This window comes from Allorhizobium sp. DMC15, from assembly GCF_056314065.1.
In genome coordinates this window covers 1,673,009-1,718,336 of sequence record NZ_JBQUZB010000001.1, presented here as the reverse complement: position 1 = coordinate 1,718,336, position 45,328 = coordinate 1,673,009, and the positions used below count along the sequence as shown (strand labels likewise).

Annotated in this window: 53 protein-coding genes, 4 tRNA genes and 1 pseudogene (1 of these 58 only partly in view); 20 read left to right on the top strand and 38 right to left on the bottom strand. The window is 61.0% G+C overall.

Annotation, left to right across the window (positions count from 1 at the left end):
* From ACT53S_RS08555 to ACT53S_RS08545, 3 genes are all read right to left on the bottom strand, one after another.
* Positions 1-449, bottom strand: a 449-nt coding sequence (locus ACT53S_RS08555; RefSeq protein ID WP_476066606.1) for a GTP-binding protein, incomplete at its 3' end; no start/stop codon positions are given.
* Between the two features lie 224 nt (positions 450-673).
* Positions 674-747: transfer RNA gene (locus ACT53S_RS08550), tRNA-Gly, on the bottom strand.
* 21 nt (positions 748-768) lie between these two features.
* Positions 769-853, bottom strand: a tRNA-Tyr gene (locus tag ACT53S_RS08545).
* Between the two features lie 217 nt (positions 854-1,070).
* Between ACT53S_RS08545 and rlmB the strand changes: the two genes are divergently transcribed.
* The 3 genes from rlmB to ACT53S_RS08530 are packed head-to-tail and all read left to right on the top strand — an operon-like array spanning position 1,071 to position 3,996.
* The gene (gene rlmB, locus ACT53S_RS08540) at positions 1,071-1,952 is read left to right on the top strand and encodes a 23S rRNA (guanosine(2251)-2'-O)-methyltransferase RlmB (protein ID WP_113379343.1); all 882 of its coding nucleotides are present in this window, start codon (positions 1,071-1,073) and stop codon (positions 1,950-1,952) included.
* Positions 1,952-2,743, top strand: a complete 792-nt coding sequence (locus ACT53S_RS08535; protein WP_476066663.1) for an HAD-IIB family hydrolase — start codon at positions 1,952-1,954, stop codon at positions 2,741-2,743. The genes rlmB and ACT53S_RS08535 overlap by 1 nt, the downstream gene beginning before the upstream one ends.
* 38 nt (positions 2,744-2,781) lie before the next feature.
* Entirely contained in the window at positions 2,782-3,996 is a 1,215-nt protein-coding gene (locus ACT53S_RS08530) for a glycosyltransferase family protein (protein WP_476066605.1), read from the top strand.
* Positions 3,997-4,020: 24 nt separating this feature from the next.
* On the opposite strand, the gene ACT53S_RS08525 is transcribed toward ACT53S_RS08530, so the two are convergent.
* Together ACT53S_RS08525 and ACT53S_RS08520 are read right to left on the bottom strand one after the other, a co-directional pair.
* Positions 4,021-4,995: an MliC family protein gene (locus ACT53S_RS08525; protein ID WP_476066604.1), complete on the bottom strand. Its 975-nt coding sequence runs from the start codon at positions 4,993-4,995 to the stop codon at positions 4,021-4,023.
* A gap of 83 nt (positions 4,996-5,078) precedes the next feature.
* Positions 5,079-5,148, bottom strand: a tRNA-Ser gene (locus tag ACT53S_RS08520).
* 141 nt (positions 5,149-5,289) lie between these two features.
* Between ACT53S_RS08520 and ACT53S_RS08515 the strand changes: the two genes are divergently transcribed.
* Together ACT53S_RS08515 and ACT53S_RS08510 are read left to right on the top strand one after the other, a co-directional pair.
* Positions 5,290-6,597 (top strand): tyrosine-type recombinase/integrase, encoded by a 1,308-nt coding sequence (locus tag ACT53S_RS08515; protein ID WP_476066603.1) that lies wholly within the window; start codon positions 5,290-5,292, stop codon positions 6,595-6,597.
* 88 nt (positions 6,598-6,685) lie between these two features.
* Positions 6,686-6,964, top strand: a complete 279-nt coding sequence (locus ACT53S_RS08510) for a hypothetical protein (RefSeq protein WP_476066602.1) — start codon at positions 6,686-6,688, stop codon at positions 6,962-6,964.
* An 11-nt stretch (positions 6,965-6,975) separates the two neighbouring features.
* Here ACT53S_RS08510 and ACT53S_RS08505 read toward each other — a convergent pair whose 3' ends face one another.
* The 18 genes from ACT53S_RS08505 to ACT53S_RS08420 form a co-directional block, all read right to left on the bottom strand.
* Positions 6,976-7,284, bottom strand: coding sequence for a hypothetical protein (locus ACT53S_RS08505; RefSeq protein ID WP_476066601.1), 309 nt, complete (start codon positions 7,282-7,284; stop codon positions 6,976-6,978).
* A complete protein-coding gene (locus ACT53S_RS08500; protein WP_476066600.1) occupies positions 7,281-7,517 on the bottom strand; it encodes a hypothetical protein in 237 nt (78 codons plus the stop codon). Before ACT53S_RS08500 ends, ACT53S_RS08505 begins: the two co-directional genes overlap by 4 nt.
* 5 nt (positions 7,518-7,522) lie before the next feature.
* Positions 7,523-7,987 carry a hypothetical protein gene (locus ACT53S_RS08495; protein WP_476066599.1) on the bottom strand — a complete coding sequence of 155 codons (465 nt, stop codon included), beginning with the start codon at positions 7,985-7,987 and terminating at the stop codon, positions 7,523-7,525.
* Positions 7,987-9,681, bottom strand: a complete 1,695-nt coding sequence (locus ACT53S_RS08490) for a tape measure protein (protein WP_476066598.1) — start codon at positions 9,679-9,681, stop codon at positions 7,987-7,989. Before ACT53S_RS08490 ends, ACT53S_RS08495 begins: the two co-directional genes overlap by 1 nt.
* On the bottom strand, positions 9,678-10,160 hold the full coding sequence (locus ACT53S_RS08485) for a hypothetical protein (protein ID WP_476066597.1): 483 nt from the start codon (positions 10,158-10,160) through the stop codon (positions 9,678-9,680). Before ACT53S_RS08485 ends, ACT53S_RS08490 begins: the two co-directional genes overlap by 4 nt.
* Positions 10,160-11,026 carry a hypothetical protein gene (locus tag ACT53S_RS08480; RefSeq protein ID WP_476066596.1) on the bottom strand — a complete coding sequence of 289 codons (867 nt, stop codon included), beginning with the start codon at positions 11,024-11,026 and terminating at the stop codon, positions 10,160-10,162. Before ACT53S_RS08480 ends, ACT53S_RS08485 begins: the two co-directional genes overlap by 1 nt.
* A gap of 11 nt (positions 11,027-11,037) precedes the next feature.
* Positions 11,038-11,346 (bottom strand): hypothetical protein, encoded by a 309-nt coding sequence (locus ACT53S_RS08475; RefSeq protein WP_476066595.1) that lies wholly within the window; start codon positions 11,344-11,346, stop codon positions 11,038-11,040.
* A gap of 11 nt (positions 11,347-11,357) precedes the next feature.
* A complete protein-coding gene (locus ACT53S_RS08470) occupies positions 11,358-11,579 on the bottom strand; it encodes a hypothetical protein (RefSeq protein WP_476066594.1) in 222 nt (73 codons plus the stop codon).
* The gene (locus tag ACT53S_RS08465) at positions 11,576-11,842 is read right to left on the bottom strand and encodes a hypothetical protein (RefSeq protein WP_476066593.1); all 267 of its coding nucleotides are present in this window, start codon (positions 11,840-11,842) and stop codon (positions 11,576-11,578) included. The genes ACT53S_RS08470 and ACT53S_RS08465 overlap by 4 nt, the downstream gene beginning before the upstream one ends.
* Positions 11,839-12,288: a hypothetical protein gene (locus tag ACT53S_RS08460; RefSeq protein WP_476066592.1), complete on the bottom strand. Its 450-nt coding sequence runs from the start codon at positions 12,286-12,288 to the stop codon at positions 11,839-11,841. The genes ACT53S_RS08465 and ACT53S_RS08460 overlap by 4 nt, the downstream gene beginning before the upstream one ends.
* Before the next feature lie 533 nt (positions 12,289-12,821).
* Positions 12,822-13,079, bottom strand: coding sequence for a hypothetical protein (locus ACT53S_RS08455; RefSeq protein WP_476066591.1), 258 nt, complete (start codon positions 13,077-13,079; stop codon positions 12,822-12,824).
* Positions 13,076-13,429, bottom strand: a complete 354-nt coding sequence (locus ACT53S_RS08450; protein WP_476066590.1) for a hypothetical protein — start codon at positions 13,427-13,429, stop codon at positions 13,076-13,078. The genes ACT53S_RS08455 and ACT53S_RS08450 overlap by 4 nt, the downstream gene beginning before the upstream one ends.
* A gap of 61 nt (positions 13,430-13,490) precedes the next feature.
* Entirely contained in the window at positions 13,491-13,751 is a 261-nt protein-coding gene (locus ACT53S_RS08445; protein WP_476066589.1) for a hypothetical protein, read from the bottom strand.
* Positions 13,748-13,939, bottom strand: a complete 192-nt coding sequence (locus ACT53S_RS08440; RefSeq protein WP_476066588.1) for a hypothetical protein — start codon at positions 13,937-13,939, stop codon at positions 13,748-13,750. The genes ACT53S_RS08445 and ACT53S_RS08440 overlap by 4 nt, the downstream gene beginning before the upstream one ends.
* On the bottom strand, positions 13,936-14,856 hold the full coding sequence (locus ACT53S_RS08435) for a hypothetical protein (RefSeq protein WP_476066587.1): 921 nt from the start codon (positions 14,854-14,856) through the stop codon (positions 13,936-13,938). Before ACT53S_RS08435 ends, ACT53S_RS08440 begins: the two co-directional genes overlap by 4 nt.
* Before the next feature lie 196 nt (positions 14,857-15,052).
* Positions 15,053-15,250 carry a helix-turn-helix transcriptional regulator gene (locus ACT53S_RS08430; RefSeq protein ID WP_476066586.1) on the bottom strand — a complete coding sequence of 66 codons (198 nt, stop codon included), beginning with the start codon at positions 15,248-15,250 and terminating at the stop codon, positions 15,053-15,055.
* Positions 15,251-15,320: 70 nt separating this feature from the next.
* Entirely contained in the window at positions 15,321-16,103 is a 783-nt protein-coding gene (locus tag ACT53S_RS08425; RefSeq protein ID WP_476066585.1) for a hypothetical protein, read from the bottom strand.
* Positions 16,100-16,330, bottom strand: coding sequence for a transcriptional regulator (locus ACT53S_RS08420; RefSeq protein WP_476066584.1), 231 nt, complete (start codon positions 16,328-16,330; stop codon positions 16,100-16,102). Before ACT53S_RS08420 ends, ACT53S_RS08425 begins: the two co-directional genes overlap by 4 nt.
* 96 nt (positions 16,331-16,426) lie before the next feature.
* Between ACT53S_RS08420 and ACT53S_RS08415 the strand changes: the two genes are divergently transcribed.
* From ACT53S_RS08415 to ACT53S_RS08405, 3 genes are read left to right on the top strand one after another with little or no spacing between them, the layout of a single operon-like run.
* Positions 16,427-17,233 carry a hypothetical protein gene (locus tag ACT53S_RS08415; RefSeq protein ID WP_476066583.1) on the top strand — a complete coding sequence of 269 codons (807 nt, stop codon included), beginning with the start codon at positions 16,427-16,429 and terminating at the stop codon, positions 17,231-17,233.
* Positions 17,230-17,487, top strand: a complete 258-nt coding sequence (locus ACT53S_RS08410) for a hypothetical protein (RefSeq protein WP_476066582.1) — start codon at positions 17,230-17,232, stop codon at positions 17,485-17,487. Before ACT53S_RS08415 ends, ACT53S_RS08410 begins: the two co-directional genes overlap by 4 nt.
* Positions 17,484-17,828 carry a hypothetical protein gene (locus ACT53S_RS08405; protein WP_476066581.1) on the top strand — a complete coding sequence of 115 codons (345 nt, stop codon included), beginning with the start codon at positions 17,484-17,486 and terminating at the stop codon, positions 17,826-17,828. The genes ACT53S_RS08410 and ACT53S_RS08405 overlap by 4 nt, the downstream gene beginning before the upstream one ends.
* Positions 17,829-17,941: 113 nt before the next feature.
* Here ACT53S_RS08405 and ACT53S_RS08400 read toward each other — a convergent pair.
* A tRNA-Thr gene (locus ACT53S_RS08400) sits at positions 17,942-18,017 on the bottom strand.
* Positions 18,018-18,212: 195 nt separating this feature from the next.
* Here ACT53S_RS08400 and ACT53S_RS08395 point away from each other — a divergent pair.
* The gene (locus ACT53S_RS08395; RefSeq protein WP_476066580.1) at positions 18,213-18,986 is read left to right on the top strand and encodes an NAD kinase; all 774 of its coding nucleotides are present in this window, start codon (positions 18,213-18,215) and stop codon (positions 18,984-18,986) included.
* 7 nt (positions 18,987-18,993) lie between these two features.
* Complete coding sequence (locus ACT53S_RS08390) at positions 18,994-19,479, top strand: hypothetical protein (protein ID WP_113379348.1); 486 nt, start codon at positions 18,994-18,996, stop codon at positions 19,477-19,479.
* A gap of 102 nt (positions 19,480-19,581) precedes the next feature.
* Here the strand turns inward: ACT53S_RS08390 and prfB are convergent.
* The 3 genes from prfB to ACT53S_RS08375 all read right to left on the bottom strand — a co-directional run bounded on the left by prfB (position 19,582) and on the right by ACT53S_RS08375 (position 24,752).
* A protein-coding gene (gene prfB / locus ACT53S_RS08385; protein ID WP_162750635.1) for a peptide chain release factor 2 occupies positions 19,582-20,710 on the bottom strand; the annotation gives its coding sequence in 2 pieces (ribosomal slippage) (positions 19,582-20,640 and positions 20,642-20,710; 1,128 coding nt in all).
* A gap of 124 nt (positions 20,711-20,834) precedes the next feature.
* Positions 20,835-23,288, bottom strand: a complete 2,454-nt coding sequence (locus ACT53S_RS08380) for a penicillin-binding protein 1A (RefSeq protein ID WP_113379350.1) — start codon at positions 23,286-23,288, stop codon at positions 20,835-20,837.
* A gap of 237 nt (positions 23,289-23,525) precedes the next feature.
* On the bottom strand, positions 23,526-24,752 hold the full coding sequence (locus ACT53S_RS08375; protein ID WP_476066579.1) for an N-acetylmuramoyl-L-alanine amidase: 1,227 nt from the start codon (positions 24,750-24,752) through the stop codon (positions 23,526-23,528).
* Positions 24,753-25,471: 719 nt separating this feature from the next.
* Here ACT53S_RS08375 and ACT53S_RS08370 point away from each other — a divergent pair.
* The gene (locus tag ACT53S_RS08370) at positions 25,472-28,372 is read left to right on the top strand and encodes an Rne/Rng family ribonuclease (RefSeq protein WP_476066578.1); all 2,901 of its coding nucleotides are present in this window, start codon (positions 25,472-25,474) and stop codon (positions 28,370-28,372) included.
* A gap of 93 nt (positions 28,373-28,465) precedes the next feature.
* Here the strand turns inward: ACT53S_RS08370 and ACT53S_RS08365 are convergent, their stop codons facing one another.
* Both ACT53S_RS08365 and ACT53S_RS08360 read right to left on the bottom strand, forming a co-directional pair.
* The gene (locus ACT53S_RS08365; RefSeq protein WP_476066577.1) at positions 28,466-29,023 is read right to left on the bottom strand and encodes a GNAT family N-acetyltransferase; all 558 of its coding nucleotides are present in this window, start codon (positions 29,021-29,023) and stop codon (positions 28,466-28,468) included.
* A 121-nt stretch (positions 29,024-29,144) separates the two neighbouring features.
* A complete protein-coding gene (locus tag ACT53S_RS08360; RefSeq protein WP_476066576.1) occupies positions 29,145-30,302 on the bottom strand; it encodes a pyridoxal phosphate-dependent aminotransferase in 1,158 nt (385 codons plus the stop codon).
* Positions 30,303-30,494: 192 nt separating this feature from the next.
* Here ACT53S_RS08360 and ACT53S_RS08355 point away from each other — a divergent pair, with 192 nt between their 5' ends.
* The 5 genes from ACT53S_RS08355 (at position 30,495) to aat (ending at position 34,317) form a co-directional block, all read left to right on the top strand.
* A complete protein-coding gene (locus ACT53S_RS08355) occupies positions 30,495-31,256 on the top strand; it encodes a DsbA family protein (protein ID WP_476066575.1) in 762 nt (253 codons plus the stop codon).
* Positions 31,257-31,394: 138 nt separating this feature from the next.
* Complete coding sequence (aroQ, locus tag ACT53S_RS08350; protein ID WP_142069453.1) at positions 31,395-31,835, top strand: type II 3-dehydroquinate dehydratase; 441 nt, start codon at positions 31,395-31,397, stop codon at positions 31,833-31,835.
* 22 nt (positions 31,836-31,857) lie between these two features.
* Positions 31,858-32,340: an acetyl-CoA carboxylase biotin carboxyl carrier protein gene (gene accB / locus ACT53S_RS08345; RefSeq protein ID WP_113379357.1), complete on the top strand. Its 483-nt coding sequence runs from the start codon at positions 31,858-31,860 to the stop codon at positions 32,338-32,340.
* 4 nt (positions 32,341-32,344) lie between these two features.
* A complete protein-coding gene (gene accC / locus ACT53S_RS08340; RefSeq protein WP_476066574.1) occupies positions 32,345-33,697 on the top strand; it encodes an acetyl-CoA carboxylase biotin carboxylase subunit in 1,353 nt (450 codons plus the stop codon).
* A 5-nt stretch (positions 33,698-33,702) separates the two neighbouring features.
* Complete coding sequence (gene aat, locus ACT53S_RS08335; RefSeq protein WP_476066573.1) at positions 33,703-34,317, top strand: leucyl/phenylalanyl-tRNA--protein transferase; 615 nt, start codon at positions 33,703-33,705, stop codon at positions 34,315-34,317.
* Between the two features lie 67 nt (positions 34,318-34,384).
* On the opposite strand, the gene ACT53S_RS08330 is transcribed toward aat, so the two are convergent.
* The 7 genes and pseudogenes from ACT53S_RS08330 to ACT53S_RS08300 form a co-directional block, all read right to left on the bottom strand.
* The gene (locus ACT53S_RS08330) at positions 34,385-36,022 is read right to left on the bottom strand and encodes an AAA family ATPase (RefSeq protein ID WP_476066572.1); all 1,638 of its coding nucleotides are present in this window, start codon (positions 36,020-36,022) and stop codon (positions 34,385-34,387) included.
* 217 nt (positions 36,023-36,239) lie between these two features.
* Complete coding sequence (locus tag ACT53S_RS08325; RefSeq protein WP_476066571.1) at positions 36,240-37,724, bottom strand: phospholipase D-like domain-containing protein; 1,485 nt, start codon at positions 37,722-37,724, stop codon at positions 36,240-36,242.
* A 202-nt stretch (positions 37,725-37,926) separates the two neighbouring features.
* Positions 37,927-38,406, bottom strand: a complete 480-nt coding sequence (locus tag ACT53S_RS08320; protein ID WP_476066570.1) for a VOC family protein — start codon at positions 38,404-38,406, stop codon at positions 37,927-37,929.
* Positions 38,407-38,694: 288 nt separating this feature from the next.
* Positions 38,695-38,934 carry a hypothetical protein gene (locus ACT53S_RS08315; RefSeq protein WP_476066569.1) on the bottom strand — a complete coding sequence of 80 codons (240 nt, stop codon included), beginning with the start codon at positions 38,932-38,934 and terminating at the stop codon, positions 38,695-38,697.
* A gap of 487 nt (positions 38,935-39,421) precedes the next feature.
* Positions 39,422-39,856: pseudogene (locus tag ACT53S_RS08310) on the bottom strand (DUF2155 domain-containing protein); the annotation flags it as partial.
* Positions 39,857-39,966: 110 nt separating this feature from the next.
* Positions 39,967-40,365 carry an NADH:ubiquinone oxidoreductase subunit NDUFA12 gene (locus ACT53S_RS08305; protein ID WP_113379365.1) on the bottom strand — a complete coding sequence of 133 codons (399 nt, stop codon included), beginning with the start codon at positions 40,363-40,365 and terminating at the stop codon, positions 39,967-39,969.
* A gap of 106 nt (positions 40,366-40,471) precedes the next feature.
* On the bottom strand, positions 40,472-40,939 hold the full coding sequence (locus tag ACT53S_RS08300) for an N-acetyltransferase family protein (protein ID WP_476066568.1): 468 nt from the start codon (positions 40,937-40,939) through the stop codon (positions 40,472-40,474).
* 58 nt (positions 40,940-40,997) lie between these two features.
* Between ACT53S_RS08300 and ACT53S_RS08295 the strand changes: the two genes are divergently transcribed.
* Positions 40,998-41,432, top strand: coding sequence for a hypothetical protein (locus ACT53S_RS08295; RefSeq protein WP_476066567.1), 435 nt, complete (start codon positions 40,998-41,000; stop codon positions 41,430-41,432).
* A 27-nt stretch (positions 41,433-41,459) separates the two neighbouring features.
* Here ACT53S_RS08295 and ACT53S_RS08290 read toward each other — a convergent pair whose 3' ends face one another.
* Both ACT53S_RS08290 and gatB read right to left on the bottom strand, forming a co-directional pair.
* Positions 41,460-41,957 (bottom strand): N-acetyltransferase family protein, encoded by a 498-nt coding sequence (locus ACT53S_RS08290; protein ID WP_476066566.1) that lies wholly within the window; start codon positions 41,955-41,957, stop codon positions 41,460-41,462.
* Between the two features lie 4 nt (positions 41,958-41,961).
* Complete coding sequence (gene gatB / locus ACT53S_RS08285; RefSeq protein WP_476066565.1) at positions 41,962-43,467, bottom strand: Asp-tRNA(Asn)/Glu-tRNA(Gln) amidotransferase subunit GatB; 1,506 nt, start codon at positions 43,465-43,467, stop codon at positions 41,962-41,964.
* 215 nt (positions 43,468-43,682) lie between these two features.
* Between gatB and ACT53S_RS08280 the strand changes: the two genes are divergently transcribed.
* The 3 genes in view from ACT53S_RS08280 to ACT53S_RS08270 are tightly spaced (at most 4 nt apart) and all read left to right on the top strand, a layout consistent with a single transcriptional unit that may run on beyond the window.
* Entirely contained in the window at positions 43,683-44,429 is a 747-nt protein-coding gene (locus ACT53S_RS08280) for a glycosyltransferase family 2 protein (protein WP_476066564.1), read from the top strand.
* On the top strand, positions 44,426-44,749 hold the full coding sequence (locus ACT53S_RS08275) for a lipid-A-disaccharide synthase N-terminal domain-containing protein (protein ID WP_113379371.1): 324 nt from the start codon (positions 44,426-44,428) through the stop codon (positions 44,747-44,749). Before ACT53S_RS08280 ends, ACT53S_RS08275 begins: the two co-directional genes overlap by 4 nt.
* A 4-nt stretch (positions 44,750-44,753) precedes the next feature.
* A protein-coding gene (locus ACT53S_RS08270) for an ArnT family glycosyltransferase (protein WP_476066563.1) crosses the window boundary here: on the top strand, positions 44,754-45,328 show its start. 859 nt of this gene lie beyond the right edge of the window; 575 of the gene's 1,434 nt are visible here — the first part of the coding sequence; it begins with the start codon at positions 44,754-44,756; its stop codon lies off the right edge, out of view.

Below are 45,328 nucleotides of genomic sequence, written 5' to 3'. Positions count from 1 at the left end.
CGAACTTCCAGCTCAACGAGCTCGAGAAGTTCGGCGTCGTCAACCTGGTCAACCTTGTTGAGGAAGACGACGATCGCGGGAACGCCAACCTGACGGGCGAGCAGGATGTGCTCGCGGGTCTGCGGCATCGGGCCGTCGGCAGCCGAGCAAACCAGGATCGCGCCGTCCATCTGGGCAGCACCGGTGATCATGTTCTTGACGTAGTCGGCGTGGCCGGGGCAGTCAACGTGGGCGTAGTGACGGTTGGCCGTCTCATACTCGACGTGCGCCGTCGAGATGGTGATGCCGCGGGCCTTTTCTTCCGGAGCGGCGTCGATCTGGTCATAGGCCTTGAACTCACCGAAGAACTTGGTGATCGCTGCCGTCAGAGACGTCTTGCCGTGGTCGACGTGGCCGATCGTGCCGATGTTGACGTGCGGCTTGTTGCGCTCAAACTTACTCTTTGCCATTTGAATGCTTCCTGTGAACGAAACGGGGTTGCCCCGGCGAACCGGTTTGGTCCCGCCGTTTAAGGCTTTCATGCGCAATGCGCAAGCGTTAAATAATTGGCCTTCCAGCGCCCGAAATGAGGCCTTTCGCCGGCCACCGCGAGACGCCGCGCGCCGAGGCTGCCGCGACGTAATGTTGAGACCGGAAACCGTTACAAATCGATAACTTAGGAGAGGGATTGGTCTGGAGCGGGTAACGGGAATCGAACCCGTGTATTCAGCTTGGAAGGCTGCTGCTCTACCATTGAGCTATACCCGCATTTTCAGATCCGAGGACGAATGGTGGAGAGAGTTGGATTTGAACCAACGTAGGCTGAGCCAACGGATTTACAGTCCGTCCCCTTTAACCACTCGGGCATCTCTCCATTCTTTCGTCCGGATCTGGCGACCAAGCTTTTTAGTCCCGACCAGAGTGCGTCGCCCCCTGATCTGCGGCGGGTATATGACGGCCCAAACCGCTCCTGTCAACACGCACATTGACGAAAAATTCTGAAAAGTTTCATGAGCCCGGCATCAGCCTTGTGTGGCGCCGAATTTGCACGCGGGTCTATGCCCGCCCCCTGCCCGCCGCTATAAGGGCGCATGGCAAAAGATCCGAAAACCGACAAAACCGCCCGTGACACCCATTATGCGACGCTGCGCCGGCAGGTGCGCGATGCCAAGCGGGAACGCGGTGAAATTCCCACTCCCGGCCCGCAGAAGCCGCGCAAGAGCAATGCCGACTGGACGCCGCCGAAACTCGCGCCAGAGCAGGTCCTGCTCTACGGCCTGCACACCGTGCGCGCCGCGCTCGACAATCCAGAGCGCAAGCTGATCAAGCTCTCGGCAACCCAGAATGCGCTCGTCAGGCTTGAAATCGGATCTGTGGAAAACCTCGGTATCCCGTTCGAGACGGTGACCCCGCAGGATCTCGACAAGATCCTCGGGCCTGAGGCGATCCACCAGGGCGTGATGCTGGAAACCCGACCGCTCCCCGTTCGCCGGCTGGAAGCGCTGAAGGACAGCCCGCTGATCCTGGTGCTCGATCAGGTCACCGATCCCCACAATGTCGGCGCCATCATGCGCTCAGCGGTCGCCTTCAATGCGGGTGCGGTCATTACGACACAGCGGCACAGCCCGACGGAATCCGGCGTGCTGGCGAAATCCGCTTCCGGCGCGCTCGAACTCATCCCCTATATCCAGGTGACCAATCTCGCCGATGCACTCGGCGAATTGCACAAGCTCGGCTTCTTCTCCGTTGGACTTGATTCGGAAGGCCCTGCCCCGATGGAAGAGACGCTCGTCGGCGACCGGATCGCGCTGGTGCTCGGATCGGAGGGCAAGGGGCTCAGGCAGAAGACGCGGGAAACCGTGTCGGCGCTCGCCCGTCTCGACATGCCAGGCGCGATCAAGTCGCTCAACGTCTCCAATGCGGCAGCCATCGCACTCTATGCCTCGCGCCAGCACCTGGCGGCCAAGGCTTGATGAAGCTCGTCTTCACCGACCTCGACGGGACGCTGCTCGACCATGACAGCTATTCCTTCGCGGCGGCGCGGCCGGCGCTCGATCTTCTCGATGCGCGCGGCATCCCCGTGATCCTGGCGAGCAGCAAGACCGAAGCGGAGATGCGACCGATCGCGGAGGCCATCGGGATTTCGTATCCGATGATCGTCGAAAACGGCGCCGGCGTCGTCGGGCTCGGTGCAAGCGGCATCCCTGCAGATGACGCTTTGTCGAGTCCTTACAACCGGCTGCGGTCGCTTCTTCGGGAAATACCTAAAGACCTCAACGCCTGTTTCGAGGGGTTTGGCGACTGGGACGTCGCGCGCATCTCCCGCGAGACGGGCTTGCCCCATGCCTCGGCAGCGCTGGCACGGCAGCGCCGGTTCTCGGAACCCGGCCATTTCTCCGGGACCGAAGCCCAGAGGCGGGCCTTCGTCACCCTGCTCGAGGCGGAAGGCTTCACGGCCGTGAAGGGCGGACGCTTTTTCACGCTGATGTCGAAGACCTCCAAAGCCGAGCGCATGGCCGAGGTCGTCGACCATTACCAGCGCAAGACCGCTTCAGCGATCCGGACGGTCGCACTCGGCGACGCGCCGAATGACCTCGCCATGCTGGAAGCAGCCGACTGCGGCATCATCATCGCCAATCCCTCGCACACTCCCCTACCCGTCACGGAGCGGGAACGACAGGGGGCTATCCTGCGCTCGGAACACGCCGGCCCTGTCGGCTGGAACATCATGATCCATCAACTCGTTGCCACGGGGTTTCTCTGAGCCGGCCGCAACCGGCTCCATCACGAAAGGAATAGTTCATGGCGGATTTTCACCAGAATGGCGTGGTCGCCACCCTGCACAATCTCAGGGAGCGCTCGCTGGAAAGGATGGAAAAGGAGCTTGCCGTCTTTTCCTCCTCGCGACCGATCACCCTGATCCTGCCGTCGCTCTATTCCGAACTTGAGGCGCCGGCCCTCGAACACATCGTTTCCGAACTCTCCCAAGCCCCCTACCTTTCGGAAATCGTCATCGGCCTCGATCAGGCGGACGAAGCGCAGTTCCGTCATGCCAAACAGTATTTTTCGCGGCTCCCCCAGAAACACACCATCCTCTGGCACGACGGGCCGCGGCTGCGCGCCGTGGACGAGAAGCTGAAGGCGGAGGATCTGTCCCCCGACCAGCCGGGCAAGGGGCGCAATGTCTGGTTCTGCATGGGCTATGTGTTGGCCGGGCGGCAAGCGGGTGTGGTGGCGCTCCATGACTGTGATATCGTCACCTATTCTCGCGACATGCTGGCGAGGCTCGTCTATCCCGTTGCCAATCCGCGTTTTCCTTATGTCTTCTCCAAAGGCTATTATCCGCGTATCGCCGACCGGTCCCTCAATGGCCGCGTGACACGGCTCCTGGTGACGCCGCTGCTGCTCAGCCTGGAAAAGGTGATCGGCCACCATCCCTATATCGATTACCTCAAGGCCTTCCGCTATCCGCTGGCCGGGGAATTCGCGATGCAGACGCAGATCCTCTCGGATATCCGCATCCCGTCCGACTGGGGGCTGGAGATCGGCGTGCTTTCGGAACTCTGGCGGAACTATTCCAACCATGCGATCTGCCAGGTGGATATTGCCGATGCCTATGACCACAAGCATCAACCGCTCTCTCCGGAAGATGCGGCGAAAGGCCTGTCGCGCATGTCTGTCGACATTACCAAGGCGCTCTACCGAAAGCTCGCGACCGACGGCGTCGTTTTCAGCCAGGATTCATTCCGGACACTGAAGGCGACCTATTACCGGACGGCGCTCGATCTGGTGGAGACCTATTATCACGACGCGCGGATGAACGGGTTGACGACAGACCGACATCGCGAGGAGCAGGCGGTGGAGCTGTTCGCGGCGAACCTGATCGAGGCGGGTCAGGTCTATCTGGACAATCCCAATGCGACGCCCTTCATGCCGAGCTGGAACCGCGTGCAGAGCGCCCTGCCCGACCTGTTGCGCGACATTCAGGAAGCGGCACGACTCGACGCCGAGGATTAATCTCGGCCCGACCCTGCTGTCCCGTCACATCGCGGGACGGCAGGTAAGTTCGCCCTCGGCCGCAACGAGGGACGTGCCTGAGGCCGAAAGTTTGCGCTCAACGGGATAATCTATGACGCTCGGCCAGGCCTCGATGGCTTTGGCGGCATTCGGGTCGGCATCGATGGCCGGTTTATAGGCGGAACGGCAATCGGGCATCGGGCGGTCGGCGGCCAGGCCAAGTTCCTTGCGGATGGACGCCGCACAGGTGTCGGCCTGAGCGAGCAGCGAGCACGAAGCCGCAAAGGTGCGGCGATAGCGCAGGGTCAGTTCCTCACCCGCGAGCGAGAGACCCGCAAACTCCCCGGCGATCACATCTTCCATCAGACGTTTGCCGGTGCGTGCGTCGTAGACGACGAAGGGCATTCCCCCGTTCCAGCCGTCGGCGCCGCGGAAGAACGCGTAAGGGCCAACGGCGCCCCAGAGATAACCGGCAATGTCGTCTTCAATTTTACGGTCGAGCGTCGGGTTGAGTTGGCAGGGCCCTTCAGACGAAGCGATGTAGAGGCCAGCCGCCCCCTTTTCGCCGAGATCGAGCTCCTTCATCGCAAAATTCGGATAACGCAGGCAGGTGAGCTTGCCCTTCATGTCGAAGCCGGTGTCCTTCTCCGCCAGTTCGACCTCGGCCCGCGTGGCACGATCGAACTGTCCCGTCACCTCGCCGGCATTGCGGCAAAGCACGGGAGCCATTCGCCCGATCGAAAATTGCATCTCCTCGCCCTTGCCGCGCAATTCGTAACGACCATTGGAATACCAGAAACCGCTCGCGGCCTGCTGTTGCGGCAAGGAAACCTTGACGCCGTCCGGAAGGGTGAGCTCCGCGCTCGATTCGCTGAAGCTGACCGTAAGCAGCGTCCCGCCATCGCAGGCGTATTTGATGTCGGCGGCCCGACTTTGCCCCGGGAGGATGAATACGGCAGCGGCAGTGAGGGTCAGGCCGGCAACAAAGGTCTCGCGCATCAGGTCTCCATCGGCTTTGCATGGACCATGCCAAAAAATGCCCCGGATGGACAATGGCAAAAGCAACCGCATGGCAAGAGAAATGGTGCCCCCGGCAGGGTTCGAACCCGCGACCCCCTGATTACAAATCAGGTGACAGCCCTTAACACGGGCAATCGATCGGGATCAAGATACACCGGAAAACCCCTCGTTTCCATTGACTTTCTGGGTAACGTTAGTCGATGTTACTAACATCGTATATCGCGGATTATCGCGTTACCCCGACACCCTCTTGTTACCCCAAGGCTTCAGACCATGGCGAAACCCCTCACAGTGAAGGCCGTAGATGCGGCGAAGCACGGCACCAACAAAGATGGCGAGGCCATTCGCGTTGAATATCCAGATGGAGGCTTGCCGGGTCTGTATCTGGTCGTGCAGCCTTCCGGGTCGAAGAGTTGGGCGATCCGCTATAGAGCCGGTGGAAAGCCCCGGAAGATGACGATCGGCGCTTATCCGGTCTTCGGGCTTGCTGCAGCTCGTGAGGCCGCTGGCAAGGCTCTACGGGCGGTTTCTGAGGGTCGCGATCCCGGCCATGAGAAGAAGCTCACCAAGGCAGCCCAGGCGAACGATCTCACCCGCATCGAGGCGGTGCTTGATGACTTCGTGTCGCGGCATGTCGAGGTGAAGAACCGGCCCAGCTCCATCAAGGAGAACAAGCGGCTTATCGAGGTGGAGATCAAGCCGAAGTGGAAAGGCCGGCAGATGGAGACGATCACCCGGCGCGAGATCATCACCCTCCTCGATGACATCGCCGATCGAGGCGCACCCATCATTGCGAACCGGGTTCACGCCTTGCTTCGGAAGTTCTTCAATTGGGCCATTGAGCGCGATGTGATCCAAGCCTCACCCGTGGCGAACGTAAAGGCCCCGGCGGCAGAGGTGGCGCGCGATCGGGTTCTCTCTCATGAAGAGATCCGGCTCGTCTGGCTGGCTGCCGACAAGATCGATTGGCCGTTCGGCCCTCTGGTCAAGCTGCTGCTCTTGACCGGTCAACGGCGCGATGAAGTCGCCTCGGCTTCGTGGAATGAAATGACGATCGACGGGACGGCCCCGCTTTGGGTGATCCCGAAGGAGCGGGCGAAGAACAATCAGGCGCATTCGGTCCCGCTGTCGAAGTCGGCTGTCGCGATCCTGGAGGCCCTGCCCCGCATCAAGGGCGCTGAAAGCTTCATCCTCACCACCACGGGCAAATCCCCCGTCAGCGGCTTCTCAAGGGCCAAGGACAGCATTGACGCTGCGATGCTCGCCATTGCCCGCCAGGAGGCCGCAGAGCGCGGAGAAGACCCGGAGAGGGTTTCACTGCCCGAATGGCGCTTGCACGATCTGAGGCGCACGGCAGCGAGCGGAATGGCCGCCCTCGGTCAACCGGTTCACGTCGTCGAGGCGGTGCTCAATCACAGAAGCGGGAGCATCAAAGGCGTTGCCGCCGTCTATAACCGGCACGACTATCTGGAGGAGAAGCGGCGCGCGTTGGCGGCTTGGGCTTCCAAGGTGGCGGAGATCGTCACCGGCGAGCAATCGGGCGCCGTGGTGCGTCTCGATACCGCAAAGAAGCGCTCTTGATCACCGGCCCTCTATCGGCCATAGAAGCCCCAGGCGGCGACAATCACAATCACCCGGGCCATATGCGGCGGCCCATGAGAGACCGCCCATGCACGCCTATAAGGGAGCCCGCGCCCTTTCCGAGTTCGCCAATCGAAAGATCCATGTCGAATGCCTGCGATGCGAGATCAGCCGGCGATATGACGGCAATGCCATGATTGCCCGCGTGGGCCGTGATGTGGTGATGCCGGATCTGATCAACCGAATAGCGCGCGGGAATGGCTGCACCTTGAACGATGCACCCACACCGAACGGCATCCGATGCGCGATGCGCTACGCCTCACCACCTGACTGTCAATCAGCGGCTATGCCAGCCAAGAAGCCATGATCGGCAGCGGATCACAGGCCATCGTGATCGATCGGCGCCATGCAGGGTAACGTGAGGGTTTCAGGAAGCACCTCGCAGAAGAAGACAGCCGGCGCATTCGTCCGCTTGTGAGGCGGTGCCAGCCTGCCCAGGCGCACGGCTTCTGCATGGCCGTCGATGACAGAGCCCAGGCGATACATGCCGGCGCGATCGGCAGACCTGATAAAGCCCTCGCGCACGAGAGCCTTGAACCCCTGCTTGGTGATGTGCAGAGCCCTTGCCCCTTCATCGGCGGTGATCAGCCAATCCCGAAGGGGCTTCTTTCGGTGAAGGACGCTCACCGGACGCCCTTTAGCCTCTGGTCGCCTGGTGGACGGGTCAGGGTGCAGAACGCTTCCCAGCAAGCTCTCTGCTGCTCTGGGGTGAGCTTCCGATATTGTCGATAGGTCATGCCCAGGCCGAAGGCCATCGGAGCGATCGCTTTGTTTGGCCCCCGGATCTTGTTCAGGCGAACGAGTTCCCAATCGGTCAACTCGCGCATGGTCCCCACGCCCTCGACATGGATCTGTCGCATCACGATCAATCCTTGACTTTGAAGGTCACGCTTGCCCGGAGCTCGCCGGTTTCGATTAGTGGATTGCTGGAGCCCTTGCGGGCGATCGTCGATGGTGCATTCGGTGGCGATTGCAGAGAGGTGATTTCCTCTTGAATGTCGCCTTGTGCTTTGATCCCCAGCTTGCGGAGAACCTGACGCATGACCTTGGCCGGATCCTTTGCGGCGGCAGCGGCGCGGACGATCTCTTTCGCCCCCTGGATCATGCCCGATCGGTAGCTCGCCCGGTTGTCCCTCATGGCGTTCTGCATGAAAGGTCTTTCGGGTATCCGAGACGTCCCGAAGTTATTGAACACAGCCCTTTCCAGGACGTCGCTGTCCGTCTCGCCGGCCGGAAAGCCCACCTCGACGATGGCAGGCTTTGGCGGGATCGATTTGATCCCCGCCACACCATTCCCCACTACTTTGGTGCGCCTGACCTTGATCGGCATCAGAATGCATCGTCCTTGAAGAAGCGAGCCGGCGTAAGTCGAGGGAATGCGGCACCATTGACCGCTGCCGCTGTCGCCTGAGCCGCCGCCGCTGGGGCTTGGGTCGCCTGCTGAACGTTCTGGGTGATGTTGGTGGTGATGTTGGTCTGACGGCTATCATTGACCGTATTTTCGACCGCACGCCCGGCCTGCCCTGCGTTCATCTTCGCGAGGTTTTCCTCGGCGTTCTGGAGCATGAACTTGAGGTCAAGTGCATCCGAGGTGAAACCATCGGTCGTGTTGACTGAAGGCTTGTCGACCCGAGCGGCCCCGTTCATGTAAATGAACTTGCCTTCGTTGTCGTAGCCGGCGCTTTCGATGTAGCCGGGCTTTGCCTTCGGGTTATCGACCGCCTTGGTGCCTGCGATTTTGTTGTCCAGGTTCGTCTTAACGCCCTGCAGAAACTCGAAGCCTGCCTTTGCACCGGCGAATGCAAGTGCAAAGGCTGTGAGTGCCTTCGTCAACGGCGAGAGGGACAGGGCAAAGGCGCCCACTCCAAGAGCCGCAAAGCCAAGGCCGCCAAAGGTGGCGAGAGCCCCTGCGATGGCGCCGATCTGCCCCGCGTCAATTCCTGTCAGATCCTCAAGAGCCTTGGCAAAGTCACCGATCAGCGATTTCCCGTCCCCCATCCACTGAAGCACATCCTCAAGGGCAACGGCCAGAAGACCCAAAGCGAAGGTCAGCGGAAACAGGCGAACTCCGATCGCCAGGAGAGCCCATTTCAGCCACTCCCAGGCGCCCTTGTTCTCGTTGATGATCCGCCCGATCGTGCCGAAGTGCCGGCCCATGCGTTCGGCAAAATCAGCGACGAAGTTGGATGCTTTGGTGAAAGCCCACCCGAGGTTGGTCGCCCATCGGTCGATCGTGCCGTTCGCGTCAAGGGTCTTGATATAGTTCAGAAGCCGGTCAAGCTGACCCTTGACTGCATCGAAGAACCCAGCCTCGCCAATCCGCTTTTGGAAGTCGGTCCAAGTGTCGCCAAGGTTGGCGACCATGCCGCTCCAGGTCTTGGACTGCTTGTCCATCGCGCCGCCGAAGCGCCGCTCAAAGTTCTCCTGTAAGAATTTGGCGATTGCTACGCCGTTCTTGTCGAGGGTCTTCTTCAGCTCCTTGCCGTTTTCGCGCCAGGTATAGGTGATCTTTTTCCCGGCGACCTCTGTCGTGATGCCAAACGCTTTCAAGCGCTCATTTTCGCCCGTAGTCGCGTCAGCAATCGCTTCGACGCCGTCCATGATGGTTCGGCCCATCGCAGACGCAGCATCACCCACGGCCCGCAGTGAGCCGTCCATGGGATCGAGGCCATAGGCCCGCATCCGAATGAAGCTTTCAGTCACCTGGGCAACGTCGTAGGGGGTCACTTTTGCGAACTCGGCCACCCAATCAAGCGAGGCCTTTGCCTTATCGGCGCTGCCCTCGATCGTCTCCAGGGTGGCCTGGTAGCCTTCGAACTCGGCAGAGGTGGAAATCACAGACTTGCCCAGCGCACTCATGCCAGCGGCAACGGCGGCGCCTGCAGCGGCCATCACGGTAGCGGCACGAGCCGCAAAGGCGGTGATGCCCTTCTCGGCATCGGACATGCCCTTTCGGAACCGGCGAAGATCTTCTTCCCCGGTCAGGTCCCAGCCAAGCTCGGCGACTAACTTTTCGATGATCAAGGCAGGTTCTCCTTCGCGAACTGGCTTTGCTTGAGTTCGGCCGTGATGGCGGTCTGTTGAGCGCTGCCCTTATCCAGCGGCCCGCCATCCTTCAGGATGCAGTTGCAGGCCTCACAGCGCATGGTTTCGCGGATGCGCTCAAGGTCGATGTGCGCCTCTGGAGCGGCTGCCATGGCGATCATGAGGATGGTGGTGGAATAGGGTTCCGGCGTGGTGATGCGCCGATCGGCAATCATCCCGGCAATCGCCCGATCGAGCTTTCGCATCGACGAGGTGAAAGGCCCGATCTTGTCTTGAGCGACGACGAGGCGGAGAACCGCCCCACAATGCCTGAAACAGAACGTGTAACAGACGTCGAGACGGCGCGCCTGGACGGCTTTCCGCTCCTTGGCGTTGGATGACCGCAACCCGGCCCATTCGCCCGTCTTGAGGGCGCTGTCGGTCGCGGTGAGCTCTTCCCAGGCGTGCCGGATCTGCATCAGGCGGCCTCGTTCAGCTCGGGATCGGTATAGAGGAACTCGCCATCCCGGAAGACGTATTCGCCGGCCTTGATCGCATCGACGCGGCGGTCAAGGATGGTCGGCTCCTTGGGTGCGGTCAGTCGGGCGAACTGCTCATTACGCTCGCGTTCTTCGCGCTGGCGGTTTGCCTCGTTCTCCTGATCGCGCTTGTGCTGAAGCTCGGTTTCTCGCCATGCCTGCCCAAGCCAGTGCTTGAACTCGTTGTCAGGCGTCTTGTCGAACATCGTGACGGTGCGGAAGTCATTGAGCGCGATCTCGATCGTCGATTTCACGACCGTTGCCGCCTCGTCCATTTCCTCGATCCGCTCGATCGTTTGGCCGTGATGGATCTTCAGGAGGTGATCCTGGATCTGGACCATCAGCTCGGGTGTCACCCCGATCATGGCCGGCGGCACTTCCATAGCGGCCTGGAGGATCTCAAGCGGAGTGTCTTTCTGCAGGAGGAAAGCCGCCGCTTGCCCTGCCGCAAGCTGCCGAAGCCAGTTGCGCGCGTCCATTCGCAGGATCGCCCCGGCAACGTCGGTCTTGTCGGGCTTCGGAACCTTCAGGTTCTCCCGGCATTGGGCCAGGTTCGCCTTGAATGCTTCGACGGCAAGCTGCCCCTTGCGAAGCATCGGCGCCGGGTCGGTGGCTGCAAACTTGCGGATCTCGTCCGCAAGGCCGGCCTCGGAATAGCGGCCCGTTTTCTTCAGCTCGCCCGCCTTCTCGTGCAGGCGGTCCATCGCGGCCATGGTGCCGTCAATGGCGTTGGTGATGCTGCGCATCCCGGTGTCTTTGCGCCATTCCTCGCGGAAACGGCTGGTGATCATCTTGTAGCGAGACATGATCCACCTCCTCAGTTCGAAAGAGCGTCAATGATCGGATTGGCCATGGTGGCAACCCGGCTGTTGAACTCGGTCGTGTAGCTGCCGAAATCGGGGTGCCGCATGTCGATCGGGATGAAGTCGAGGCCGCCTCGGAATGTCCTGTGCTCGTAGGCGGAGCCGTGGAGCCGGTTGACGTTGGCGTTCTGCAAAACGCGGTCATAGGCGGCCAGGTCGATATAAGCCGCTTCGATCTCGGCAATGGCTGCGGCATACCGTTCGCCGGCTGCCTGCCGGGCTTCTTTCAGTTCGTTGATGCTCGTGGGGATGGGGGCTGTCATAGGATTGCCTTTCAGTGGTGGGGGGCGGTGGTGCGCTTCAGGGAGGTGATCAGATCGCGCTTCTCCATGCCCAGGAGGCGCGCGAACGCATCGGCGTAGCTTTCATGAGGCTGCAGGCCGCTGTTCGCATCCACGAGGGCAGCGATGGCCGGAAACGGTGAGCTTGCGCCCGCCGTGGTGGTGGGTGCTTTCTGCTCAAGGCTCGTGAGGCGGATGATCCGGGCTTTGCTCATGTCACCGGCTCCTCTTCGGGCCAGCCACAAGCCACACAGAAGGCCTCCAGCGTGTTTAGCTCGGCGTCGGAGAGAACCGACAAGGCGCCCGTGATCGATCCCGTGAAAGCCTTCTCCATGCGCTGCAGGATCTCGTCGATTGCTGCCTGCTCTTCCTCGCTCATGGCGAGATATGCCGGCTCCAGGGCATAGGCCCATGACTTCGCTTCGAAGCGCTGCGCGCGTGCCTCAAGGGCAGTGAGACGGGAGCGGGTCGCCTTCATCCAAGACGCTCCTCCAGCGCCCGAATGCGCGTCTCCAGCTCGACGGCTTCCAAGGCGGTCACATAGCGGGTGCAGAGGTTCGCGATGGCGTCGGCTTCGTCGGTGGTGAGGATACCGCGTGCAACGGCATCCAGGAGGGCGGCCAAGGCCTTTGGCACGTCGGCGGCACTGGAGACCTTCGGAAAGGCCCCCAGCTCTTCCATCGCCACCACCCTCCCGCGACGAACCGGCGCGATGCGTTCAAGACAAAGCTTGAGCGCTGCCGTGTCGCCGCCAAGAGCTGCTTCGATCGCTTTTCGGGTGAGCTTATTGGCATCGTTGCCAAGGAGCTTTTCAACAGCAAGCGTCGTGCGAGAACGGGCGCCGCGCGGCTTGCCAGGATTGCCCTTTGCAAAGCGGCCCTTCTTGTCCCGTGTGTTTTCGCCCGTACCGTCTTCCGAACTCAATTTGCTGCCTTCCGTTACCCGACCGTAACCCAAGGGGGTCAATCGATCTCATGAAGGCAATTTAACCTATTGACAGGCAATCAGAAAGCAACAGAGCCGCACCTGATACCATATCAGTTGCTACCACCGGATAACGTCGGAGAATTATTTTTGCGTGAGAAGCCAGATCAGGCCATTTCGCCGGAATTTCGCCGAAAAAGCGGGAGCCGTGAGAGGCGCCCTTTGCCCCCAATTTCCACTATTCGCCCACTACTTTATTGGGCTGAACGGGCTGACGGTGCCGTCAGTTTCGACCTGGTGTGGGTGCCCTTACCAAGTCGCAGGATCAGGTATGGGCAGCCATACTGAATTCCGAACAACCATAGTACGGGCGCCCTCACTTTTGATTTCCAGTTTGATTAAAAACAAACGCTGCCTTGCTTGGCAGGGCTCAGACGAACCCGAATAAATGGGCGATCTGCAGGGCGATGGATGCCACCGCGACGAGGGCGGCAACCAAGAGGAGGATGATCTCTCCCCGGCCCTTCATGGCCTCAATAGGGGAATTGCGCGAATAGGCCCCGCATCAGGGTTTCGCAGGCTTCCGGTGAGGAGGCGTGCCGGCACTCGACATTGCCCAGGGCGGTGCGCGCGTTCTGCCGTTTGATCTTGCCGACCTCTTCCGGCGACATGGTGCGCGTTACCCCGTTCACTTCCTCGGTGCACACGTCACCTTGACAGAAGGTCATTTGCGCCCATGCTGGCCCGGTGGCGAGCGTGAGGGCGATCGAGATGATGACAGGCCGGATCATGGCGTGAGCCCATAGTTGGCGGCCACCTTGGCTTGCGTTGCGCATACCGCCGTGCGCTCGATCTCGCTCAGCTTCTCCAGTCGGATCTTATGGGCGCCCGATCCTGTCTGGAACCATCCCCGCGCCATTGGGTCCATGTCTGCCAGGCGTTCGGAGACGAAGGCGGCGACCTTATCGGCGTCGAGCTCATAGCCGCAGAGATCCGCAGTCCCGACGATCTGCCCGACTTCACGCGCCATGATCATATCCGTTTGCTTCGCCATGATCTCATCAAGTTGAGCCTGCATGTCGTCTGCCGCTGCCGGCCCTGCGACCAGTGCGGCGATTGCTATTGCTGCGAGCCGCTTCATCTTGAGCCCTCCCCTCGGTTGAAGCTTGCCGGGAAAGGGAGGCTTTTGCAACCGGTCACGATCATGCCACCACGACGAGATCCAAGATCGGCCCGAACTCGCTCCCCAACTCTTGAGCCTGCTGAATGGCCTCGTCATAGCTGGGGCCCGACCACATCAGGATCCGGCTATTGGGCTCGACGGCCTCGACAAAGAACAGCTCTTGCCCTCGGTCGTGAGGGGATGGCCGATAGCCGTTCGCGTCGATGATGACGGTTCGCACGAGGCGCCCATACGAGATCTCGATACGGCAAGGGGCTGGGAATGGGATCACATTGGTCATGCCGCCTCCCCAGGCTGCCGATCGCGGCGAATGCGCCCGGTGATGATCTGCCCCTCGATGCGCGGAGGAACCCGACCGTCAAGCATTCCCTCGACGAGGGCGATCACCTTGGCCTCAAACCGCCAGCGCGCGTCAATGACGTTCGAAGGCCGGTTCTCTGCCCATACGAAAAGATCAAGCTGTGTCATGCCGCTGCCTCTCCCTTTACCCGGTTCAACATTCCCTCGATCATTCTCGGCGTAAGGACGCCCTCTTTCAACATCGAACGTAGGCGGTCCCGCATAACGGGGTGAACCGTTCGACCTTCACAGATCATCGACACCATGTCGTCAGCCTCCTCGTCGTTGCGTGGGACTGGCAAGGGCTCGTTTTCATCGTCACCACCCCTTGCAGAGGCGTAGCTGTTTGCAGCGTCATCGAAAGAAGGATCATCCCCTATAGAGATACCCTCCTCTTCAGAGAGAATACCCTTGTTCAGGTGTTCCCCTTCATATGTTCTCTTCATATGTTTACCCGCCAATTCTGTCGGGTCATGATCCGCCAATTCTGTCGGGTCATGACTACGCACGAATGTCGGGTCACTATGCGAGTGATCCGCCAATTTTGTCGGGTCACTTTGAGGGCCAAACATACGGCGCCGGTCCCGTTCCTCCGCCCTCAGCTCGCGAAGGCTATCGACGTAGCTGAGGATGCTCTCGATCTTCTTCACCGAAACGCGAAGGCGATAGAAGTTCGTCGTTGTCCTGCCTCGGCGAATGACCTCAAGCCATCCAGCCTCTGCAATGCGCGGAATGGTTCGCTCTACCGTTCTCACGCTGATGCCCAGCTCATCCGCAATGTACTGATGCCCCGGATCACAACGCCCGGTGTCGAAGTTCAGGCAGTCGACAATGAGCTGCAGGATCTGCTTTGCCGTCCGGTTCATTCGGCTGTCGCGGTCTTTTCGCACCCAGGAGGTAAACTCAGCCTTGGATGCACTGAATTGCTTTCGCAACCCATCGTACCGCGCTTTGAGATCGGCAGGCCACTCCTCTTTGTCCTTCATCCGATCGGCCACCTCACGGGGCAGGATCGGCAACAGATAGTGTCCATCTTCAACGATCAACCAAAGGCCCTCCGATTGATGCGGAACCGGCGAGCCATGGCACAAGCCTCAGTCGCCTCCAGAGCCGTCAGGTTGAACCGGGAGCGCAGCAAGGGGATTACCCCAGCCGGCGCGTCGGGCTGCTCACTGAGCCACTGAGCGGCGACTATGACCGCTTCGCTGTGCTCGTGCTCGGGTGCTGTCAAATCGGCCCTCGTCATGCGCGGGCCTCCATCTGCTGGCGTTCCCAGGCCTCAATATCGGCCAATCGGTAGAACTTCCGATTTCGGATCCGCATTGGCTTAGGAAAGCGGAGTGCTTCATCCTTCTCCCAGCGCCACAGGCTCATTTCCGAAATGCCGAACCGCTGCAAGACTTGCGGCCCGGAAAGATAGATCTCTTGCGTCGCGTTCATTTGCGTTAGCCCTCGTAATTAACGATGGCTATCTAGAAATCACCTATTGCCGCCGACTTCAAAATGGTCGTTAGAGGCTTTTATCTGCGTCTAACGTGGCTCGCGGCATGAAAGGTTCGAACACCTCGCGGATCTCTTCCACCTTCTGTTCGTTACGTCGAACCCATTCCCGGATCGCATTCGGCTGCTCGTCATAGCCCAATGTCATAGCCTGAAAAAAACGGATCAACGGGCCGTTGGCTTGCCCTTCTTGATCCGAGGAGGTCGCAACAGGCTTCTGCATAACGAACTTCCAGAAGCCAAGGATAGTCAGCCAATAAACGTGCCTATATCTGTCAGCGCGGTTGGATCCCGGCTCGAAAGGAGAACTCTTCGCCGACGTCAGCCACTCAATCTGTTCGCGCGCAATTGATTGCAGCAGCTCGAGATCACGCTGAAAGCTCTCTAGGTACAGGTAGTCCTGGGGTTCAGGATCTTCCTGATCAACGTTGTCGCCCCAGTACTCGCGGGTAGAGCTTTCATCGATCACCTCGTCCGCCAATTCTGCCTTGAGGGCGGTGACGAGCTCCGCGATCCTCCTTTCCTTCTTCAGGCGATCCGCGCTGAAGTTGGCAACGGCACCCGCCTCCACGTAAGCCAATATCGAAGAGAGGGCGATGTTGTGCCAGCGACTATAGGCGACGCCGATGTTCCCAAGCCGGTCTGGCACCGAACCGGGAATAAGATGGGCAAATCGCTCCATTCGCCACACTCCGAACACGGCTTCAAATTCAGCGGTCTTGGCTGGGTTTTTGAGGAAATCCGGGTTTTCCGGATCATCTTTCCAAGGCAGATCCATTTCGGCTTCCGTCATTTCGGCAGCCTCAGGCGCGCCCCTGTATAGTCGCCGTTGGTGATCTCAACATCGTGTGCAGCATATGCGGCTTTGATCTTCTCCTTCGTGGTCTCAGTTGCGGCGCCGGTAGTCTCGAACCGGTGAACCGTCGAGAAGGCAATGCCGGCGTTATCTGCCAGGTCTCGGACGGACCATTTCAGGATCGCGCGGGCTGCTCGGTTAGCTTCTGGGGTGAGTTCGGCCATTCTTCCTCGCTACAGGTGTATTCAAACTTGTTGACGTCGCTACAAGCGTAGTCTATGAATACAAGTGTAGTCACTAATTAGCAAGAGGACTTCCGAATGACACATGACATCACCCGCCGGGCACTCCTCGGCAGCCTTCCCGCTGTAGCAGCGGCGACGGCTATTCCTGCAGCCTCCCATGCAACCGCAACGCATTCCACCTCGACAGAGAACACGGCGCTTGCTGAAGCCTACGCCGATCTTCTCAAGGCTCATTCGGAGCATCTGGACGCAAAGAACGCGCTGGAATGGCTGGCGGACGAATGGAAGCACCGGTGGCCGCTCGCGCCGATCGAGATCCTTGGACTGCCGCACGCTGATCGCCACCATCGCGATGACACCAACGCGGAACGTGATTTGATTTGGCGATACATCTACCGAGACAATGCAGAGATGCGCAGCCGGCTTGCTGCCGATTTCATCGAGAAGACCCCGAAGGCCTGCTGGTCGGTCCAGACTGCAGAAGAACTCACCAAGCTTGCGGAGTTCTGGGAAGGCGCAAAGGTTCGCGGGAAGTCGGAGGCATCGCGCGGCAAGTCGGCGGCATACAATGCCAAACAGGCACAGAAGGCCCGTGAGGCTATCCCGCTTGCCATTGAATACGAGCGGCAGACGGCGGAAGTTCGTCGCCTGTCAGGCGTCAACGCCTTCCACTGCCGCGTTGCCGACAGCCGGGCCGCAATGCAGCGTGCCGCAAACCGCGTCTATAGCATCCCGGTTACCTCGGCTGATGATCTCCAGCTCAAGGCGGAGGCCCTGAAGATCACCAATCCGGAAGTCTTCCAACTCACCGAGATTGGCGGCCTTGGCCCGCTTCTCCGTATCGCGCAAGACGCAATTTCCCTGAAAGAGGTAGCAGCATGACACCCCCAATGAAAACCCAGGCCTTCGAACTCGTCTGCGGCATGGAGAACAATCTTGGCACGATCGACGATCTGCTAACCGCTCTCGATGCCATGGCTGAAAGCATACATGACGCCGGTCTGCCGTGTGTTGCGTCATCCCTTCAGCGGATCGTGAGCATTTCGAAAAAGGAATGCGCCGCAGCCGAAGACGCTCGCGGCAAGCTTTTCCACATCACCCATCCGAGCAATCTGAAAGCGGAGCAGGCAGCATGACGATTACCCCGACCGTTACCCTCGACGATATCGCAGCCCAGGTTCGCGATCTCTCCCGGCTCTTGGCCGTCATCCGCGATGATGTGTTTGAACTGGACTATGGCCCGAAGAGCGAGGGCACGAAGAAGGCGATGATCGATCGCATCCAGTCCCTCACCACGATCGCCTGCGACACGGCAGAGCGAACCGCCGATCAGATCGAGGAGCATTATCAACAGATCCGGCAGGCGCCCGTGATGGTGCAGCCGATACCCGACGAGCTTTTGCAGATCGGCGCGGAGATCTTGGCGCTGAATGAGAGGCTGAACCGGCGACGAGAAGAGGCCGGCAAGGCGCATTGATTTGGTGAAGCGGGCGTCCAGACATGAGGCGCCCGTTACCCTATTTGATACCCGGAAAAGAAAAAGGCCCCGATGAAGGAGCCTTTAAATCGACCTAAGCCGTTGAAATCTAATGGTGCCCCCGGCAGGGTTCGAACCCGCGACCCCCTGATTACAAATCAGGTGCTCTACCAACTGAGCTACAAGGGCAGTGAGCGCTCTTTAGGCGGAAACGGGTTTGCCGTAAAGCAAAAAAACGGCGCAAGGTTAGCGTCTATGGTGAACGGCACTCCCGCAGTCGTGAAGGCTGGTTGGCGGAAGGGCGAACCGTTTGAGGCTGCAAAAGACTTGTGGTTACAGGTATTTGTCATGTACCACTGGCGCCTTGATCCACAAGGGCCTGCCATGTCGCGCACGTTTCGGTCTCTGTCCTTCATCGCGTCCCCCACGGAGGAAGCGCAAGCTTCCCGGCAGGATCTGATTCGCGTCTATGGCGACACCGATCCACGCGATGCCGACGTGATCGTCGCGCTCGGCGGCGACGGGTTCATGCTGCAGACCCTGCATGACACGATGAACAGCGGCAAGCTGATCTACGGGATGAACCGGGGGTCCGTCGGCTTCCTGATGAACGACTATGCCGTGGAGGGTCTGCACGAGCGGATCGCTGCGGCTGTCGAGAACGATTTCCATCCCCTGAAGATGACGACGGAGAATGCCGATGGCTCGACGTCGTTTGCCCTCGCGATCAACGAAGTGTCGCTTCTGCGGCAATCCTATCAGGCCGCGAAGCTGCGCGTTCTGATCGACGGCCAAGTTCGGCTGGAAGAACTGATCTGCGACGGCCTTATGGTGGCAACCCCGGTCGGATCGACCGCCTATAATCTGTCGGCTCACGGGCCGATCCTGCCGCTCGAGGCGCCACTTCTGGCGCTGACACCGGTGAGTGCCTTCCGTCCGCGGCGCTGGCGCGGGGCGCTGTTGCCGAACAAGGTGACGGTTGTGCTGGAAGTTCTGGAGCCGGAAAAGCGGCCCGTGAACGCCGTTGCGGATCATTCGGAGGTGAAATCAGTTCTGAGGGTAGAAATTCGTCAGTCCGAGGACACGACGGCGCATATTCTGTCGGATCCGGATCGCTCGTGGTCCGATCGCATCCTTGCCGAACAGTTTTCCGATTGAGGCGCCGATGAAGAGCGTAACCGCCAGCCTGCTCATCTTTCTCGCCGCGACCTCATTGGCGTGCGCAGAGGATATCGACCAGTTGCCGGTCACCGCAACCTTCGTCGTCAGCGGCGGCTACTGGGAGGGTGGCGTTGACGGGGCTCCGGGTGCGACGGCAGGAGCAGCCGCCACCTCTTCCGCGAATGGGCGTGGCTATTACAAGCTGGTCGCCATACGCCAGCCGGACCGGACCGCGCGCGTCTATCTGCAGATGATCGCGGCTGAGGAAGCCGGGCCACGCCTGGTCGAGAGCGTCGAGCTGGAAGAATTCACGGCCATCAAGCCTTACGTCACGGGCATCCAGCCGGAGAGTACGAGCGGCATGTCGGGCACGCCCGGCTTCATGGCCACGGTCTATCTGCGCACGGATCCGGCGCGTGATCCGGTCGAGGAATGGACGGTCCTGATCGACGAACTCGGCGACATCCGGGTTGAGCGCGCGAGCAACTGACTGCGCGCCGCGCACTCGCTGATCGGACAACCCATCACAAATAAAAAAAGGCGGCGTGCCCGGGCACGCCGCCGTTCGAATTTGAAGTTCCAGATCCGCCGATCAGTCGATATCGGCGACTTCCGATGCCTTGCCGCTGATGCGGTGAGCCAGAGCCGCTTCCATGAACTCATTCAAGCCGCCGTTCAGGACGCTGTCCGGATCGGTGCTTTCGACGCCCGTGCGCAGGTCCTTGACCAGCTGGTAAGGCTGCAGAACGTAGGAGCGGATCTGGTGTCCCCAGCCGATGTCCGTCTTGGAGGCGGCTTCGGCATTGGCCGCGGCTTCCCGCTTCATCAGTTCCGCCTCGTACATGCGGGCGCGCAGCATTTCCCAAGCCTTGGCACGGTTCTTGTGCTGCGAGCGTTCCTGCTGGCAGGCAACCACGATGCCGGTGGGAATATGCGTGATGCGCACGGCCGAGTCGGTCGTATTGACGTGCTGGCCACCGGCGCCCGACGAACGATAGGTGTCGATGCGGCAGTCGCTTTCGTTGATCTCTATGTTGATCGAGTCGTCGACGACCGGGTAGACCCAGATCGACGAGAAAGACGTGTGGCGGCGGGCGTTCGAATCGTAGGGCGAGATGCGCACAAGACGGTGTACGCCGGATTCGGTCTTCATCCAGCCATAGGCATTGTGGCCCTTGACCAGGATGGTCGCGGACTTGATGCCGGCTTCTTCGCCGTCATGCACTTCGAGGATCTCGACCTTGAAGCCCGAGCGCTCGGCCCAGCGGGTGTACATGCGCAGGAGCATGTTGGCCCAGTCCTGGCTCTCGGTGCCGCCGGCGCCGGAATGGACTTCGACATAGGTGTCGTTGCCGTCGGCTTCGCCCGACAGCATGGCCTCGACCTGGCGACGGGCTGCTTCGGCCTTGAGCGCCTTCAGCTGCTCTTCGGCATCCTTGACGACCGATTCGTCGCCTTCTTCCTCACCCATCTCGATCAGTTCGATGTTGTCGTTCATCGCCTGTTCGAGACGCTTCACGCCGGTGATGTTGTCGTCCAGCTGCTGGCGCTCGCGCATCAGCTTCTGGGCTTCCTGGGCGTCGTTCCAGAGGTTCGGATCTTCGGCCTTGTTATTCAACCAGTCCAGTCGTCTTATCGCCTGGTCCCAGTCAAAGATGCCTCCTCAGCAGGCTTATGGCCTGCTTGATTTCGTCGACTACGTTCTCGATTTCATTCCGCATAAGTCTGGTTCTCAACCTCGATGAAATGCGCCTCGATGAGAGACAGGGCAAAAACAGGCCCTTCGAATAGTTGTGCCGGCCCCTGATGTAAAGGGCCGGCTCCGAAGGACGTAGAGGGGTCAGGTCAGAAGAGGCCGCCGGCACCGGAGGTGACGGCCTGGTTGGCCTGCGGCGAGGCCTTCAGGATCTCCTCGGGCGGCGCATAGCCGTCCATGCCGATGACGGAGAGCGAATCTGCAGGGCCGGTGCCCGGCTTGAAAGCCTCGATAATGGTGTCCGGCTCGCCCTCAAGCGCGAACATGCCGGTCGTGCGGTTGACCGGGATGAAGCTCATGCCGGCCGGCACGAAGAACTTGCCGGGCGGCGTGTTGCGGGTGGCAGCCTGCATGAACTCGTTGAAGATCGGGGCTGCGAGCGAGCCACCGGTCGAACCGCGCCCGAGAGGGGCCGGATTGTCGAAACCGATATAGACACCGGCGACAAGGTCAGGGGTGTAGCCGACGAACCAGGCGTCCTTTTCGTCATTCGACGTGCCGGTCTTGCCAGCGACCGGGCGGTCGAGCTTGATCTTGCCAGCAGCCGTGCCGCGGGTGACGACACCTTCCATCATCGAGGTGATCTGGTAGGCGGTCATCGGGTCGAGGACCTGCTCGCGATTGTCGACGACCGTCGGCTCTTCTTGGCCGTTGAATTCTTCCGCATTGCAGCCCTCGCAGATGCGGTCCTCGTGGCGGAAGATCGTCTTGCCGTGGCGGTCCTGGATTCGGTCGATCAGCGTCGGCTTGATCTGCTTGCCGCCGTTGGCGAAGACGGCATAGGCAGAGACCATACGCAGCACAGTCGTTTCACCCGAGCCGAGCGACATGGCGAGCACCGGGTTCATCTTGTCATAGACGCCGAAGCGCTCGGCATATTCGGCCACCAGGTTCATGCCCATGTCGTTGGCCAGGCGAACCGTCATCAGGTTGCGCGACTTCTCGATGCCCATGCGCAGCGTCTGGGGACCGGCCGAACCGCCGCCATAGTTTTGCGGGCGCCAGACCTGACCGCCGGAGACGAATTCGATCGGCGCGTCCATGATGACGGAGGCCGGGGTGTAGCCGGTGTCGAGGGCGGCCGCGTAGACGAAAGGCTTGAACGAGGAACCGGGCTGGCGCATGGCCTGGGTGGCGCGGTTGAACTCGGACTGCGAATAGGAGAAGCCGCCGGAAATGGCGAGCACGCGGCCGGTGTGCGGGTCCATGGCGACCAGTCCACCCTGAACCTTCGGCAGTTGCCGCAGGCGATACGAGTTGCCGTTCGGCTCCAGCGGCTCGACATAGATGACATCGCCGGCCGACAGGACGCCTTGCGGCGATTTCGCCGACTTGCGGTCGCCAGAGGCCGAGCGGTAGGCCCATTCCATGTTGTCGGGTTCAATGCGGCCGCGCAGGCGTTCGGCGGCGACCTTGCCGCCAGCTTCCTTCACCGGCTGAAGGCCGATGTCGACACCATCGGCAGAGACGTCGAGCACGACGGCGACCTTCCACTCAGGGACATCGGCCAAGGCTGGAATGTCCGCGAGCGGAACGCCCCAGTCCGGGGTAGTCGGAATCTGCTTGATCGGTCCGCGGAAACCGCGGCGCTGGTCGTAGGTTAAGAGCGTCGACTGCAACGCCTTTCGGGCAGCAACCTGCATATCGGGATCAAGCGAGGTGCGGACCGAGAGGCCGCCTTCATACAGCGCCTTGTCACCGTATTTCTCGATGATCTGGCGACGGACTTCCTCGGAGAAGTAATCCGACGCGAAGAGATAAGAGCCGGTGCGGCGGACCTTCACGCCGAGCGGCTGCTTCTTGGCGGCCTCACCCTCCTCGCGGGCGACGAAGCCGTTTTCGACCATACGGTCGATAACCCAGTTGCGGCGCTCGATAGCGGCCGCTTCGCGACGGAAGGGGTGATAATTGTTCGGCCCCTTGGGAAGCGCTGCGAGATAGGCGGTCTCCGCGACGGTCAGTTCGGTCACCGACTTGTCGAAATAGGTGAGCGCGGCGCCAGCGATGCCGTAGGCATTCATGCCGAAGAAGATCTCGTTCAGATAAAGCTCGAGGATCTTGTCCTTCGAATAGGTCTGCTCGATGCGGAAGGAGAGGATGGCTTCCTTGATCTTGCGGTCCATCGTCTGGTCGGAGGAGAGCAGGAAGTTCTTGGCCACCTGCTGGGTGATCGTCGAGGCGCCGACCGGGCGACGGCCGGAGCCGAAGTTCTGCAGATTGACCAGGATTGCGCGGCCGAGACCATAGATGTCGACGCCGGGGTGGTTGTAGAAGTTCTTGTCCTCGGCGGAGAGGAAGGCCGCCTTGACGCGGTCCGGGATCGCCTGGATCGGCAGGAACAGCCGGCGCTCGCGGGCATATTCCGCCATCAGCGCGCCGTTGCCGGCATGGATGCGGGTGGTGACGGGCGGCGCGTAGCTCGCCAGGACCTCGTAGTTCGGCAGATCCTTGGTCATCCCGTTCAGATAAATGGCGACCACGACGGCCAGGCCAAGCGCCAGCACGGACGCCAATCCGAAGAGATATCCAATCAGTCTGATCATGTTCCGCTACCGGCTATGGCTTCAGGGTCAGCGCGCTGCCAAAGCTTCGCACACCCCGTGGCGTTTTGCACGTCATGCGATGGTTGGCAAGACATGCGAGACACTCGCACGGGCAAAGCGATTCGAGACGCGACCTGCCCTTCGAGACGAGGATCCGAGTAACGGGCACATTGTGAGGAAAATAGGGCCGACTGGACGAACTTCCTCGCGGCTCAACAGCTTACACGTCCGTGTGACCTATCCGCCATTGGCGACAAGGGGTGCCCGGTAACGCTTGACGGCCTCGACGAGCAGGTCGGCAACCTTTTCGCGCCAGACGGGATCGAGCAGCAGCTTCTCGTCGTCCTTGTTCGAAAGGAAACCGAGCTCGAGCAAAATGGACGGCACGTCCGGCGCCTGCAGGACCCTGAAGCCTGCGTGCCTGTGTGGATTGTTGATCAGCGAGATCTGCCCCTCGAAGGAGCCGACGACCGCCTGGGCGAGCGAAATCGAAAACGCCTGCGTTTCCCGGCGCGTGAGATCGAGAAGGATATCGTTGACCTCGGCCGTCTCGGCGGGCAACTCGACCCCACCCAGAGTATCGGAGAAATTCTCGCGCTCGGCGAGTTGTGCCGCCATGTGGTCAGAGGCCTTGTCGGAGATCGTGTAGACGGTGGCGCCACGGATATCGCTTTGGCGAAGCGTGTCGGCATGCAGCGAGATCAGGAGTTGCGCGCCTTTCTGTCGGGCGACGACGACGCGCTCGGAGAGCGAGAGAAAACGATCCGCGTCGCGGGTGAGAACGGCGCGGATACCGGGCTCCTTGCCGAGCTTGTCGTGCAGAACCTTGGCGAAGGCGAGCGTGATGTCCTTCTCTGCAGTCTTGGTCGTCGCACCGGTGGCACCGGTATCAATGCCGCCATGGCCGGCATCAATGGCGATGACGAATTCGGAGGCCGAAGAATCGGCGGACGGCTGCGCCGGATCAATTGACTTCGGAGCCTCAGCGGGCGGCGTCCAGGTCTGGGCGGCCACCAGGGCGGCAAAATCCTGCTGCGGGACGAGTTCGGCATCGAGAACCAGGCGAAAACCCTTTCCGTCCTCGTTTGCCACCGCTTCCGCCGTCACAAGACGTGCCGGACGGGCTGCGGTGAGAACGAGGCGGGCGGAGTTGTCATCGACGGAACCATAGCGGATATCGCTGAACAGGCCCGTTGGCGCCAAGTCTTTCTCCCGGATTCCGAAGGCGGTTGCCGGAAGGTCAATGACGATACGGTCCGGGCTTGCGATGTAGCGGACCTTGAATTCCGGCTTCCGGTCGAAATCGAGAACGACGCGGGTGCGGGCGTCGTCACCGGCAATGCGAGCGGCATAGGCAAGCAACCGTTCCGTCGGCGCGTCGGGAGAGGATGCGAAGGCTGCGCCCTGCCCTGCCAGAACAGCGAAAAGGATCCAAAGGACCGTCAGGACGATTCGGCCGGACAAGGCCGCCTTTTTTCCGACCGCGTGCAGAAATCCGCTATTCAAATCCCGTCCCCATCGCGCGGGACAATCAGCTGTGACCGATGTCACATCCGCCATCCCTGCGCAGTTTCCCTCGATTGCACGCCGCTTGCATTGCCCGGATGACCAAATCATGACGGAAAATCATGTCCTGTGACACGTTTTCCAACTGAATCACCGCGATTGAAGCAATCGCTCTAATCGACTGCCATTATGGCATAAATCCGTTTGCTCTTGCTATTGTGACGGAGAAAACATACAAGGCAAGCGAGGGATAAAAGTGCAAACGGGATAGAGTTTCCGCCTACGGCTGCCAACCTCAGACAATGGATTTGGCGCCTGTTCAACCGGACATTCATCTGCCGTCTCCGCATTTTTTCCTGAAACTGGTTCAACACGCCGACCAGGTCGGCACATCATCGGTGGCTCTCCACCAACAGCTCCTTACCGAGCATTCATCGGATCCCGAGGGGTCCATATCATTGTCGTTGACGTACGGTATTTGATGTCTTTGCAGCAGGTTGACATGACCAGGAACGGACCGGGATCGGAAAGAGCCCCGGCGTCCGTCCGTATGCTGCAAACCCGGTCTTCCGTGCGTCCACATCTATATCCGGCGCACAGTCCGCTAGGTTCCAGCCGCTTCTTTGTACAGCGCGCGGGTGGACCACCGACCGAGGGCGCCGAGGAGCACAGCTTAAATGGCAGACAAAATGCTGATCGACGCGTCTCACGAGGAAGAGACGCGCGTAGTCGTTGTTCGCGGTAACCGTATTGAAGAATTCGACTTCGAGTCCCAACACAAGAAGCAAATCCGAGGCAACATCTATCTGGCGAAAGTAACGAGGGTCGAACCCTCGCTGCAGGCCGCTTTCGTCGATTACGGCGGCAACCGCCACGGCTTCCTGGCCTTTGCCGAAATTCACCCCGACTATTACCAGATCCCGCTCGCCGATCGCCAGGCACTGCTTCGCGCCGAAGCCGAAGAGCATCGCAAGGAAAATGACGTCGAGGGCGACGAAGTCTTCAACGATCCGGCCCTTCAGGAACAACCCGACATCGGAATTCCAACGGCTCCGTCCGTCGCTTCGGCGATCGTCGACGAGGTTGCGGCCGAACTTGCCGCCGAAGCCGATGCAGACGTGGCCGGCGCGGCGCCTGCCGAAGCAGAGGCTGCTGCCGAAGAGCCAGCTGCCAAGGCCAAGCCGAAGCGGGTCCGCAAGCCCCGCGCCAAGAAGGCCGCAGCAGAAGAGACGGCTGCCGAGGAAGGCAGCGAAGGCTCTGACGACGTGGAAGGCGGCACGATCGCGGCCATGGTAGACATGGACGAGATTTCCGAGGACGCCGGCGGCCGCCGTGGTCGCAATGACGACGACGATGACGACGACGACCATGTCGAGGAAAAGGAAGAGATCGAATCCGTCGGCGCCGAAGACGCCATGGAAGAGGTTCCGGATCGCGTCGTGCGCAAGCCGCGCAAGCAGTACCGCATCCAGGAAGTGATCAAGCGCCGGCAGATCCTGCTGGTGCAGGTCGCCAAGGAAGAGCGCGGCAACAAGGGCGCTGCCCTCACCACCTATCTTTCGCTCGCCGGTCGCTACTCGGTCCTGATGCCGAACACGGCGCGTGGCGGCGGCATTTCCCGCAAGATCACCCAGCCGACCGACCGCAAGCGCTTGAAGGAAATCGCCCGTGGTCTCGAAGTGCCCCAGGGCATGGGCGTGATCCTGCGCACCGCCGGCGCCAACCGCACCAAGGTCGAGATCAAGCGCGACTTCGAATATCTGATGCGTCTGTGGGAGAACGTCCGGACGCTGACGCTCGCCTCGACCGCGCCGTGCCTCGTCTATGAAGAGGGATCGCTGATCAAGCGCTCGATCCGCGACCTCTACAACAAGGACATTTCCGAGATCATCGTCTCGGGCGAAGAAGGCTATCGTGAAGCGAAAGACTTCATGAAGATGCTGATGCCGAGCCATGCCAAAGTGGTTCAGCCCTATCGCGACCTGCATCCGATCTTCGCACGCTCGGGCATCGAAGCCCAGCTCGACAAGATGCTGCAGCCGCAGGTGACGCTGAAATCCGGCGGCTACATCATCATCAACCAGACGGAAGCGCTGGTTTCGATCGACGTCAACTCCGGTCGCTCGACCCGCGAATACTCGATCGAGGACACGGCCCTCCAGACAAACCTGGAAGCGGCCGAGGAAGTGGCGCGCCAGCTGCGCCTGCGCGACCTGGCCGGCCTCATCGTCATCGACTTCATCGACATGGAAGAAAAGCGCAACAACCGCGCTGTCGAGAAGAAGCTCAAGGATTGCCTGAAGAACGACCGCGCGCGCATCCAGGTCGGCCGCATCTCGCATTTCGGCCTGCTCGAAATGTCGCGCCAGCGCATTCGCGCCTCGGTGCTGGAATCGACGACGCAGGTCTGCCCGCATTGCGCAGGCACCGGTCTCATCCGCTCGCAGTCTTCCGTTGCCCTGCATGTCCTGCGCGGCATCGAGGAATTCCTGCTCAAGAGCACCACGCACGACATCATCGTGCACACCACGCCGGAAACGGCGCTCTACCTGCTCAACCAGAAGCGCGACACCATCGTCGACTACGAAGGCCGCTTCGGCGTTTCGATCGTCATCGACGGCGGCATGCCGGCGCAGCATGGCGGCTCGCAGCACTTCACCATCGAACGCGGCGAAGCCGTCGAGAACCCGGTGAAGATCGAGAGCCTGCTGTCGCTTCTGCCGGAGATCGAGGAAGAGGACGATTACGTTCCGGAGCCGGAGGAAGAGGATGAGGAAGAAGTTGTCGTCGCCGCCAAGGCCGAGAGCGCACCGCAGCAGCAGGCGCGTGGCGAAGGCGACGAGCATGGCAACCGCAAGCGCAAGCGCCGCCGTCGCCGCCGTGGCAAGAATGGCCAGAACGGCAATGGCGGAGCCGAAAGCCACAGCGCCGGCGACAATGGCAGCGATGCCGATGACGAGGATGGCGACGAGGGCGACGACGACAGCGTCGAGACCAATGGCGAGGCCCGCGCCGAGAGCGAAGGCGACACGGTTGGCGAAGATGGCCAGAAGCGGAAGCGTCGTCGTCGCGGCAAGCGTGGCGGCCGTCGCAACCGACCGGGCGAAGAAGGCACGTTGGACGCCAATGGCGAAGAAGGCGACGATGCCGACAGCGACGACGAAACGGCCGTTGAGGCTGCCGACGAGCGTGTTGTGGAAGTGACGCCGGTGATGGCAGCCATCGAGGAAGAGGCCGCTACGGTTGCCGACACGCCGAAGCCGCGCCGAACCCGCAAGGCAAAGGTTGTCGCCGAGCCTGTTGAAGCCGTGGTGAGCGAGACGGTTGCTGCTGCCCCGACGCCGGCTGCCGAACCTGTGCCTGCCGCAGAACCGGTTGCTGCGGTCGAGCCGACCGTCGAGGCCCCGGTCCAGGCGGAAGAGCCTGTCGCTGCCGACGAGAAGCCGGTCCGCGCCAACCGCGAATCCAACGTCACCTTCTCGGAGCCGGTCGTGACATCGGCCAAGTCGAGTGAGGAGACATCCGACCCGTCCAAGCCCAAGAAGGGCGGATGGTGGCAGAAGCGCGGTTTCTTCTGAGAACCGCCCAGCATATTCTGAAACGTCGAAGGCCCCGCTCGCGGGGCCTTCTGCATTTTGTGCCGGACAATGTTTCGCTGGACCCTCGCCGGGTCAGCCGGCAGGACGAAGCCGTGTCATGACCTGCGTCGGCTTGTCCATGAAGGAGGCGACATGGCTCGCTCGGTAACCGAGCTTTGCCGCCACACGCATCGACCCCTGGTGCGCTGGGTCGAATATGCAGACGGTTTTCGGATCGGTAAAATTCCGATCGGCCCAGTCCAGGGCCGCCGTCATCACCTCCGTCGCAATACCCTGGCCATGAACCTCCGGAGCCAGCACCCAGCCGGCCTCTGGCGTCTCTCCGAGCGGTGGCTCGATGTCGCGCTTATAGTTGGCGAAACCGACCTCGCCAATGAAGTGGCCGGTGTTACGATCCTCGATCGCCCAGTAGCCGAAACCGAGCGCCTGCCAGTGACCGATATAGCGCAGAAGCCGGCTCCAGGTTTCGCCTGGCGTCGAGGGGCGACCGAGGATGTAGCGGGTGACGGCGTCCTCACTCCACATCGCAACCATGGCATCGAAATCCGCGATGCGGTGGCCGCGCATGCGGGTGCGGGCGGTGAGGATTTCGGGCGCAGTGCCTGGCGGGGGAGACGAGAGTGTGGTCATAGCGGTACCTGCCTTTCAGCCTGTCGCGTGTTCACAGGCTGATTCAAGGCCTTGTGAGAATGAGTCAGAAAACGCCGCCAAGCCGCTGGCGCAGAATCCATTTTGCGAATTGCCGAAATGCCTAGGCCAACCATTTCGCCAATCTGTTGGTTGCCTCGACCATGTCCTCCATTGTGCCGGCATAGGAAAGACGCAGGGCCAAGTGGCCATCGAGGGGATCGAAATCGCGGCCCGGTGTGACCGCCACATCCGTCTCGGAGAGGATGCGTTTGGCGAATTCCATGCTGTCATTCGTGAAGCGGCTTGCGTCCACATAAGCGTAGAATGCCCCGTCCATCGGGGAGAGCAGAGGCAGGCCGAGTTCCGGCAGGCGCGTTGCCAGGAAATCGCGATTGGAGCGGCAGGCGGACTTATAGCTCTCCAGTTCATCCGTGGCTCCGAGGGCCGCGACTGCGGCGATCTGCGACAATTCCGGCGCCGAGATGTAGAGGCTCTGGGCAAGGCACTCGACAGGGCGCACCAGCTCTTCCGGCAGCACCATCCAGCCGATACGCCAGCCGGTCATGCAATAGTATTTCGAGAAGGAATTGATGATCACCGCCTCGTCGCCGATTTCCAGCGCCGTCGTTTCTTCCGAACCATAGGTCAGGCCGTGATAGATCTCGTCGGAGATCAGCGTGATCCCCTGCCCCTGGCAGTACCGATAGACATCGGTGAGCTGGGCACGGGTCGTGACCGTGCCGGTCGGATTGGCAGGACTTGCGAGCAGCACGCCTTTCAGCCGCACGCCCGCTTCTGTCTGCGCCCGTTCAAGACTGTCCGGCGTCAGCGTGTAGCCTGTGTCGGCACCGACGGCGACTTCGATCACCTTCAGGCCGAGTGCGGAGAGGATGGCGCGGTAGGCCGGATAGCCGGGGCGTGCGATCGCAACCGCATCGCCGGCATCGAAGAGCGAGAGGAAGGCGAGGTTGAAGCCGGCGGAGGAGCCCGTGGTGACGACGATGCGGTTCCAGTCGATGGTGACGCCGTGGCGACGGCGGTATTCCTCCGCCAACGCCTGTCTCAGCGCCGTCATGCCGAGCGCGTCGGTATAGCCGATGCGACCGCCTTCGAGCGCTGTGCGGGCAGCAGCAAGCGCTGCCTGCGGGGCCGGATGCCCCGGCTGGCCGACGGCCATGGAGATGGCCGGGTGGCCTTCGGCCTTGCGGCGGGTGGCTTCGGCCAGAATATCCATGGCGTGAAAGGGTTCGACGGCACTGCGCTTTGAAATCGAGATCAAGGTTTCCTACTCCGCGATGAAGTTTGCCAGACATTTGCCGCAAAGCGCGTTGCATCACAATGGAGGCTTTGGGATCGTCGCTTCAAAAATGGGATTTCCCTTGCCAAGGCTTGCCGTTACGCTAGGCATGCGCACCGTGCCAGGATCGGCCGGTCGAACGATTTGTTTGCAGATACAAGGACGAGACAGACCATGGGCCTGAACTTCAAGATGATCGCCGCGACCGCCGTGGCTCTCCTGCCGGCCCTGATGCCGCTTCCTGCCTCAGCCCTTGATGACGCTGAGAAAAAGGAAATGGGCGCATTCATCAAGGAATATCTGATCGAGAATCCGGAGATCATGCTGGAGGTGCAGGACGCGCTGCAGAAGAAGCAGGAGGCCGCGCGCAGCCAGCAGTCGGCCGCCGCCGTCTCGACCAACAAGGACACGATCTTCCAGTCCGGTCATGATCTTGCCATCGGCAATCCGAAGGGCGACGTGACCGTGGTCGAGTTCTTCGACTACAATTGCGGCTATTGCCGGCGCGCCCATCCCGACATGGAGGCGGTGCTCGAGAAGGACAAGAACATCCGCTACGTGCTGAAGGAATTCCCGATCCTGGGGCCGGATTCGCTGGCCGCCCACAAAGTCTCGGATGCCGTGCGCAAGCTCGCACCGGAGAAGTATGGCGACTTCTTCCGCGCCATGATGACCTCCGGTGAGCGCGCCGACGAGGCGAGCTCGATCGCAATCGCCGTAGGCCTCGGCGTCACCGAAGAGGCGATCCGCGCGAAGATGGCCGAAAGCCCGAACGAGGATTCCGTCCAGGAAACCTACGCACTCGCCACCAGCCTCGGCATTACCGGCACGCCGTCCTATGTGATCGGCAACGAGATGGTGCCGGGCGCCGTCGGCTCTGCCACGATCGAGGAAAAGGTCGGCAATGTGCGCGCCTGCGGCAAGGCCACCTGCTGAGGATCGATCCGCTCAAATGCCCGCCGACTTAACCTTATCCCCGATTTCCGGGGATGGGGAACCGTGATCCGGCCTAAGGGCTTTCCCTACAAGGGCTCTCGGTCTATAGGAGGCGGTTGAAAGTCGACGGAAGCGTAGATGAGCAAAACCATTTTCGTGCTGAACGGCCCCAATCTCAACATGCTGGGCAAGCGGGAGCCGGGGATTTATGGCGGCAAGACGCTCGCCGATGTCGAGGCCGATTGCCTGAAAGCGGGCGCGGAACTCGGACTGACCGTCGATTTCCGCCAGTCCAACCACGAGGGCGACCTTGTGAGCTGGATACACGAGGCCGGCGAAAAGGCGGTCGGTGTGGCGATCAATGCCGGAGCCTATACGCATACCTCCATTGCCCTGCACGACGCGATCAAGGCCGTCTCGCCGCTTCCGGTGATCGAGGTGCATATCTCGAACGTGCATGCACGAGAAGAATTCCGCCACAAATCGATGATAGCGCCCGCGTGCAAGGGCGTGATCTGCGGTTTTGGCCCGCAAAGCTACATCCTGGCGCTGCAGGCGCTGAAAACCATCACGCAATAACAAGAATACAGGACATCCATCCATGGCTGACAAGAAGACGGGTATCGACCAGGCGCTGATCCGCGATCTCGCAAACATCCTCAACGACACGGATCTGACCGAGATCGAAGTGGAGCAGGACGACCTGCGCATCCGCGTTTCGCGCAACGGCACCCCGGTTGCCATGCCGATGCCGGCCTACAACTACCAGGCGCCTGCCGCTGCGGCTCCGGCTGCTGCTGCAGCACCTGCCGCTGTTGCCGCACCCGCTGCCCCTGCCGGCCGCGACCTCTCCAAGGCCGTGACCGCGCCGATGGTCGGCACCGTCTATCTGTCGCCGGCGCCGGGCGCCCGTCCGTTCGTGGAAGTCGGCTCGACGGTCAAGGAAGGCCAGACGCTCTTGATCATCGAAGCCATGAAGACCATGAACCAGATCCCCTCGCCCAAGTCCGGCAAGGTCGTCGAGATCATCATCGACGATGCAAGCCCGGTCGAGTACGGCGAGCCCCTGGTCATTATCGAGTAAGCCGATGAGCGGTATCTCGAAGATCCTCATCGCCAACCGTGGCGAAATCGCGCTGCGCGTCCTGCGGGCCTGCAAGGAGCTCGGCATTGCGACCGTGGCCGTCCATTCGACGGCGGACGCCAATGCCATGCATGTGCGCCTTGCCGACGAAAGCGTGTGCATCGGCCCGCCGCCGTCGCGCGATAGCTATCTCAACATCCACCAGATCGTCGCGGCCTGCGAGATCACTGGCGCCGACGCCGTGCATCCGGGCTACGGCTTTCTCTCTGAGAACGCCAAGTTCGCCGATATCCTCGATGCGCATGGCATCACCTTCATCGGACCGACGGCCGAGCATATCCGCCTGATGGGCGACAAGATCACGGCCAAGAAGACCGCTGTCGAACTCGGCATTCCCGTCGTTCCCGGCTCGGACGGCGAAGTGAAGCCGGAAAACGCGCTGGAAATCGCCCGGCAGATCGGCTTCCCGGTTCTGATCAAGGCGACCGCTGGCGGCGGTGGCCGCGGCATGAAGGTCGCGAAGACCGAGGCCGAGCTCGAAGAGGCCGTTTCGACCGCCCGTTCCGAAGCGCTCGCCGCCTTCGGCAACGACGCCGTCTACATGGAAAAATATCTCGGCAAGCCGCGCCATATCGAGGTGCAGGTTGTCGGTGACGGCGCGGGCAACGCCATCCATCTCGGTGAACGCGACTGCTCGCTGCAACGCCGTCACCAGAAGGTCTGGGAAGAGGCGAACTCGCCTGCGCTTAACGTCGAGCAGCGGATGAAGATCGGCCAGATCTGCGCCGACGCCATGAAGAAGATGAAGTACCGGGGCGCCGGCACGATCGAATTCCTCTACGAAAACGGCGAGTTCTATTTCATCGAAATGAACACCCGCCTGCAGGTGGAGCATCCGATCACCGAAGCCATCACCGGCATCGACCTCGTGCACGAGCAGATCCGTGTTGCCTCCGGCGCCGGCCTCTCCGTCACGCAGGACGAGATCGTCTTCTCGGGTCACGCCATCGAATGCCGCATCAATGCCGAGGATCCGCGCACCTTCGTGCCCTCGCCCGGCACGATCACGCATTTCCATGCACCGGGCGGCCTTGGCGTTCGCGTCGATTCCGGCGCCTATGCCGGCTACAAGATCCCGCCTTACTATGACAGCCTGATCGGCAAGCTGATCGTGCATGGACGCACCCGCGTCGAATGCATGATGCGTCTGCGCCGTGTGCTCGACGAATTCGTCGTCGACGGCATCAAGACGACGCTGCCGCTCTTCCAGGATCTCGTGTCCAACCAGGACATCGCCAACGGCGACTACGACATCCACTGGCTGGAGAAATACCTGGCCGAAACCTCGGCCACGTAAAGACCATGGCTGGGCGACGCAGCAGGGACCGAAGCATTACGCCGGAACTCCTGCTGCGCGCCTACTCCATCGGGATGTTCCCGATGTCGGAATCGGCCGATGACCCCGAACTCTTCTGGGTCGAGCCGGAGATCAGGGGCATCATCCCCCTCGACGAATTCCACGTCTCCGCGAGCCTTTTGAAGGCGATCCGCAAACGCCCCTTCGACATCCGCTCTAACACCGCCTTCGACCAGGTGGTGGACAAATGCGCGGAAGCGGCGCCTGACCGGCCGAGCACCTGGATCAACCAGACCATTCGAGAGCTCTATGGCGCGCTGCACCGGCTCGGCCACGCCCACAGTGTGGAGGCGTGGGAGGGCGAGGAACTGGTCGGTGGCCTCTACGGGGTGTCGCTGGGCTCGGCGTTTTTCGGCGAGAGCATGTTTTCACGGCGCACAAATGCGTCGAAGATCTGCCTCGTCTATCTGGTGGAGCGGCTGAAGAGCCGAGGGTTTACGCTCTTGGATACGCAGTTCACCACCGAGCATCTGAAGACGTTTGGGGCAGTGGATATTCCGAAGGAGGCGTATGGGCTGTTGCTGGATAAGGCGATGGAGGGGGATACGGTCAGGTTTTGAGGGGGTGGCGCGGGGGAGATATTGTGACTGTGCGTCAACAAACGCCTTTGCTGGTCAGAAATCTAATTCACTTCGCTAAGGCCGCAGGTAATCCGCCAAAGAAGCTAATCAAGAGGTTCTTCATCGTCGAATCGTCAGTTACCAACTTCCGTACCGCAGCTTCATATTGGTCCTTGTTTTTGAATTGCAGGGAGCTGACAATGCCAACCAGTGCCATTGTCTCCCTAATTGGGTATCGCGCGATGATCTTGGGCACGTCGCCAGTTTCGATCCAAGCCTCCAGTTGCGCACGCTCGGCTGTATAGAGCGCTTGGGCATCAAGTGTGATTGAGACATTGTCTCCAGCCTGGATCTTTCTCCAATCCGGCATCTCCAAGCCGATCAGGTCCTTGACTGCTTGCTCCGTCATACGTGCCGCCAACCTGTCCGCCTCTGAGGAGACTGCGGTCAAGAGCTTGGCCCAAGCCGCATTCACCATGTGATTTGCATCGCCAGCGATTACATCGCATTGCCGCTTGGCAACGGCCTCTACAATGGTCGGATGATAATAAAGCGCTTCAACCGAGTAAACTGAAAGCGGAAAGACACCGCGTGCCTCAAGTTGCGATCGCTTTGACGTTGATATTTGGTCCTGATCCACGATGCCGAAAGCCTGAACCCAAGCCAACTCGCTTGCATCTCGGACGCTAGTTACTGCGTGCTCTACATCCCTAGCTGTTGCACGCGGAAATATTGTTACTCCCGGGAACAGGACTTCGTATAGCGGCTTATCAAGGCTAGCTGACGTACCTTCGATGAACAGCATTTTGCGTCTGGAACCTATGACCGCTTCCTTTGTCGCATCATCGATTTCGATACCCGGCTCCAGTACATCGAGGTCCCACTTGCTAACATTATCGTTCACGCTGATTGAATCGCGAACTAGAACAGTCCTCGCGCGCGGGCAGTTCACGGGCAGGGAAAGCTCGTGAGTTGATATAATGAAGACGCAATCGGCACGCTTGCTAAAAAGCTGCAACAGTAACGGAGCAACGATTGAGGCGTGCAAATGTCGTTCAGGCTCATCAATCAAGATCAACGAACCCTCTCTAGCGGTAAGAACCGTACCCGCTATTAGCAACGCCGCTCTCTCGCCGTCCGATAAGGATGCAATGCTGTAGATTGGTCCACCGTTTTTGCTCGCATAGATCGAACTGTTTTCCCCGATCGAGAACTTGATTGGAACACCAGATCCATGGAACAGACTGCTGATTATCTCCAACGGAGGATTTTCAGTAGCAAGTCGTTCAGCTGCGGCACTGTTCCCCGCAGCTGCTTCCTCACGCACTTTCCGTGAGAGTGCGTTATCAGCTTCAATTAGGTTAGCAATGACCAGACCACTTCGAATTGAAGAATTCCATTCTTTCCATCGAGCGTTCGCTTGCTGATCTTGGCCTTTTATATTCCGTTCGTTAGCCACTTTATCTTGAGGCGAAAAGGGGACAAAATTACTCTCCATCCATGTTTGTCGATGCGCTGCAATTCGGACAGCGTTCGCGTGGTTGTTGTGGTAAATCTGTAGCATTAACCCCGATTTTCCCGCTCCATTTGGGCCAACGACAAACAAGGGCGCGTCGCGGGAAACGGGCAAGGTTTTCATTCCGCCGCTCAAAATATCTACGGCCGTGTAATAGGTAATTTCGACTTCGTTTGCCTCTGTCTGCATTGGAATTCGTAGCTCCCAAAGTGTGGTGTGGTAAGCAAATGATCATTGACCTTTGCATCACGCATCGATCTTCGCCACGGGGGTTTTACTCACCTTTATCATCGCCTCAAAGAGTGTAGATTCTTCTCCGCCCGAGGCCCTGCGGTGACAATCCGACAGCACACTTTTCCGGTGCTTCAAGACTCCTTGGATAGCATCCCGGCGCACGCATCGTCAGTCACGTCGAGCCCCTCCGCCGCAACGGCCGCTTCAACCTCCCCCGAAACAGCCCCCGCTTCTCGATCGGCTCGAACACCGCGTCAGACCCCTCGGGGTCCAGGATCTCGTGGTCGGCGAGCCATTTTTCCAGGTCGGAGATTTCGGGCGTCTCGTAGGGCCTGAGCGTGGCGCTGCCCGCCTCGGCGTTTTGCGCGCGCATCCTCTCGATCGCTGCGATCAGCGAGCCGCTTTGTCGGATCGCCTGATCGACCGTGTCCGGCGTGGCGCTCAGATGTTCGGCCAGGAGGTCGTTGCGGAAGCGCGTGATCTTGCGCGAAAGCTCTTCCGAGCCGCCCGCTTCCAGCGCGACGTCGCATTCCTGGTCGAAGCGCATGGAGCGGTTGTTGATGTTGGAGGAGCCGACGCGAAGATACTGGTCGTCTATGATCATCAGCTTGGCATGCACGTAGATCGGCTGCCCCTTGGCGGTGACCGGGTGATAGATCCGGAAGCGGCCGTAGGTGTCGTGGCGGCGCAGCGATTCGGCGAGGCGGGCGCGGGCCGTGTCCATGGCGATCTGGCCCAGCCAGTTGTCCGAGGTCGTCGGATTGATCAGGACGAATTCCGGTCCATCCGGCTCGGCCAGCCGACGCGCGATCGCCTGGGCGATGGCGCGGGAGGCAAAATACTGGCTCTCGGCATAGACCACCCGTCGCGCGGAATGGATCATGTCGAGATAAAGTTTTTCGATCTCGGTGACGGCGCTCTCCTCTTGATAGGAAGGGCTCGTGCGGGCAATCGCGAGGTCGACCGATCCAAAGGAGAAGTTGGGCGCGCGTTCCGGCGCGGGGGCCACGTCCGTCACGAGCGGCACCGGCTTGCCGCCGGCGCGGGTCCAGCGGTGGCGGCAGAGTTCGCCCAGTGCGCGGGCGGCGGGACCTGTGAAGCGGCTCGATATGTCGTGCCATGGTCCATAAGGCGTGCCGTTGGGGCGGCGGCGGTCGGGGTCGTCGTCGAGATGCTCACGGGTATCCCAGCGATCGAGCGTCACGTCGATGCCGCCGCAATAGGCGACCGTGTCGTCGATCACCAGCATCTTCTGGTGATGCGAACTGCCGAGCGGATGTTTGTCGTCCAGACGGACGGAGATCTGGCGGTTCCATTTCCAGCGCAGAAGGTAAGGAAGGTTCGAGGGTCTTGCCCAGCTGGCAAGCGGCGCCGGGCTCCAGAGCAGGATGCGGATTTCGAGACCCGGTGTGCGGCGCGCCAGCCAAAGGAGGAAGTCGCCGACGCGGCGCGGGGCGCCGTCATCCACCCTGGGGTGACCGAGCGTGATGGAAGCATCGAAATCCCAGCCGACAAAGAAGATCGTGCGTTTGGCCGCCATCATCGCGGCGCGGATCGAGGTGAAATAATCGTTTGCATCGATGAGGATCGAGAATTCGTCCGCCCTTTCGGTCCGCCAACAGTTGTCGGAAGGCGAGAAAATCGTTTGAAGCGCCATCAATTACTCCAGCCACCGGGTCGCCGAGATCAGCTCGTGCGCGCGGCCTTGCGTCCAGTCTCCGCGATCGCAGCGTCGCACCGGCCTACAACGCGCAACGGCGCCTTAAGGCACAAGGAAATTCGAGGAAGGCTCAAAAAAATATTCGGGTAGAGCGATTTATCCGGTCGATCGGAGCCGCCCATGAAAGGGGTGGCTTTGCTCACCCCCGCCGCGCCGCCTCGATTTTCGCGACATCGATCTTGCCCATCTCCATCATCGCCTCGAAGGCTCGCTTCGCCTCGGCGCCACCGGCCGCCAGCGCCTCCGTCAGCACGCGCGGGGTGATCTGCCAGTTGATGCCCCATCCGTCCTTGCACCAGCCGCAGGCGCTTGCCCGTCCGCCATTGGCGATAATGGCGTTCCAGTAGCGGTCGGTTTCCTCCTGATCGTCGGTTGCGATCTGGAAGGAGAAGGCTTCGGAATGTTTGAAGGCGGGACCGCCGTTCAGTCCCAGGCAGGGAATGCCCGCGACGGTGAAGTCGACGGTCAAGACATCGCCCGCCTTGCCGGAGGGGTAAGCGGAGGGCGCGCGGTGGACGGCTTGGACTGCGCTATCGGGGAAGACGGTCGCGTAGAAGCGGGCGGCGTCCTCTGCTTCGCGGTCATACCAGAGGCAGATGGTGTTTTTGGGCGTGGGCATGGGTTCTCCTCCCAGAGATGCGGATTGCGGGGCATTGCACGCCTGTGTGGGGGATGGGTCAAGGGGAAATGGAAGACCACGGATTGGGGAAGTCCCCTCTGGCCTGCCGGCCATCTCCCCCACAAGGGGGGAGAAGATATGGGGCCGGCGTCTCGCGCCGCCGAAAAAGATGTTGGTTTGTGACTGCACACGATGCCGCCGTCGGACGATCACTACGCGGGGACACGCATAGGCCGGTTAAGCCCTCCCCCTTGTGGGGAGGGTGTGGGAGGGGCTTTCGCCGGCGCTTCAGTTTACCGTCAGATCCGCCGTCTCGCCGAAGGCGATGATCAGTCGGGGGCTGGTCATGTCGCCGCTCTCTTCGTCGACCTGGATCGCATAGGCGGCGACGCCGAGGTGGCGGGCGGACATGGCAGAGGCGATCTTCTCGGCAGAGGCGGCGCTGGAGGCCTGGCGCATCTCACCGGGGACGATGCCGCTGCGGTTCTTCTTGAAGGGAAGGACGATGAATTTTTCGGCGAGCGACATGGCGAGAACTCCTGTTTGTTCTCTCAATGTTCTCATTTGCGAAGGATGTCAATGGAGAAGCATGGGAGGGCGTGGATACCCCCCTCTGCCCTGCCGGGCATCTCCTCCACACCGGGGAGAGCAGTTCACGGCCTCAGTAGAGCCCGACGCCACCGGGTGGGGTCGGCGGGGGTGCGAGCGGCTGCGGCTCGCCCTGAGAATAAGGGTCGCCCCCCTGGAGCGCCGGATCGCCATCGACCGGATAACCATCCGGCGGCGGCAGCGCGCCGCCATAGCTTTCATCCGGCACCTGCTGCGGCGCATCGAGCGGCGGGACCGTGCCTGGCGCAGGCTGGGCCGGGGCGATGTCGCTCAGCGGCGCCGTGTTCGGATCGGTCGCGGGCACGGCGTTGGGATCTCTGGCCGCGGAAGCATTCGGATCGGCGGTCGTGGTTGCGGCTGGCGCTGCGGTCGGGGCAGCATCCGGCTTGGCCGGTTCGGGCGCAAGCTTTGCGGCAGATTCAACGCCGGGCGGGGCCGGCACGTCGGACTTCACTTTGCAGCCCGTCAGCCAGACGTCATAGATCGGATGTTCAACGGCATTCAGCGCCGGGCTGTCAGCAAACATCCAGCCAGAGAAGATGCGGCGGATCTTGCGGTCGAGCGTGATCTCGTCGACCTCGATGAAGGCATCGATCTTCTGTGCTTCCGCCTCGTCGCGCGAATAGCAGACCTTGGGCGTCACCTGGAGGGCGCCGAACTGGACCGTTTCGTTGACATAGACATCGAAGGTGGTGATGCGGCCGGTGATCTTATCGATGCCGGCGAATTCGGCGACGGGGTTTTCGAGACGGGCGGCATCGGCCTTGCCGGCAAGGCCAAGGGAAGCCACGGCAGCAAGCCCGACAACCGGAATGGCCCATGCCCATGCACTCAACTTCATCGTCCCGCTCGCTTTCGTGGTGGACCCACCTGGCCCCATAATCCGGGGGCCAGATACAAGAAGGGCCCCGTTACAGAGGCCCTAATGCCGGATTATGGCCAAATCGGGTATCAGCTGCCCGGCGTCCAGGCGTCATAGTCGCCGGTGACCCGGGGCCGTTCGCCGGCAGCGGCGATCGAACCCTGCGGGCGATAGGCGGCCGCCGTGCCGGTCGGGTTCGGGCGGTGCGCCTTTTCCCATTCGCGGGGCTTGTAGTCTTCCTTCGACGGCGGCGTGTCGGTGCGGTAATGCATCCAGCCGTGCCAGCCCGCAGAAATCTTCGAGGCTTCGGCGTAACCGTTGTAGATCACCCAGCGCTTCGGCTGGCCCCAGCTCGTCATCGGGCCTTCATAATAGACATTGCCGAACTCGTCTTCGCCGACGCGCTTGCCATGGCGCCAGGTGAAGAAGCGGGTCCCCATGGTCTGGCCGTTCCACCAGGTGAAGAGCTGCAACAGAAACTGCTTCATGTCGTATCCTTGGGCTGTGCCGCAGGCCGCATGACGGCCTTGTGCATTCCGTTCGCTTATGCCGCCTCACCATCGGCTTGTCCAGTGATTCCCCGTCGCACCCACCTCATTTCAGCTTCATCTTGAAGCCGAGATGGGACGGCACGAAACCGAGACGTTCGTAGAAGCGATGGGCGTCCTTGCGCTGCGCATTCGAGGTCAGCTGGACAAGCCGCATGCCGTCTTCGCGCGCCTTGTCGATGGCAAAGCCGATCATCGCGGCGCCGATCCCCCTGCCCCGCATGTCGGCCCGGGTCTGCACGGCTTCGATGATCAGGTTGGAACTGCCGCGTGCCGTCAATGTCGTCGTCACCATGGTCTGAAAGGTTCCGATAACCTCGTCGTTTCGTACAGCCACATAAAGGGTCTCGTTGGGTGAGGCGGCAATCCGGGCAAAGGCGGCGCGATAGTCGGGCAGTGCTGCAGGGTCGGTGGTATCGCCATGGCCTCCGAGCGGATCGTCCGCGAAGAGCGCCACGATCGCCGCCAGATCATTCTCGGTTGCTTCTCTTATCTGCACTGATTGGACTTGCATGTCCCCCCCGCTGTCGCGCTAGTCTGCCGCTGGCATAACGATCCCGGGGGACTTCTTGATGACAGGCATGCGACGGCTGGCGACAATTCTGTGCGTAACTCTCTCGGCTATGGCCGTTCAGGCCCAGGAGGGCGGTCGCAAGGCGATTGCCTTCGTCCAGGCGCCGGAGATGAGTGCAGGCCAATGCCTCGACAAGGACACGGCCTCAGCGATCGATTGCGCGGTCAAGCAATGCATCGATGGTGGCGGCACGGCCGAGGATTGTCAGGTCAATGCGACCTGCTATCCGGCCAACTGGAGCGTCGACGTGTTCATGATGGCGGATGGCGGTCCCCACTGGCATCAGTATTCTTGCGGCTGGCAGACGAAGGAGCTGGCGCTGAAGGCCGCCGAACTGGCCTGCAGCACGGCAGCGGATAACGGCCTTGTCGAGTGCTCGACGGTGCAGCTGGTCGACGAGGACGGCACAGTCACCGAGCCACCGTTCAACTGAACCAGGGTCTGAGACCAAAAAAGCCGCTCACTTGAGCGGCTTTTCCATGATCAGAGCCTCGATCCCGCTGTCGGGACCGCCACAATTCTTGGTCCGGTCGACCTCGACGAAATCGTGCGCCTCGTAGAACGCGATGGCGCCGGCATTCTGCGGCTCGACTTCCAGCCTCAGAATCTCGGCGTCGGGAAAGCAGGTCTCAATCTCGGCGAAGAGATCGCGGCCGATGCCCTGACGCTGGTGGTCCGGGTGGACGTAGAGCTGGTGCAGGATGGCGGTCTTGGTCAGCTTCTCGGACATGGCAGCGAATGCCATGCCGCCGATCCGCTTGCCGTCATCGGCGACGAGATATTCGCCGCCTTTGACGTGGATGCGCCGCTTGATCTCGGCCGGCGAATGCCAGGCCGCGATCAATTCGGCGACCTTGGCCGGTCCGTAGAACCCGTCATAGGTCGCGTGGAAACTCAACGTCAGCAGGGCGCGGAGCGGTTCGACATCCCGGTCATTGGCCGTGCGGACAAAGAACAAGCGCTTACTCCTCGGGCAGGCCGAGCTTGGCCTTGACCAGCGCCTGGACGGCCTGCGGGTTGGCCTTGCCGCCGGTTGCCTTCATCACCTGGCCGACGAACCAGCCGGCGAGTGTCGGCTTCGCCAGCACCTTCGCAACCTGATCCGGGTTGGCGGCGATGATCTCGTCAACGGCCTTTTCAATGGCGCCGGTGTCGGTCACCTGCTTCATACCGCGCGCTTCGACTATTTCGGCTGGATCGCCGCCCTCGTTCCAGACGATTTCAAAGAGGTCCTTGGCAATCTTGCCGGAGATGGTTTCGGCCTTGATCAGGTCGATGATGCCGCCGAGCTGGGCGGGCGAAACCGGAGTCTCTTCAATGGGTTTGCCGGCTTTGTTCAACGCGCCCAGCAGGTCGTTGATGACCCAGTTGGCGGCCGTCTTGCCATCGCGGCCTTCGGCAACGGCTTCGAAATAGTCGGCAATCGCCTTTTCCGAGACGAGCACCGAGGCGTCGTAGACCGAGAGACCAAGTTCGGCGACGAAGCGGGCCTTCTTGTCATCAGGCAGTTCCGGCAGGTCCTTCTTCAATGCCTCAACATAGGCGTCGTCGAATTCGAGCGGCAGCAGGTCCGGATCGGGGAAATAGCGATAGTCATGCGCATCTTCCTTCGAGCGCATCGAGCGCGTCTCGCCCTTGTTCGGGTCGAAGAGACGGGTTTCCTGGTCGATGACGCCGCCGTCCTCGAGGATCGCGATCTGGCGCCGGGCTTCGTATTCGATAGCCTGGCCGATGAAGCGGATCGAGTTGACGTTCTTGATTTCGCAGCGCGTGCCGAATTCGCCGCCGGGCTTGCGCACGGAGACGTTGACGTCGGCGCGCATCGAGCCTTCGTCCATATTGCCGTCGCAGGTGCCGAGGTAACGCACGATCGAACGCAGCTTGGTCATATAGGCCTTGGCTTCGTCGGAGGAGCGCATGTCGGGCTTCGACACGATTTCCATGAGCGCAACGCCGGAGCGGTTCAGGTCCACATAGGACATGGTCGGATGCTGGTCGTGCATCGACTTGCCGGCATCCTGTTCAAGATGCAGGCGCTCGATGCCGATCTCGATATCCTCGAAATTGCCCTGACGATCAGGGCCGAGCGAGATCACGATCTTGCCCTCGCCGACGATCGGATCCTTGAACTGCGAGATCTGATAGCCCTGCGGCAGGTCCGGATAGAAGTAGTTCTTGCGGTCGAAGATGGAGCGCTTGTTGATCTGCGCCTTCAGGCCGAGACCGGTGCGGACCGCCTGGGCCACGCATTCCTCGTTGATGACGGGCAGCATGCCGGGCATGGCCGCGTCAACGAGCGAAACGTTGGAATTCGGCGCATTGCCGAAAACCGTCGAGGCGCCGGAAAACAGCTTGGACTTCGACAGCACCTGGGCATGGACTTCCATGCCGATGATGACTTCCCAATCGCCGGTGGCGCCGGGAATGAAGCGTTTCGGATCGGGCGTGCGGGTGTCGACAAGGGTCATGACATGCTCTTCTATCGGCAAGGATTTTGCCTTTCCGGTTAGAACAATTGGCACTGCGGTGCAAGACTTGCCGGGAAATCCCTCCTCGCCGCTCCTGCTTCATCCCACTGTCATACTGCGGCGCTAGGCGATCGCGGGTGCCATTCCGCCCTGCGCTGCCTGCTACGGGCCGGCGCGACAGGCCGAACGGAATGCGCCATCGCCGGGGATCTCGCATGCAACCGACTGCAAAGCCGCAGTTCTCAGTCGTCGTTCCGATGAAGAACGAAGCCGACAATGTCGCGCCCCTGGTGGCGGAGATCGCCGCCGCCTGTGCCGGACACAGGTTCGAGGTGATTTTTGTCGACGATGGCTCGACAGACCAGACATTGGCCCGGCTTGAAGACGCGTCCAAGGCCTATCCGTGGGTGCGCGTCCTGCACCATGCCACCTCGGGCGGACAATCAGCGGCCATCCATTCGGGGGTTTTGGCGGCGCATGCGTCGGTGATCTGCACCATGGATGGCGACGGCCAGAACCCGCCAGCGGAAATACCTAGACTGACCGCTCCCCTACTAGGAAATCCAGCCTCAACATCGCTGGGCCTCGTGGCCGGCCAGAGAACGAAACGACAGGATACCGTGTCGAAGCGGATCGCTTCGACATTGGCCAATGCGATCCGACGCAGTTTTCTGAGGGATGGCACGCGCGATACCGGATGCGGCCTGAAAGCCTTCCGCCGTGATGCCTTCCTGGCCCTGCCTTTCTTCAATCACATGCATCGGTATCTGCCTGCGCTGTTTGCCGCCCATGGCTGGGCGGTGGCGCATGTCGAGGTGGCCCATCGGCCAAGGCATTCCGGAACATCCAATTACAACAACCTGCAGCGCGGGCTTGTCGGCATGCATGACCTGATCGGCGTCGCGTGGCTGATCCGGCGCCGCAAGCGCGTCGCACCTGAGGAGATCGGAATGCGCCCATGAGCGAGCTACTTGCCTATTTCAAGATCGATTCCTTGACCGACCTGCTATGGCTCGGGCTCGGGCTCGTGGCACAATTGATGTTTTCGCTGCGCTTCATCATCCAGTGGTTCGCCTCTGAGAAAGAGAAGCGTTCGGTCATTCCGACAGCCTTCTGGTGGTTTTCGCTGTTCGGGGGCGTCATGCTGCTCGCCTACGGTATCCATCGCGGCGAACCGGTCATCATCCTTGGCCAGTCGCTCGGCATCGTCGTCTACGCCCGCAACCTGATGCTTCTGCATCACGACCGCCGGGCAGATCTTGCGGTCCAGGCAGAAAGCTGAGGGGATGAGCCTCTCCCGGCGACAGAGCCTCGCGATCATCGTCGGCATCACGCTTTACCGCCTCGTGATGCTGCATTTTCACGGTACCGACCTCTTTGTCGACGAGGCACAATACTGGCACTGGTCCCAACACCTCGACTTCGGCTACTATTCGAAGCCGCCGATGATCGCCTGGGTCATTCATCTCGCGACCGTGGTCGGCGGTTCCTCGGATATCTTCTGGGTGCGGGTGGCAAGTCCGCTGCTGCACATGGCAACGGCCCTGATCCTGATGCCGGCAACGGCGCGACTGACGGGTTCGAAAGAGGCCGCCCATTGGGTCGGCGCCAGCTATGTTACCCTTCCGGGCGTTGCACTGTCCTCGGTCTTCATGTCGACGGACACTGTGCTTTTCCCGTTCCTGGCGCTTGCGCTTTACGCCTATTCGCATCTCATCGAGCGGCGCTCCGCCCGCTTTGCGGTGCTGATGGGATTTGCGATCGGATGCGGCACGCTTTCGAAATATGCGATGCTCTATTTCGTCGGCACGGCAGCGCTCTCAGCGCTTTTCATCCCGCGTGCAAGGTTTGCGATGCGCGA

Coding starts and splice junctions, on each gene's coding strand:
- ACT53S_RS08280 (WP_476066564.1), top strand. CDS start 43,683: ATGCAACCGACTGCAAAGCCGCAGTTCTCAGTCGTCGTTCCGATGAAG.
- ACT53S_RS08295 (WP_476066567.1), top strand. CDS start 40,998: ATGACAGGCATGCGACGGCTGGCGACAATTCTGTGCGTAACTCTCTCG.
- aroQ (WP_142069453.1), top strand. CDS start 31,395: ATGAGCAAAACCATTTTCGTGCTGAACGGCCCCAATCTCAACATGCTG.
- accC (WP_476066574.1), top strand. CDS start 32,345: ATGAGCGGTATCTCGAAGATCCTCATCGCCAACCGTGGCGAAATCGCG.
- ACT53S_RS08480 (WP_476066596.1), bottom strand. CDS start 11,026: ATGTCTCGCTACAAGATGATCACCAGCCGTTTCCGCGAGGAATGGCGC.
- ACT53S_RS08320 (WP_476066570.1), bottom strand. CDS start 38,406: ATGCCCACGCCCAAAAACACCATCTGCCTCTGGTATGACCGCGAAGCA.
- ACT53S_RS08275 (WP_113379371.1), top strand. CDS start 44,426: ATGAGCGAGCTACTTGCCTATTTCAAGATCGATTCCTTGACCGACCTG.
- ACT53S_RS08455 (WP_476066591.1), bottom strand. CDS start 13,079: ATGATCCGGCCTGTCATCATCTCGATCGCCCTCACGCTCGCCACCGGG.
- ACT53S_RS08445 (WP_476066589.1), bottom strand. CDS start 13,751: ATGACCAATGTGATCCCATTCCCAGCCCCTTGCCGTATCGAGATCTCG.
- ACT53S_RS08510 (WP_476066602.1), top strand. CDS start 6,686: ATGCACGCCTATAAGGGAGCCCGCGCCCTTTCCGAGTTCGCCAATCGA.
- ACT53S_RS08405 (WP_476066581.1), top strand. CDS start 17,484: ATGACGATTACCCCGACCGTTACCCTCGACGATATCGCAGCCCAGGTT.
- ACT53S_RS08390 (WP_113379348.1), top strand. CDS start 18,994: ATGAAGAGCGTAACCGCCAGCCTGCTCATCTTTCTCGCCGCGACCTCA.
- ACT53S_RS08420 (WP_476066584.1), bottom strand. CDS start 16,330: ATGGCCGAACTCACCCCAGAAGCTAACCGAGCAGCCCGCGCGATCCTG.
- ACT53S_RS08370 (WP_476066578.1), top strand. CDS start 25,472: ATGGCAGACAAAATGCTGATCGACGCGTCTCACGAGGAAGAGACGCGC.
- ACT53S_RS08500 (WP_476066600.1), bottom strand. CDS start 7,517: ATGCGACAGATCCATGTCGAGGGCGTGGGGACCATGCGCGAGTTGACC.
- ACT53S_RS08430 (WP_476066586.1), bottom strand. CDS start 15,250: ATGAACGCGACGCAAGAGATCTATCTTTCCGGGCCGCAAGTCTTGCAG.
- rlmB (WP_113379343.1), top strand. CDS start 1,071: ATGGCAAAAGATCCGAAAACCGACAAAACCGCCCGTGACACCCATTAT.
- ACT53S_RS08315 (WP_476066569.1), bottom strand. CDS start 38,934: ATGTCGCTCGCCGAAAAATTCATCGTCCTTCCCTTCAAGAAGAACCGC.
- ACT53S_RS08450 (WP_476066590.1), bottom strand. CDS start 13,429: ATGAAGCGGCTCGCAGCAATAGCAATCGCCGCACTGGTCGCAGGGCCG.
- accB (WP_113379357.1), top strand. CDS start 31,858: ATGGCTGACAAGAAGACGGGTATCGACCAGGCGCTGATCCGCGATCTC.
- ACT53S_RS08530 (WP_476066605.1), top strand. CDS start 2,782: ATGGCGGATTTTCACCAGAATGGCGTGGTCGCCACCCTGCACAATCTC.
- ACT53S_RS08495 (WP_476066599.1), bottom strand. CDS start 7,987: ATGCCGATCAAGGTCAGGCGCACCAAAGTAGTGGGGAATGGTGTGGCG.
- ACT53S_RS08485 (WP_476066597.1), bottom strand. CDS start 10,160: ATGCAGATCCGGCACGCCTGGGAAGAGCTCACCGCGACCGACAGCGCC.
- ACT53S_RS08535 (WP_476066663.1), top strand. CDS start 1,952: ATGAAGCTCGTCTTCACCGACCTCGACGGGACGCTGCTCGACCATGAC.
- ACT53S_RS08470 (WP_476066594.1), bottom strand. CDS start 11,579: ATGAGCAAAGCCCGGATCATCCGCCTCACGAGCCTTGAGCAGAAAGCA.
- aat (WP_476066573.1), top strand. CDS start 33,703: ATGGCTGGGCGACGCAGCAGGGACCGAAGCATTACGCCGGAACTCCTG.
- ACT53S_RS08395 (WP_476066580.1), top strand. CDS start 18,213: ATGTCGCGCACGTTTCGGTCTCTGTCCTTCATCGCGTCCCCCACGGAG.
- ACT53S_RS08425 (WP_476066585.1), bottom strand. CDS start 16,103: ATGACGGAAGCCGAAATGGATCTGCCTTGGAAAGATGATCCGGAAAAC.
- ACT53S_RS08325 (WP_476066571.1), bottom strand. CDS start 37,724: ATGGCGCTTCAAACGATTTTCTCGCCTTCCGACAACTGTTGGCGGACC.
- gatB (WP_476066565.1), bottom strand. CDS start 43,467: ATGACCCTTGTCGACACCCGCACGCCCGATCCGAAACGCTTCATTCCC.
- ACT53S_RS08300 (WP_476066568.1), bottom strand. CDS start 40,939: ATGCAAGTCCAATCAGTGCAGATAAGAGAAGCAACCGAGAATGATCTG.
- ACT53S_RS08365 (WP_476066577.1), bottom strand. CDS start 29,023: ATGACCACACTCTCGTCTCCCCCGCCAGGCACTGCGCCCGAAATCCTC.
- ACT53S_RS08380 (WP_113379350.1), bottom strand. CDS start 23,288: ATGATCAGACTGATTGGATATCTCTTCGGATTGGCGTCCGTGCTGGCG.
- ACT53S_RS08415 (WP_476066583.1), top strand. CDS start 16,427: ATGACACATGACATCACCCGCCGGGCACTCCTCGGCAGCCTTCCCGCT.
- ACT53S_RS08465 (WP_476066593.1), bottom strand. CDS start 11,842: ATGAAGGCGACCCGCTCCCGTCTCACTGCCCTTGAGGCACGCGCGCAG.
- ACT53S_RS08440 (WP_476066588.1), bottom strand. CDS start 13,939: ATGACACAGCTTGATCTTTTCGTATGGGCAGAGAACCGGCCTTCGAAC.
- ACT53S_RS08525 (WP_476066604.1), bottom strand. CDS start 4,995: ATGCGCGAGACCTTTGTTGCCGGCCTGACCCTCACTGCCGCTGCCGTA.
- ACT53S_RS08410 (WP_476066582.1), top strand. CDS start 17,230: ATGACACCCCCAATGAAAACCCAGGCCTTCGAACTCGTCTGCGGCATG.
- ACT53S_RS08355 (WP_476066575.1), top strand. CDS start 30,495: ATGGGCCTGAACTTCAAGATGATCGCCGCGACCGCCGTGGCTCTCCTG.
- ACT53S_RS08305 (WP_113379365.1), bottom strand. CDS start 40,365: ATGAAGCAGTTTCTGTTGCAGCTCTTCACCTGGTGGAACGGCCAGACC.
- ACT53S_RS08475 (WP_476066595.1), bottom strand. CDS start 11,346: ATGACAGCCCCCATCCCCACGAGCATCAACGAACTGAAAGAAGCCCGG.
- ACT53S_RS08330 (WP_476066572.1), bottom strand. CDS start 36,022: ATGCAGACAGAGGCAAACGAAGTCGAAATTACCTATTACACGGCCGTA.
- ACT53S_RS08515 (WP_476066603.1), top strand. CDS start 5,290: ATGGCGAAACCCCTCACAGTGAAGGCCGTAGATGCGGCGAAGCACGGC.